The organism is Azospirillum sp. UENF 112521, assembly GCF_058780665.1.
In genome coordinates this window covers 282,049-336,389 of sequence record NZ_JBSNCI010000002.1, presented here as the reverse complement: position 1 = coordinate 336,389, position 54,341 = coordinate 282,049, and the positions used below count along the sequence as shown (strand labels likewise).

The 54,341-nt window shown below is 67.8% G+C and carries 58 protein-coding genes and 3 tRNA genes (2 of these 61 only partly in view); 26 read left to right on the top strand and 35 right to left on the bottom strand.

The features are described from left to right. Positions 1-1,164: the 3' portion of a helicase HerA domain-containing protein gene (locus tag ACWPN8_RS03745; RefSeq protein WP_492239944.1), read on the top strand. The gene continues 387 nt to the left of window position 1, outside the view; 1,164 of the gene's 1,551 nt are visible here — the last part of the coding sequence; its start codon lies off the left edge, out of view; the stop codon is at positions 1,162-1,164. 5 nt (positions 1,165-1,169) lie between these two features. Here the strand turns inward: ACWPN8_RS03745 and ACWPN8_RS03740 are convergent, their stop codons facing one another. Continuing rightward, complete coding sequence (locus ACWPN8_RS03740) at positions 1,170-1,706, bottom strand: hypothetical protein (protein WP_492239943.1); 537 nt, start codon at positions 1,704-1,706, stop codon at positions 1,170-1,172. Positions 1,707-1,903: 197 nt separating this feature from the next. Here ACWPN8_RS03740 and ACWPN8_RS03735 point away from each other — a divergent pair, with 197 nt between their 5' ends. Further along, entirely contained in the window at positions 1,904-2,797 is an 894-nt protein-coding gene (locus tag ACWPN8_RS03735; RefSeq protein WP_109449595.1) for a LysR substrate-binding domain-containing protein, read from the top strand. Between the two features lie 38 nt (positions 2,798-2,835). On the opposite strand, the gene ACWPN8_RS03730 is transcribed toward ACWPN8_RS03735, so the two are convergent. Beyond that, a complete protein-coding gene (locus ACWPN8_RS03730) occupies positions 2,836-3,861 on the bottom strand; it encodes a zinc-binding alcohol dehydrogenase family protein (RefSeq protein WP_492239942.1) in 1,026 nt (341 codons plus the stop codon). 266 nt (positions 3,862-4,127) lie between these two features. On the opposite strand from ACWPN8_RS03730, the gene ACWPN8_RS03725 reads away from it, so the two are divergent. Further along, positions 4,128-4,397 carry a hypothetical protein gene (locus ACWPN8_RS03725; RefSeq protein WP_109449597.1) on the top strand — a complete coding sequence of 90 codons (270 nt, stop codon included), beginning with the start codon at positions 4,128-4,130 and terminating at the stop codon, positions 4,395-4,397. Positions 4,398-4,417: 20 nt separating this feature from the next. Here ACWPN8_RS03725 and ACWPN8_RS03720 read toward each other — a convergent pair whose 3' ends face one another. From ACWPN8_RS03720 to groES, 7 genes are all read right to left on the bottom strand, one after another. Then, the gene (locus ACWPN8_RS03720; RefSeq protein ID WP_492239941.1) at positions 4,418-4,939 is read right to left on the bottom strand and encodes a hypothetical protein; all 522 of its coding nucleotides are present in this window, start codon (positions 4,937-4,939) and stop codon (positions 4,418-4,420) included. Then, complete coding sequence (locus tag ACWPN8_RS03715; protein ID WP_492239940.1) at positions 4,936-5,610, bottom strand: hypothetical protein; 675 nt, start codon at positions 5,608-5,610, stop codon at positions 4,936-4,938. Before ACWPN8_RS03715 ends, ACWPN8_RS03720 begins: the two co-directional genes overlap by 4 nt. Before the next feature lie 173 nt (positions 5,611-5,783). Then, complete coding sequence (locus ACWPN8_RS03710; protein WP_109449601.1) at positions 5,784-6,497, bottom strand: response regulator transcription factor; 714 nt, start codon at positions 6,495-6,497, stop codon at positions 5,784-5,786. Between the two features lie 423 nt (positions 6,498-6,920). Next, complete coding sequence (locus ACWPN8_RS03705) at positions 6,921-7,838, bottom strand: DMT family transporter (protein WP_109449603.1); 918 nt, start codon at positions 7,836-7,838, stop codon at positions 6,921-6,923. A 17-nt stretch (positions 7,839-7,855) separates the two neighbouring features. Continuing rightward, complete coding sequence (locus tag ACWPN8_RS03700; protein ID WP_492239939.1) at positions 7,856-8,221, bottom strand: hypothetical protein; 366 nt, start codon at positions 8,219-8,221, stop codon at positions 7,856-7,858. A 267-nt stretch (positions 8,222-8,488) separates the two neighbouring features. Continuing rightward, a complete protein-coding gene (gene groL / locus ACWPN8_RS03695; RefSeq protein ID WP_109449608.1) occupies positions 8,489-10,132 on the bottom strand; it encodes a chaperonin GroEL in 1,644 nt (547 codons plus the stop codon). 48 nt (positions 10,133-10,180) lie between these two features. Further along, entirely contained in the window at positions 10,181-10,471 is a 291-nt protein-coding gene (groES, locus tag ACWPN8_RS03690) for a co-chaperone GroES (RefSeq protein ID WP_042702035.1), read from the bottom strand. Between the two features lie 445 nt (positions 10,472-10,916). Here groES and ACWPN8_RS03685 point away from each other — a divergent pair, with 445 nt between their 5' ends. The 3 genes from ACWPN8_RS03685 (at position 10,917) to ACWPN8_RS03675 (ending at position 13,035) form a co-directional block, all read left to right on the top strand. Next, positions 10,917-11,153 (top strand): hypothetical protein, encoded by a 237-nt coding sequence (locus ACWPN8_RS03685; protein WP_492239938.1) that lies wholly within the window; start codon positions 10,917-10,919, stop codon positions 11,151-11,153. Between the two features lie 177 nt (positions 11,154-11,330). After that, entirely contained in the window at positions 11,331-11,825 is a 495-nt protein-coding gene (locus ACWPN8_RS03680; RefSeq protein ID WP_109449612.1) for a lysozyme, read from the top strand. A 136-nt stretch (positions 11,826-11,961) separates the two neighbouring features. Next, a complete protein-coding gene (locus ACWPN8_RS03675) occupies positions 11,962-13,035 on the top strand; it encodes a COX15/CtaA family protein (protein WP_492239937.1) in 1,074 nt (357 codons plus the stop codon). A 227-nt stretch (positions 13,036-13,262) separates the two neighbouring features. Here the strand turns inward: ACWPN8_RS03675 and ACWPN8_RS03670 are convergent, their stop codons facing one another. The 8 genes from ACWPN8_RS03670 to ccoN all read right to left on the bottom strand — a co-directional run bounded on the left by ACWPN8_RS03670 (position 13,263) and on the right by ccoN (position 20,878). Continuing rightward, a complete protein-coding gene (locus ACWPN8_RS03670) occupies positions 13,263-13,925 on the bottom strand; it encodes a Crp/Fnr family transcriptional regulator (RefSeq protein ID WP_492239936.1) in 663 nt (220 codons plus the stop codon). A 181-nt stretch (positions 13,926-14,106) separates the two neighbouring features. After that, positions 14,107-14,310, bottom strand: coding sequence for a cbb3-type cytochrome oxidase assembly protein CcoS (ccoS, locus tag ACWPN8_RS03665; RefSeq protein ID WP_109449618.1), 204 nt, complete (start codon positions 14,308-14,310; stop codon positions 14,107-14,109). Further along, positions 14,216-16,765 carry a heavy metal translocating P-type ATPase gene (locus tag ACWPN8_RS03660; protein WP_492239935.1) on the bottom strand — a complete coding sequence of 850 codons (2,550 nt, stop codon included), beginning with the start codon at positions 16,763-16,765 and terminating at the stop codon, positions 14,216-14,218. The genes ccoS and ACWPN8_RS03660 overlap by 95 nt, the downstream gene beginning before the upstream one ends. Before the next feature lie 33 nt (positions 16,766-16,798). Further along, a complete protein-coding gene (locus ACWPN8_RS03655; protein WP_109449622.1) occupies positions 16,799-17,329 on the bottom strand; it encodes a FixH family protein in 531 nt (176 codons plus the stop codon). Positions 17,330-17,551: 222 nt separating this feature from the next. Beyond that, a complete protein-coding gene (gene ccoP, locus ACWPN8_RS03650; RefSeq protein WP_109449624.1) occupies positions 17,552-18,442 on the bottom strand; it encodes a cytochrome-c oxidase, cbb3-type subunit III in 891 nt (296 codons plus the stop codon). 3 nt (positions 18,443-18,445) lie between these two features. Continuing rightward, positions 18,446-18,607 carry a cbb3-type cytochrome c oxidase subunit 3 gene (locus tag ACWPN8_RS03645; protein ID WP_012972963.1) on the bottom strand — a complete coding sequence of 54 codons (162 nt, stop codon included), beginning with the start codon at positions 18,605-18,607 and terminating at the stop codon, positions 18,446-18,448. 15 nt (positions 18,608-18,622) lie between these two features. Next, a complete protein-coding gene (ccoO, locus tag ACWPN8_RS03640) occupies positions 18,623-19,360 on the bottom strand; it encodes a cytochrome-c oxidase, cbb3-type subunit II (protein WP_492239934.1) in 738 nt (245 codons plus the stop codon). Positions 19,361-19,381: 21 nt separating this feature from the next. Further along, the gene (gene ccoN / locus ACWPN8_RS03635) at positions 19,382-20,878 is read right to left on the bottom strand and encodes a cytochrome-c oxidase, cbb3-type subunit I (RefSeq protein WP_492239933.1); all 1,497 of its coding nucleotides are present in this window, start codon (positions 20,876-20,878) and stop codon (positions 19,382-19,384) included. A 444-nt stretch (positions 20,879-21,322) separates the two neighbouring features. Here ccoN and ACWPN8_RS03630 point away from each other — a divergent pair, with 444 nt between their 5' ends. The 3 genes from ACWPN8_RS03630 to ACWPN8_RS03620 all read left to right on the top strand — a co-directional run bounded on the left by ACWPN8_RS03630 (position 21,323) and on the right by ACWPN8_RS03620 (position 23,403). Next, positions 21,323-21,697, top strand: coding sequence for a hypothetical protein (locus ACWPN8_RS03630; protein WP_492239932.1), 375 nt, complete (start codon positions 21,323-21,325; stop codon positions 21,695-21,697). A gap of 55 nt (positions 21,698-21,752) precedes the next feature. Then, on the top strand, positions 21,753-22,112 hold the full coding sequence (locus ACWPN8_RS03625; protein ID WP_492239931.1) for a cupin domain-containing protein: 360 nt from the start codon (positions 21,753-21,755) through the stop codon (positions 22,110-22,112). Positions 22,113-22,191: 79 nt separating this feature from the next. After that, positions 22,192-23,403: a class I SAM-dependent rRNA methyltransferase gene (locus ACWPN8_RS03620; RefSeq protein WP_492239930.1), complete on the top strand. Its 1,212-nt coding sequence runs from the start codon at positions 22,192-22,194 to the stop codon at positions 23,401-23,403. A gap of 122 nt (positions 23,404-23,525) precedes the next feature. On the opposite strand, the gene gluQRS is transcribed toward ACWPN8_RS03620, so the two are convergent. After that, complete coding sequence (gluQRS, locus tag ACWPN8_RS03615; protein WP_492239929.1) at positions 23,526-24,371, bottom strand: tRNA glutamyl-Q(34) synthetase GluQRS; 846 nt, start codon at positions 24,369-24,371, stop codon at positions 23,526-23,528. A 77-nt stretch (positions 24,372-24,448) separates the two neighbouring features. Then, on the bottom strand, positions 24,449-24,616 hold the full coding sequence (locus ACWPN8_RS03610; RefSeq protein ID WP_014248815.1) for a hypothetical protein: 168 nt from the start codon (positions 24,614-24,616) through the stop codon (positions 24,449-24,451). Positions 24,617-25,037: 421 nt separating this feature from the next. Here ACWPN8_RS03610 and ACWPN8_RS03605 point away from each other — a divergent pair, with 421 nt between their 5' ends. Next, the gene (locus ACWPN8_RS03605; protein ID WP_109449637.1) at positions 25,038-25,601 is read left to right on the top strand and encodes an HNH endonuclease; all 564 of its coding nucleotides are present in this window, start codon (positions 25,038-25,040) and stop codon (positions 25,599-25,601) included. A gap of 71 nt (positions 25,602-25,672) precedes the next feature. Here ACWPN8_RS03605 and ACWPN8_RS03600 read toward each other — a convergent pair whose 3' ends face one another. Next, entirely contained in the window at positions 25,673-26,257 is a 585-nt protein-coding gene (locus tag ACWPN8_RS03600; protein WP_109449639.1) for a demethoxyubiquinone hydroxylase family protein, read from the bottom strand. Beyond that, positions 26,254-26,790: a disulfide bond formation protein B gene (locus ACWPN8_RS03595; RefSeq protein ID WP_109449641.1), complete on the bottom strand. Its 537-nt coding sequence runs from the start codon at positions 26,788-26,790 to the stop codon at positions 26,254-26,256. Before ACWPN8_RS03595 ends, ACWPN8_RS03600 begins: the two co-directional genes overlap by 4 nt. Positions 26,791-27,017: 227 nt before the next feature. Here ACWPN8_RS03595 and ACWPN8_RS03590 point away from each other — a divergent pair. Continuing rightward, positions 27,018-27,102: transfer RNA gene (locus ACWPN8_RS03590), tRNA-Leu, on the top strand. Between the two features lie 33 nt (positions 27,103-27,135). On the opposite strand, the gene ACWPN8_RS03585 is transcribed toward ACWPN8_RS03590, so the two are convergent. Next, on the bottom strand, positions 27,136-27,489 hold the full coding sequence (locus ACWPN8_RS03585; protein ID WP_492239928.1) for a carboxymuconolactone decarboxylase family protein: 354 nt from the start codon (positions 27,487-27,489) through the stop codon (positions 27,136-27,138). Between the two features lie 210 nt (positions 27,490-27,699). Here ACWPN8_RS03585 and ACWPN8_RS03580 point away from each other — a divergent pair, with 210 nt between their 5' ends. The 3 genes from ACWPN8_RS03580 (at position 27,700) to ACWPN8_RS03570 (ending at position 28,570) form a co-directional block, all read left to right on the top strand. Continuing rightward, positions 27,700-28,083, top strand: a complete 384-nt coding sequence (locus ACWPN8_RS03580; protein ID WP_492239927.1) for a rhodanese-like domain-containing protein — start codon at positions 27,700-27,702, stop codon at positions 28,081-28,083. Positions 28,084-28,166: 83 nt separating this feature from the next. Then, on the top strand, positions 28,167-28,388 hold the full coding sequence (locus ACWPN8_RS03575) for a hypothetical protein (protein ID WP_492239926.1): 222 nt from the start codon (positions 28,167-28,169) through the stop codon (positions 28,386-28,388). Further along, positions 28,385-28,570 (top strand): hypothetical protein, encoded by a 186-nt coding sequence (locus ACWPN8_RS03570; protein ID WP_109449650.1) that lies wholly within the window; start codon positions 28,385-28,387, stop codon positions 28,568-28,570. Before ACWPN8_RS03575 ends, ACWPN8_RS03570 begins: the two co-directional genes overlap by 4 nt. Positions 28,571-28,652: 82 nt before the next feature. Here the strand turns inward: ACWPN8_RS03570 and ACWPN8_RS03565 are convergent. After that, positions 28,653-28,737, bottom strand: a tRNA-Leu gene (locus ACWPN8_RS03565). 255 nt (positions 28,738-28,992) lie between these two features. Between ACWPN8_RS03565 and ACWPN8_RS03560 the strand changes: the two genes are divergently transcribed. Further along, positions 28,993-29,166 carry a hypothetical protein gene (locus ACWPN8_RS03560; protein ID WP_199237670.1) on the top strand — a complete coding sequence of 58 codons (174 nt, stop codon included), beginning with the start codon at positions 28,993-28,995 and terminating at the stop codon, positions 29,164-29,166. Between the two features lie 32 nt (positions 29,167-29,198). On the opposite strand, the gene ACWPN8_RS03555 is transcribed toward ACWPN8_RS03560, so the two are convergent. Next, positions 29,199-29,444, bottom strand: a complete 246-nt coding sequence (locus tag ACWPN8_RS03555; protein WP_109449652.1) for a hypothetical protein — start codon at positions 29,442-29,444, stop codon at positions 29,199-29,201. A 118-nt stretch (positions 29,445-29,562) separates the two neighbouring features. Further along, the gene (locus ACWPN8_RS03550) at positions 29,563-30,348 is read right to left on the bottom strand and encodes a competence/damage-inducible protein A (protein ID WP_492239925.1); all 786 of its coding nucleotides are present in this window, start codon (positions 30,346-30,348) and stop codon (positions 29,563-29,565) included. 66 nt (positions 30,349-30,414) lie between these two features. Between ACWPN8_RS03550 and sfsA the strand changes: the two genes are divergently transcribed. After that, complete coding sequence (sfsA, locus tag ACWPN8_RS03545; RefSeq protein WP_492241367.1) at positions 30,415-31,167, top strand: DNA/RNA nuclease SfsA; 753 nt, start codon at positions 30,415-30,417, stop codon at positions 31,165-31,167. Positions 31,168-31,227: 60 nt separating this feature from the next. Then, complete coding sequence (map, locus tag ACWPN8_RS03540) at positions 31,228-32,037, top strand: type I methionyl aminopeptidase (RefSeq protein ID WP_109449657.1); 810 nt, start codon at positions 31,228-31,230, stop codon at positions 32,035-32,037. A 173-nt stretch (positions 32,038-32,210) separates the two neighbouring features. On the opposite strand, the gene ACWPN8_RS03535 is transcribed toward map, so the two are convergent. The 6 genes from ACWPN8_RS03535 to ACWPN8_RS03510 form a co-directional block, all read right to left on the bottom strand. Further along, positions 32,211-32,285: transfer RNA gene (locus tag ACWPN8_RS03535), tRNA-Thr, on the bottom strand. 103 nt (positions 32,286-32,388) lie between these two features. Beyond that, entirely contained in the window at positions 32,389-34,317 is a 1,929-nt protein-coding gene (recQ, locus tag ACWPN8_RS03530; protein WP_492239924.1) for a DNA helicase RecQ, read from the bottom strand. A gap of 410 nt (positions 34,318-34,727) precedes the next feature. Beyond that, complete coding sequence (locus ACWPN8_RS03525) at positions 34,728-35,171, bottom strand: (deoxy)nucleoside triphosphate pyrophosphohydrolase (RefSeq protein WP_161958144.1); 444 nt, start codon at positions 35,169-35,171, stop codon at positions 34,728-34,730. Further along, a complete protein-coding gene (locus ACWPN8_RS03520) occupies positions 35,168-35,752 on the bottom strand; it encodes a GNAT family N-acetyltransferase (protein WP_492239923.1) in 585 nt (194 codons plus the stop codon). Before ACWPN8_RS03520 ends, ACWPN8_RS03525 begins: the two co-directional genes overlap by 4 nt. A 21-nt stretch (positions 35,753-35,773) precedes the next feature. Beyond that, positions 35,774-37,012, bottom strand: coding sequence for a bifunctional glutamate N-acetyltransferase/amino-acid acetyltransferase ArgJ (argJ, locus tag ACWPN8_RS03515; RefSeq protein ID WP_109449663.1), 1,239 nt, complete (start codon positions 37,010-37,012; stop codon positions 35,774-35,776). 130 nt (positions 37,013-37,142) lie between these two features. Then, entirely contained in the window at positions 37,143-38,111 is a 969-nt protein-coding gene (locus ACWPN8_RS03510) for a peptidylprolyl isomerase (protein WP_492239922.1), read from the bottom strand. A 439-nt stretch (positions 38,112-38,550) separates the two neighbouring features. Here ACWPN8_RS03510 and secA point away from each other — a divergent pair, with 439 nt between their 5' ends. The 3 genes from secA (at position 38,551) to ACWPN8_RS03495 (ending at position 44,787) form a co-directional block, all read left to right on the top strand. After that, the gene (secA, locus tag ACWPN8_RS03505; protein WP_492239921.1) at positions 38,551-41,313 is read left to right on the top strand and encodes a preprotein translocase subunit SecA; all 2,763 of its coding nucleotides are present in this window, start codon (positions 38,551-38,553) and stop codon (positions 41,311-41,313) included. A 99-nt stretch (positions 41,314-41,412) separates the two neighbouring features. Beyond that, a complete protein-coding gene (gene mscL / locus ACWPN8_RS03500; protein WP_492239920.1) occupies positions 41,413-41,898 on the top strand; it encodes a large conductance mechanosensitive channel protein MscL in 486 nt (161 codons plus the stop codon). Positions 41,899-42,027: 129 nt separating this feature from the next. Beyond that, on the top strand, positions 42,028-44,787 hold the full coding sequence (locus ACWPN8_RS03495; RefSeq protein ID WP_492239919.1) for an EAL domain-containing protein: 2,760 nt from the start codon (positions 42,028-42,030) through the stop codon (positions 44,785-44,787). Positions 44,788-44,817: 30 nt separating this feature from the next. Here the strand turns inward: ACWPN8_RS03495 and ACWPN8_RS03490 are convergent, their stop codons facing one another. Genes ACWPN8_RS03490 through ACWPN8_RS03480 form a run of 3 tightly spaced genes read right to left on the bottom strand, consistent with a single transcriptional unit; the run spans position 44,818 to position 46,002 of the window. Continuing rightward, positions 44,818-45,291, bottom strand: coding sequence for an SRPBCC family protein (locus tag ACWPN8_RS03490; protein WP_109449669.1), 474 nt, complete (start codon positions 45,289-45,291; stop codon positions 44,818-44,820). Continuing rightward, positions 45,288-45,626: an ArsR/SmtB family transcription factor gene (locus ACWPN8_RS03485; protein ID WP_109449671.1), complete on the bottom strand. Its 339-nt coding sequence runs from the start codon at positions 45,624-45,626 to the stop codon at positions 45,288-45,290. The genes ACWPN8_RS03490 and ACWPN8_RS03485 overlap by 4 nt, the downstream gene beginning before the upstream one ends. Positions 45,627-45,678: 52 nt before the next feature. Then, complete coding sequence (locus ACWPN8_RS03480; RefSeq protein ID WP_109449673.1) at positions 45,679-46,002, bottom strand: DMT family transporter; 324 nt, start codon at positions 46,000-46,002, stop codon at positions 45,679-45,681. A gap of 215 nt (positions 46,003-46,217) precedes the next feature. On the opposite strand from ACWPN8_RS03480, the gene ACWPN8_RS03475 reads away from it, so the two are divergent. From ACWPN8_RS03475 to ACWPN8_RS03465, 3 genes are all read left to right on the top strand, one after another. Further along, a complete protein-coding gene (locus ACWPN8_RS03475) occupies positions 46,218-47,786 on the top strand; it encodes a lysine--tRNA ligase (protein ID WP_492239918.1) in 1,569 nt (522 codons plus the stop codon). 491 nt (positions 47,787-48,277) lie between these two features. Beyond that, on the top strand, positions 48,278-49,186 hold the full coding sequence (locus ACWPN8_RS03470) for a hypothetical protein (RefSeq protein ID WP_492239917.1): 909 nt from the start codon (positions 48,278-48,280) through the stop codon (positions 49,184-49,186). A 147-nt stretch (positions 49,187-49,333) separates the two neighbouring features. Beyond that, the gene (locus ACWPN8_RS03465; protein WP_492239916.1) at positions 49,334-50,557 is read left to right on the top strand and encodes a DUF2336 domain-containing protein; all 1,224 of its coding nucleotides are present in this window, start codon (positions 49,334-49,336) and stop codon (positions 50,555-50,557) included. A gap of 30 nt (positions 50,558-50,587) precedes the next feature. On the opposite strand, the gene ACWPN8_RS03460 is transcribed toward ACWPN8_RS03465, so the two are convergent. Next, positions 50,588-51,073, bottom strand: coding sequence for a hypothetical protein (locus ACWPN8_RS03460; RefSeq protein ID WP_492239915.1), 486 nt, complete (start codon positions 51,071-51,073; stop codon positions 50,588-50,590). 270 nt (positions 51,074-51,343) lie between these two features. Here ACWPN8_RS03460 and mdh point away from each other — a divergent pair, with 270 nt between their 5' ends. The 3 genes from mdh to sucD all read left to right on the top strand — a co-directional run. Then, positions 51,344-52,312: a malate dehydrogenase gene (gene mdh / locus ACWPN8_RS03455; RefSeq protein ID WP_042699729.1), complete on the top strand. Its 969-nt coding sequence runs from the start codon at positions 51,344-51,346 to the stop codon at positions 52,310-52,312. A gap of 130 nt (positions 52,313-52,442) precedes the next feature. Further along, the gene (sucC, locus tag ACWPN8_RS03450; protein WP_174475077.1) at positions 52,443-53,639 is read left to right on the top strand and encodes an ADP-forming succinate--CoA ligase subunit beta; all 1,197 of its coding nucleotides are present in this window, start codon (positions 52,443-52,445) and stop codon (positions 53,637-53,639) included. A gap of 1 nt (position 53,640) precedes the next feature. Then, positions 53,641-54,341 carry the 5' portion of a succinate--CoA ligase subunit alpha gene (gene sucD, locus ACWPN8_RS03445; RefSeq protein ID WP_372398196.1) on the top strand. Its footprint extends 175 nt past the window's final position, so only the first 701 of its 876 coding nucleotides appear in the window; its start codon is at positions 53,641-53,643; its stop codon lies off the right edge, out of view.

Here is a 54,341-nt window from a genome sequence, read left to right as displayed (position 1 = left end):
TTCTGGTACCCGATGCTGGTGGTGGTGGACGAGGCGCAGCTGTTCGCCCCGTCCGCCGCCGGTGAGGTGTCGGACGAGGCGCGCAAGGTCTCGCTCGGCGCCATGACCAACCTGATGTGCCGCGGGCGCAAGCGCGGGCTGGCCGGGGTGATCGCCACCCAGCGCCTGGCGAAGCTGGCGAAGAACGTCGCGGCCGAGGCGTCGAACTTCCTGATGGGCCGCACCTTCCTCGACATCGACATGGCGCGCGCCGCCGACCTCTTGGGCATGGAGCGCCGGCAGGCGGAGATGTTCCGCGATCTGGAGCGCGGGCATTTCATCGCGCTCGGCCCCGCCTTGTCGCGCCGGCCGCTGCCGCTGCGCATCGGCGCGGTGGAAACGCAGGGCCGCACCGGCAGCCCGACGCTGATGCCGCCGCCCACCACCCCGGTGGAGGACGCCCGCGACCTGATCTTCACCACCACCGGGCCGGAGCCGCCGCGCTACGTGCGCCGCCCCTCCACCTCGGCCAGCGCCGACCTGATGGCACAGCTGGCGCGCGGCCGCGCGGCCGCCCCGCCGCCGCCCGACGACAGCGCCGCCGAACAGCCGGCGCTGCTGCCGCTGGAGCCCGTGGAAACGCCGGAGCAGGCCGCCGAACGCGAGGCCCAGTACGGCGAGGTGCTGACCGAGGTTCTGGCCGATCCGGAGGCGCCCTACCGCTCGCTCGCCGTCCTGTACCAGGATTTCCTGGTGCGCTGCCGCGGCCGCGGGGTCGATGGCGACCGCTTGGCCCTGCCCGCCTTCCGCCGCCGTCTGGCGACCGCCCGCGCCGGGGCCGGCAGCGGCGACGATCCCGCCTGGCAGCGGGCGACGGAGGTCGCCGCGACGTTGGCGGAGGACATCCAGCCGGTCTTCCTGCTGCTGGCCCGCGCCGCCCTCGACCACGCCCCCTGCCCATCCGACGCCGACGTGGCGCGTGCCTGCGGCAGCCGGTCGAAGGGGCGGGGTCGCCGCCTGCTGACCTATATGGAACAGCGCGGCTTCATCGCCAGCCGCAGCGGCCTGGGCAACACCCGCGCCATCGCCCTGCCGGCGCTGGGCTGGGAAACCGCGCTGGGCGACCCCAACGCCGACGATGCCGCCGACGCCGCCGACGAGGGCGGGCTGTTCGCGGCGGGGTGAGCCCCTCAGCTTCCGGCGGTGGGCGCACTCACCGGCTTGCCGGGCTGGCCCCAGCTGGCGACGAAGTCGTTCACGCCGGGGACCGCCATCATGTGCGAGTCCTTGACGTAGACGAAGCGCTTCGGCCCGAAGCCGTATTCGGTCATCGTGATGCCGGCGGAGCGGCAGCGCTGATACTCGGCCGCGCCGATCGGGCGGTCGGAGGCCACCATGTCGGGATGGTCCAGCCCGACGCCGCCGCAGAAGGCGCGGAAGCCGGAGACGGTGCCGCGGGCGTCGAGATGCGGCTTGGTGTCGGGACCGCCGGTGTATTTGGCGGCGGCCTGATCGACGGTGCCGCGCAGGGCCGGGCTGCCGACGATCCAGATGCCGCGGGCTTCCGGCGGCGGCTTGGGCACGGCCGGCGGCGGAAGGGCGGCGGTCTGTTGCGGCGGCGGCGTGAGGCCCGGCATCTGGCAGCCGGCCAGCGAAGCCGCAGCGGCAAGTGCGAGGGCCAGATGTTTGAAAGCCACTCTGCCGGCCGGAGCGGAAAAACGGGTCATCGGGCGTCTCTCTCCTCAAGGATCGTCAGGCCGCCGGGCGGCAAGGCCCGGAGGGCTCTGACAATGAGAACGCCCCCGGCCCGCTTCAACGGCACGCCCGCCATATGCCGATTGCCGTGTCCCGATGCGCCGCTCGCCATCCATGAGCATTTCCGATAGGATGGCAGGAAACGATCACCATATGGAATGCATTGCCGATGTCCCTGCCCGACCTGGAGATCGACGCGCTGCGGGCCTTCGTCACCGTGGCGGAGGCCGGCGGCTTCACCGCGGCGGCGGAGCGGCTGGGCCGCACCCAGTCGGCGATCAGCGTCAAGATCAAGAAGCTGGAGGACATGCTCGGCCGCCGGGTGTTCGAGCGCACCAGCCGGTCGCTGGCGCTGACCCATGACGGCGAGCTGCTGATGGGCTATGCCCGCCGCCTGCTGGATCTGAACGACGAGACTGTGCGCCGTTTCGCCGAACCGGCGGCGGAGGGCGAGCTTCGGCTGGGCGTGGCCGAATATTTCCTCTCCGACCACCTGCCCCATGTGCTGCGCCGCTTTACGAAGCTGCACCCTCGCCTGCACATCGACGTCCGGGTGGGCATGTGCAGCGATCTGGTCTCGGCCCTGGACACTGGCGAACTGGACCTCGTCATCTCCCGCCGCGATGCCGGCGACACCCGCGGCCGGGCCATCTGGACCGAGCCGATGCGCTGGATCGCCGCCCCCGGGCTGGAGATCCCGGACGACGGCCCGCTGCCCTTCTGCGCCCTGCCGGCGCCCTGCGTCTTCCGCAACCGTGGACTGGCGGCGCTGGGCGAGACCGGACGGTCCTGGCGGGTGGTCTATACCAGCGCCAGCGTCATGGGGGTGCAGGCCGCCGTCCGCGCCGGGCTGGGGGTGGCGGTGCTCAGCGACTCCTCGGTGCCCGACGGCGTGCGCCGGCTGGGGGTGGAGGACGGTCTTCCCGAACTGGGCGACGTCGAAATGGCGATCTTCGGCGAGACGCCGCGCAACCGCCGCCTCGCCGAACCGCTGGTCGGCTTCATCGTCGAAAGCCTGGCGGCGATGCGCCCGGCCCGCCCGCCGCTCGCCCTGGCCGGCTGAAAAGACCGGGCAAGCGCGGACAGGCCGGAAGACGCTGATCAGAAGCCTTCCAGCACCACCTTGCCGCGGGCCTTGCCGGATTCGATCAGGGCATGGGCCTTGCGCAGGGTGGCGGCATCGATGCGGCCCAGCGTCTCGGTCAGGGTGGTGCGCAGCGTGCCGGCATCGACCAGCCGCGACACTTCGGTCAGCAGCTCGTGCTGGGCGATCATGTCGTCGGTCTGGAACAGCGGCCGGGTGAACATCAGCTCCCAGTGCAGCGAGACGCTCTTGCGCTTCAGCAGGCGGACGTCGATGGGCTCCGGATCGTCGATCAGGCCGATATGGCCCTGCGGCGCCACCAGCTCGACCAGATCCTGGAAATGGCGGTCGGTCGCATTGGTGGAAAAGACGTAATCGACGCCGGCCAGTCCCAGCGCCTTCACCTGTTCCGCCATCGGCCGGCTGTGGTCGATCACGTCATGGGCGCCAAGCTCGCGCACCCAGTCGGCGGTCTCCGGACGCGACGCGGTGGCCAGCACCCGCACCCCGCTCAGCCGGCGGGCCAGCTGGATGGCGATGGAGCCGACGCCGCCGGCCCCGCCGACGATCAGCAGCGACTTGCCCTCGCCGCCATTTTTCCCGTCGCCCTCGCGCGGCAGGCCCAGCCGGTGGAACAGCATCTCCCAGGCGGTGATGGCGGTCAGCGGCAGGGCGGCGGTCTCGGCGACGCTCAGGCTGGCCGGGCGGGCGCCGACGATGCGCTCGTCGACCAGATGATATTCGCTGTTGGTGCCGGGCCGGTCGATGGAGCCGGCATAGAACACCGCGTCGCCGGCACGGAAGAGGGTCACCTCCGGCCCGACCGCCTCGACGATGCCGGCGGCATCGAAGCCCAGGACGCGCAGCTCGCCTTCGGTCGGCAAGGCGTTGCGGCGGACCTTGGTGTCCACCGGGTTGACCGACACCGCCTCCACCCGGACCAGCAGGTCGCGGCCGGTGGGGGTCGGGCGGTCGATCTCGACGTCGATCAGCGCGCCGGCATCGGCGATGGGCAGGGACTTGCGGAAACCAACGGCTTTCATGGCGGCCTCGTCTTCTGAATGGGTCTTCTGAATGGGTCTTCTGAATTGGGAAGACGTCGGGACACAGGATGGCGCCGCCGCCCCGATATGTGAAATTCATAGTTCTTCTTTCATCCATCGGATTCCGGGATGGACGAGGCATCGGCCGAACGGCTTCAAAATCATGACGCCAAAGAGGTATGGAATAGCCGGCCGGGCTGCGGTGTTCGTACAGATGACCGGTTTCACCGCCGAAGCCGGTCCGTCGTCAGACAGGAAGCACGGCCATGCCAACCAATCGTCTCCGCATCCTGACCGCCCTGCTCCTGGCTGCGGGGGGTGCCGCCCTGACCGGCTGCGTCGCCTACGATCCCTATTATCCCGCCTACAGCGAGCCGGTGGTGGTTCCGCCGCCGACCGTCTATGCCGTGCCGCCGCCGGTGGTGGTCGGGCCGGGCTATTACCGCCGCCCCTGGCACGACCATTGGCACGGCGACCGCGGCTGGGGCCCGGGACGTGGATGGGGCCCCGGCAGGGGACCGCGCGGCTGGCGCTGAGCCGGGGACGCCGACGGACCTCAGACGGCGTTGGCCGGCAGGCCGTCGCCGCAGTTGCGCAGAACCAGCACGGTGTGGTCGTCGTCGCTCACCGCACCGTCGCGCAGCAGGACCAGCGCCGCCAGCGTCGGCTCGACCCGGTGCAGGTCGCGGTGGATGAACAGGGCGGGCAGCCGGGCACACCCGCCGGTGTAGAGCACGACATGCTCCCCCGCTGCCCAGCGCAGATGGACCGAGGCGGGGGCCAGCGGATTGAAGCCGATCATCGCCCAGCGGGCGCCGAGCGCCGTGATCTCCTGCCGGCGCACCACCGCCCCGGCCAGGGTGCCGAGCGCCGTATAATCCACCGCACCGGCGTCGAAGCGCAGGACCGCGGCGGCCGACCGCCCGATCCGCGTCAGGGTCCGGTCGTGGGACAGCCCCAGTTCGGGCCGCCCCTTCAGGTCGCGCCGGATGGCGTTGACCACGACGGGAGCCGGCAGCCCCGGAACCGTGGCGGCGACCACCGCCTCCATCTGCCGCAGCACGGCGGGCGTCATCATTGTGGGGGGGGAATTTGCGTGGCACCTTGCCCCTTGCCCTCCTCCGCACTGGAACCGGCATCGGTCTTGACGGGGGGCTCGGCGGGACCGGCATCGGCGGCCGTGTCGCCGTCGACCATCAGGGCGATGCCGCAGGGGCCGTCACCGCCACGGGCGGGGGCACAGCTGACGAACCAATGGTCGATGAAGGGACCGCCGCGCGCGGCGTCGCCGCCGCTCCGCTCGACCGTCACCGCCCCGGCCTGGGCCAGGGCGTCGGCCGGCGGGGCATCGTCCGCACCCGGCCGCAGGACACGGGCCAGCAGCGCGAGCCCGATGCCCGGCGTGGCATGAACATGGAACCGGTCGGCCTCGCCGCGAACGGACTCCAACACCGCGTCAAGCGCGGGGAGACCACCGTCCGGCGTTGACGGGGTCAGCGCGGCGGTGGCGGGATCGCGGTCGTAGGCCAGGCATTCGACGCCGGCCCCGCTGCGCATCCGGGCAATCAGGATGGTCCCGTCCGGCCGGCCAAGAGCATGGTCGGCCACCATGGTCACCAGCCGGTCCAGCCGGGCCGCCTCGTCCACCGGCAGCACCCCGTCGGCCCGTTCCGCCGCGATCCGACGCGCCGTGGCGATGTCGTCGGGCGACGCCACGGCGATGCGACGGTGACCATGATCGGGGAACATAGAACCGCTCCTGTCAGCGCTCTGGTTGCTCTTCCCCGGAACTTTACAATCCTCTTCCGGTCAAGCCCACGGAAAGCACTCGCCGGCCTTCAATTTTCGACCGGCCGTGTCCGAAGGAGCCGCAATCCGGCAAGGACGGCAACCCGCACAAGACAGCCCCGGGGATGGCGGCATCAGGATGCCGCCGCCTCCATCAGTGCGGCCGGGGCCGGCTGGCGGATCGACATGGGATGCGGCAGGTCACGGGCGCGCAGAATTTCCGCCGACTCCCAGAGACGCCCCAGGCCGACGATGGAGCGGCAGCCGGTCTTTTCCATGATGCGGGCGCGGTGGACCTCCACCGTCTTGATGCTGATGCCCAGCTCCCAGGCAATGGTCTTGCTCTGCTTGCCGTCGACGATCAGTTCCAGAACCTCCGACTCGCGGCGGCTCAGCAGGGCGAGCCGGCGGACAGCGTCGCGGCTGCGGTCGCGCTGCTGGGCATGCGGGCTGCCGGACGCCAGGCAGGCGCGCAGCCGCTCCAGGAAGGCCGGGATGGCGAAGGGGCGGGCGATGCAGTCGACCGCGCCGGCCTTCATCGCGGCGACGGCGGCGTCGACGTCGCCCTGCTCGGTCATCACCAGGACCGGCAGGTCGTGGCCGTGCAGCGAGGCCTCGGCCATGAACTCCATGGCGGTCATGTCCGGCAGGTCGCTGCGCAGGACGATGCAGGAGGACCCGGTGCCCAGCACGGCCAGCGCATCGGCGGCGGTGCTGTGGACACGGCAGGCGATGCCGACCGCGCCCAGCGCCCGCGAAAGCGTGCTGCGCGACATCAGGTCGCCATCGACGATGTGAACGAGGCAGGTGGTTTGCGGATAGGCGGGCGCGGAAATTTGCAGGGGCATCTTGGGACCTCCACCACATCGGGCCGGCGAACAGCGCCGGCTCTCCATAACGGTCGATCCGTGTCCGAACCGCCGCCATGACCGACATTTTAGCGGTCATCCCTTATTGACCGCTGCAATCGCGAGGGATAGCGGACCTGTCTAAAAGGATACCAGGGATACTACACCGGCGAAAACTCAAACAAGAACGCCGATCAATGCGCTATCCCACGGGACACCCCGAAACCAGACGGCGAACACCGCAAGTATTTTCGCAAACTCCATACCCGGACGACCTATCCGCCGGCAGGAAACGCCGGCCAAACTTTATCACAAGACAAGAAAAGCCATCCAGTTGGTTTGTTGTGACCGCCGGGTTCAAAAATTATCTTCGCACGGATTTAACGTTCCGCGCGGCTTCCCCGGCCGCAACCCTGTGGCCGCTCAGGCCCGGCGGCGGGTCGCCAGGAGGATGCCGGCGGCGATCAAAGCGATGCCGACCCCATGATAGAGGTGCGGCTGCTCGCCCAGGAACAGGATGGCCAGCAGGCTGCCGAAGACCGGCACCAGATGGATGGCGAGGCCGGCGGTGTTGGGGCCGAGAAGCTCCACCGCCCGGTTGAAGCAGAGATAGGCGGCGATGGACGGGAACAGCACGGTGTAGCCGACCGCCAGCAGCGTGATGCCGCTGGCCTGGACCGGATGGCCGCCCAGGCTCTCCCAGACATAGAAAGGCAGCAGTTCCACCGCGCCGATGGCGAAGGTGACGACGACGAAGCTCAGCCCGTGGATCGCCGGCCGGCGGCGCAGCAGCGTGGTGTAGGCGGCATAGATCACCACAGCCGCCAGCATCCAGACGTCGCCGGCATTCAACTCCAGCCCCAGCAGGGTTCCCGGATCGCCGTGCGAGATCAGGGTCATCGCGCCGACCAGCGAGACGGCGATCCCCACCCCCTGCATCGCCCCGATCCGGTCGCGGAACAGGACGAGGCTCATCAGCACGATCATCACCGGCATCGACGACTGCAGCATCACGCAGTTCAGCGCGGTCGTCGTGTTGAGCGCGATGTACTGGAAGGTGTTGTAGATGCCGATGCCGAGCGTGCCCAGCAGCAGCACGCTCTTCCACCGCGCCAGGATCGGCGTGATGTCGTGGCGCAGATGCGGCCAGGCGAAGGGCAGCACCACCAGCATGCCCAGGAACCAGCGCCAGAAGGCCAGCCCGATGGGCGGCACCGACCCGGCGACCGCACGCCCCAGGACCGCGTTGCCCGCCCAGAACAGGGGCGGCAGCATCATCAGCAGCCAGGCCTGATCGGCGAGACGGGATCCCTTGACGGAGGCGGTGCGGTCGGCGGGCATGGCGCTGTCCCGTGCGTTCAGCTGCGGCGGCGAGGCGAGGCGAAGACGCTCGCCGCGGTCACGGCGGCGCTGCGGTCGCCGCTGTCCTCGGCGCGGAAGACGCTTGCGCGGGGTTCGCGGCGGGGATGGCGCGGCGCATCGTCACGGCCTTCACCGCGGCCCTCGCCACGGCCTTCGCGGCCTTCGCGGGCAGGCTTGGCGGGCTGGCGCATCTCGGCGTCGAGTTCGGCGATGCGCTTGACCAATGCTTCACGGATGGCGGGGGCCGCGTGGGCTTTCAGCGTCGCCAGCTGCTCCTTGAGCTGAACCAGCTGACGCTGCTTCTGCTCGCGGGTGCGCTTGATGGCGACGTTGTCGGAATGCTGGCCCTCGAAGGAGCGCATGGAACAGGCCCTCGTTTTAAAATACGGAAGTCAGGAGGCCGGCGCCCCACGCTGGGGTGCCCGGCAAGAGAGGGGCGGATTATTGGGAGGCGACCGCGGCAAAGCAAGGCGGACTTCACCTTGACTTTTCAGGATGGCGGGATGTCACGGCCAGGGGTGGGGGCAGGGTGGAACTCCGGCTCCCTTCCGGTCATCCGGCCAAAGAAAAGGGCGCCCCCTTGCGGAGGCGCCCCTTTCCGAACCGAAGAACGGTCGAACGATAGGCTATTAGAAGCCCATGTCGTCCATGCCGCCCATGCCGCCCGGCATGCCGCCCGGAGCAGCCTTCTTCTCCGGCTTCTCGGCGATCATCGCCTCGGTGGTGATCAGCAGGCCGGCGATCGAGGCCGCATCCTGCAGGGCGGTGCGAACCACCTTCACCGGGTCGATGATGCCGGCGGCGACCAGATCGGTGAACTCACCCTTCTGGGCGTCGTAGCCGAAGTTGGTGTCGTTCTGGTCGAGCAGCTTGCCGACCACGATCGAACCGTCGGTGCCCGCGTTGTAGGCGATCTGACGGACCGGGGCCTGCAGGGCGCGACGGATGATGTCGATGCCGACGCGCTGCTCGTCGTTGACCGGGGTCAGGGCGTCCAGGGCCTTGGAGGCGTACAGCAGGGCGGTGCCGCCGCCGGCGACCACACCCTCTTCCACCGCGGCGCGGGTGGCGTGCATCGCGTCGTCAACGCGATCCTTGCGCTCCTTCACCTCGACCTCGGTCGCACCGCCGACGCGGATGACGGCGACGCCACCGGCCAGCTTGGCCAGACGCTCCTGCAGCTTCTCGCGGTCGTAGTCCGAGGTGGTCTCCTCGGCCTGGGCGCGGATCTGGCCGCAACGGGCTTCGATGTCGGCCTTGTCGCCGGCGCCGTCGACGATGGTGGTGGTCTCCTTGGAGATCACGACCTTCTTGGCGGTGCCCAGCATGTCGAGCGTGACGTTCTCGAGCTTGATGCCGAGGTCTTCGGAGATGACCTGGCCGCCGGTCAGGATGGCCATGTCCTCCAGCATCGCCTTGCGGCGGTCGCCGAAGCCCGGAGCCTTGACGGCGGCGATCTTCAGGCCGCCGCGCAGCTTGTTCACGACGAGCGTGGCCAGCGCCTCACCCTCGATGTCCTCGGCGATGATCAGCAGCGGACGCGAGGACTGGACGACGGCTTCCAGAACCGGCAGCAGCGGCTGCAGGCCCGACAGCTTCTTCTCGTGCAGCAGGATGAAGGGGCTCTCGAGATCCGCGACCATCTTGTCGGCGTTGGTCACGAAGTACGGCGACAGGTAGCCGCGGTCGAACTGCATGCCCTCGACGACGTCCAGCTCGGTGTCCAGGCTCTTGGCCTCTTCCACCGTGATGACGCCCTCGTTGCCGACGCGCTCCATCGCCTGGGCGATCATCTTGCCGATCTCGGCTTCGCCGTTGGCGGAGATGGTGCCGACCTGGGCGATCTCGTCGTTGGTCGTGACCTTCTTGGCGCGGGCCTGGATGTCGGCGACGACGGTCGAGACGGCCAGATCGATGCCGCGCTTCAGGTCCATCGGGTTCAGGCCGGCGGCGACCTTGGTCACGCCTTCGCGGACGATGGCCTGGGCCAGGACGGTGGCGGTGGTGGTGCCGTCACCGGCCAGATCGTTGGTCTTCGAGGCGACCTCGCGGACCATCTGGGCGCCCATGTTCTCGAACTTGTCGGCCAGCTCGATTTCCTTGGCGACCGACACGCCGTCCTTGGTGATGCGCGGAGCGCCGAAGGACTTCTCGATCACGACGTTGCGGCCCTTCGGGCCCAGCGTGACCTTCACGGCGTCGGCGAGGATGTCAACGCCACGCAGCAGCTTTTCGCGCGCGGAGGGGCCGAACTTGACGTCTTTGGCAGCCATGTCTCGATTCCTTTAACGTGTAAATTTCGAAGGGTACGGGCGGAGGACTTAGGCCTCGATGACGCCCATGATGTCGGATTCCTTCATGATCAGGTAATCGACGCCTTCGATCTTCACTTCGGTGCCCGACCACTTGCCGAACAGGATGCGGTCGCCGGCCTTGACGTCCAGCGCCACGACCTTGCCCGACTCGTCACGGGCGCCCGGGCCGACGGCGATGATCTCGCCTTCCTGCGGCTTTTCCTTGGCCGTGTCGGGGATGATGATCCCACCCTTGGTCTTGGTGTCGGACTCCAGACGCTTGACGACGACGCGGTCGTGCAGCGGGCGGAACTTCATGGAATGCCTCCTTGGATCAAGGCTTGGTTCTGACTGACGGAAATTGGCGCGGGCGGCGGCTGTTAGCACTCCAGCCCGGCGAGTGCCAGACAGCTAATCGAAGCGGATTATGGATTCAAGAGGCTCGTTTCGGAATTTGCCGCAAATGTCTGCAACACTCATCCGACACTGCTTATAGCACATTGATTTCAAATGATATTCCCTCATCTCGGCAGGCAGCCGGCACGGGCAAATTTCTTCAAACGGTCACGAGGAAACCGACCCTTCCGGCAGCGGACGCATCGCCGGGACAGCAAAAGGCTGGAACCGGGCGCCAGATCCACCCGATCCTCCCAGCCGCTCGCTCACCTCCCGCACGTCACGCCTGTGATTGCCGTCACAGCGCCACCGGACGAGATTTCCTAAAATTTTAGAGAAATCGGCATTGGAGAGAGTGGAGGGCGCGATGATGGCGAAGCGGCGGGCGGACGGCTGGACCGGGACTCATGCGGCCGACCGCCTCGAACACAAGCGTCCGGCCCGAATCGCCGCCGCTCCGGGATCGGGCAAGCGGGCACGGTGGCGGGAGCATGAGAGCCGGCTGGTGGAGGTTCTGCTGGAGTTCACCACCATCGCCGGCCTGTTCGCCCTGCTGTTCGCTCTTTTCGTGCTGTTCGGCGCCGCCCAGACCTTGTCACCCTGACTTTATCAGCCCAGGTCCCGCGCAGAATTCTCCTGCCGCGCAGTCTCGGCGGCCACAGCTCCGCAATTCGCGACAAATTGAAATCCACACTTCCCGCTCCGCGCGTATTCCCCATAGGATCGCCGCCGATACGGGCGGCACCACCCCGCCCGGCGCGCCAACCGGGAGTTTCCATCCATGACCACCCAGCCGGTCTGCCAAGCCGCGGTCGATCTTGTGAAGCATTTTGAAGGCCTTTACCTCAACGCCTACCTCTGCCCGGCCGGCGTTCCCACCATCGGTTACGGCCATACCGCCGGCGTGACGATGGGGCAGACCATCACCGTCGAGCAAGCCGATGCCTTTCTCGCCTCCGACCTTGCCCAGGCCGCCGGCCATGTCGACGCCCTGGTGACGGTGCCGCTGAACGACGACCAGCGCGGCGCGCTGGCGTCCTTCGTCTTCAACCTCGGCGCCGGCAGCCTGCAAAGTTCGACCCTGCTGAGGCTGCTGAACGAGGGCGATTATGCCGGGGCTGCCGGTCAGTTCGGCCGCTGGGTCTATGCCACGGTGAACGGCACGCCGACCAAGCTGCCTGGCCTCGTCGCCCGCCGCGCGGCCGAGGAGGCGCTGTTCCAGAGCCAGACCGCCCAGCCGAAGACCGGCGTCACCACCGCGGACGGCACCCCCTGATCCTGGCCTGATATCCGGGCCCGATATCCGAGCCCGATCCGGCCTTCCGGCAGGCGTCGGGCACGAGCCGTTTGACGGGACGGGATGTTCGCCCCACATTTGCGGACATCCCACCGCCGCGCTCCGGAATGCCGCCTTGACCGCCTTTGCCTCCGACAGCCTCGCCGCCGCCACCCGCCCCAATCCGAACCGGCCCATCGCCGTCTGGCTTCTGGTCTGCGCCGCCATGGTGCTGGCCATGGCCGTGATCGGCGCCATCACCCGGCTGACGGAATCCGGCCTGTCGATGGTGGAATGGAAACCGCTGATCGGCATTTTGCCGCCGCTGTCCTCGGCGGAATGGAACCGGGTCTTCGACCTGTACAAGGCGACGCCGGAATTCCGCATCTACAACAGCCACATGGATCTGGCCGGCTTCCAGTCGATCTTCTGGTGGGAGTGGTTCCACCGGCTGTGGGGCCAGCTGATCGGCTTCGTTTTCCTGATCCCCTTCCTGCGTTTCTGGATGCAGGGCCGCATCTCGTCGGAGCTGTGGCCGAAGCTGGCCGGCCTGTTCCTGCTGGGCGGGCTCCAGGGCGGCATCGGCTGGTTCATGGTGAAGAGCGGGCTGGTCGATTCGCCGAACGTCAGCCATTACCGGCTGGCCCTGCATCTCAGCACTGCCATCCTGATCTACGCCCTGCTTCTGCGCACGGCGCTGGGCCTGCTCGATCCGCTGCCAATGGCGGGCTGGCGGCCGGAGGCAGCGTCCCTGCGCCGCCACACCGGCTGGGCGCTGGGTCTGGTCGCCGTCACCATTGTCTGGGGCGCCTTCCTCGCCGGGTCGGACGCCGGCTTCGCCTACAACACCTTCCCGCTGATGAACGGCCACTGGATCCCGCCGGAGGTCGACACGCTGACGCCCTGGTGGCTCAACCCGGTCGAGAACACCGCGGCGATCCAGTTGATCCACCGCGCGCTGGCGATCCTGACCGGGGTGGTCGTCCTGGTGCTGGCCGCCCGCGTCCTGAACGCCCGCCTGCCGGGACGCGCCGGCCGCGCGGCGCTGGCGTCGGGCGCCATGGTCCTGCTGCAAATCGCGATGGGAGTCGCCACGCTGCTGACCGTGGTGTGGACGCCCATCGCCGCCGCCCATCAGGCCGGCGCCATTCTGGTGGTGTCGATGCTGGTCTGGCTGCTGTTCGAACTGCGGCCGGTCGGGCGGGAATAACGCGCGTCGTATTCTTGCCGGCTTGCGGGCGCGGCCGGCAAGATCGACACGGATTGCACGGATTTAGGCACGGATTACACGGATTTTTTATGGCTTGCCGGCGCGGATGCTTCCCGATAAGCCGAAGCCTCGCGGAGGAACATCCGTGAAATCCGTGTCCTAATCCGTGAAATCCGTGGGAAATTTGCCAAACACGCCCGCGCCCCGCAAAAGCGCGGGGCTCCGCGTCACGCCCCTTCGGCCAGATCGTACATCGCGTCGAGGTCGGCGATCAGGACCTTGTTGCCTTCCTGGAGCGAGATCACCCCGGCGGTCTTCAGCTGGGTGAAGGTGCGGCTGACGGTTTCGGTGGTCAGGCCCAGATAGTCGGCAATGTCGGCCCGGCTCATCGGCACGAAGACCGGGTTTTCCTTGTGACCGCGGCGGGCGGCGCGCTGCGACAGCATCAGCAGGAAGGAGCAGATCTTCTCCTTCGCCGTCTTGCGGCCGAGCAGGAGCATCTGGTCCTGTGCCGCGGCCAGCTCGTTCGACGCCATCGAGAACAGGCGCCGCTGCATCTTGGGGAATTCCTCCAGCAGCGCATCGATCTTCTTGCGCGGGAAGCGGCAGAGCGAGGCGCTGGTCACCAATTCGGCGGTGTAGGCATAGCTGTCGTTGACCGCCAGCCCAAGGAAATCGCCGGTCACCAGGAATCCGGTGATCTGGCGGCGCCCGTCCGGCAGCAGCTTGTACAGCTTCACCGTCCCGGACGTGACGTTGTACAGCGCATCGGCGGCGTCGCCCTCGGCGAACAGGGTGTGGCCGGAATCGATGCGCACATTCTGCAGAATGTCGGCGAGACGGCGCAATTCCTCGGGTTCCAGCGCGGCGCACACCGTCAGGCTGCGCACGGGACAGGCCCCGCAGGGATTCATTTCCGTCGCAGCGCTCTTTTCCCGAGCGCGAACCATATCAAAAGGTGGCATGGAGGAACCCAGCCTTTCATTCCGCATGGGCCCATATTGGTGGCAATCGCTCAGAATCGCAACCTTGCACGCATACAACCTTTTTATGCCCATACGGGTTTTGGCACTATTGCCCGCGGACGGCCTCCACCGGCTTGGCCGGTTCACCGCCCGCGCGGGGTGCAGCCGGCAGATCGTCGTCGAACAGGACGCGGTGGGCCGCCCCGTCCAGATCGTCAAACTGGCCGGATTTCAGCGCCCACAGAAAGGCCGCCAGCCCCAGTCCGCCCAGGCTCAGCGCGATCGCGATCAGATAGAGAAGCTCGTCCATCACCCGAATCCTTACCCGGCAGTTCCCGAACGGCGATGTTCCGCACGGGAAGATCCTTGACGACGGCGCCGCGGGCCAGCCGCAGCGCGTTCAGAATGACGATCAGTGACGACGACGACATCGCCAGCGCCGCCAGCAGCGGCGTCAGCATGCCACCCATCGCCAGCGGCACGGCGCACAGGTTATACACCAGGGCGATCCCGAAATTCTGCCTGACCAGACGGCCGGACCGGCGGGAAACCTCCACCGTCTCGACGATCGGGCGCAGCAGCCGGCCCTGGAACACCACGTCGGCCGCGGTCTGGCTGACATCCACCGCGGTGGAGGGCGACATCGACACCGCGGCGGCGGCCAGCGCCGGGGCGTCGTTCAGCCCGTCGCCGACCATCAGCACGGTGCGGCCCTGCCCGGCCAGTTCGGCCAGCGCCGCGGTCTTGTCGGCCGGCGTCTGTTCGGCCCGCCAGTCGGCGATGCCCAGCCGCGCCGCCACCGCCGCCACAGCACCCCGGCGGTCGCCCGACAGCAGCTTCACCTCCAACCCACGCGCCTTCAGCGCCGCCACCACCGCGGCGGCGTCGGGGCGCGGGGCGTCGAGGAAGACGATCCGCCGCGGCTCCTCGCCCGGGCGGGCCAGCCACAGTTCGGGACCGGCGGCGTCCTCCGCCTCCAGCGGCGCGCCGGTGAAGCGGCGGCTGCCCAGCCGCACCTCGCCCTCCGCCGTCTGCAGGGACAGGCCGGCGCCGGCGATCTCGCGCACCCCCGCCGCCACCGGCACCTCGGGTGCGGCGGCGGCCAGCGCACGGGCCAGCGGGTGGCGGCTGGCCGCGGCGAGCGAGGCCGCCAGCGCCAAATCCTCCGCCGTCAGCCCCTCCGCCGACAGCCCCCCAGCCGCCAGTCCGTCCAGCTGCGGCACCGGGCGCCCCTCGGTCAGGGTACCGGTCTTGTCGAAAACCACCGTGTCGATGGCGGCGAGCCGCTCCAGCGCGGTCGGGCTTTTCAGCAGGGTGCCCTGGCGCATCAGCCGGCCGCTGGCGATCACCTGCACCACCGGAACGGCCAGAGCCAGCGCGCAGGGGCAGGTGATGATCAGCACGGCGATGGCGTTCATCAGCGCGTCCTGCCACACCACCCCACCCAGCAGCATCCAGCCGGCGAAGGTGGTCAGCGCGGTCAGATGGACGACGGGAGCGTAGAGGCGGGACACCCGGTCGGCGATGGCGACATACTTGGCGCGGCCCTGTTCCGCCACCTCCATCAGCCGGACGATCTCGGCCAGCAGCGTGCCCTCGCCCACCGCGGTGACGGTCAGGCGCAGGGGTGCGGTCAGGTTGAGCGTGCCGGCGAAGACCTGATCGCCCGGCCGCGCGGTGCCCGGCACCGTCTCGCCGGTGATCAGGCCGGTGTCGAGGTCGGACACGCCGTCGGACACCCGGCCGTCGACGGGGATGCGCTCGCCGGCCGCGACCAGGATGGTGGTTCCGGCAACGACCTGCTCCGGCGCCACCACCGCGCTGGTGCCGTCCTCTTTCAGGATGGTGACTGCGTTGGCGCGCAGGCCCAGCAGCTGTTCCGCCGCCGACCGCGCCCGGCCGCGCGCCCGCTGGTCGAGATAGCGGCCGACCAGCAGGAAGAACAGCAGCATGACGCCGCCGTCGAAATAGGCGTGTTCGCCGCTGTGGATGGTCTCGAACAGGCTCATGCCGGTGGCGAGCAGCACGCCGATGGTGATCGGCACATCCATGTTGGTGCGGCCGTGGCGCAGAACCGACAGCGCCGAGCGCGCGAAGGGACGCAGCGCATAGGCGATGGCCGGCATGCAGATCAGCGCCGAAATCCAGTGCATCAGGTCGCGGGTGGCGGTGCCCATGCCCTGGCTGTGGCCGGCCCAGACCGACACCGACAGCAGCATGACGTTGCCCATGGCGAAGCCCGCCACCGCCATGGCGCGCAGCAGCTCCTTCTCGCTCTTGGCCTGGGCGCCGCCCAGCCGGTCGGGATCGAAGGGAACGGCGCGGTATCCCAGCTGGGCCACGGTGCCGACCACCGCGTTGGCGTCGGTCGCCTCGGGCGTCCAGCGCACGGTCAGCCGCCGCGTGGTCATGTTCATGCGGGCCTGGGCGATGCCCGGCTGGCGGTTGAGCGCCGATTCGATCAGCCAGACGCAGGCCGCGCACTGCATGCCGTCGACCATCAGGTGCAGGCTGCGGCTGCCGTCCTGCTCGTCGCGGGCATGCGGTTCGTAATCGACCGCCGGGGTGTCGTCGGGACGCAAGGGGCGGGCGGTGGGATCGACGCTGCGGCGCTCGTAATAGCGCTCCAGCCCCAGCCCGCGCACGAGGTCGTAGGCGGCGGCGCAGCCGGTGCAGCAGAACGGCCCCGCGCCATCGCCGGCAGTCAGGCTGCCAGCTTGCGCATTGTCGCCCAGCTCTTGCCCGCAATGGAGGCAGACGGTCATCTCGACATCACCCTGACTGTCCCGGTCACGCCCTCACTGCACCCAGACGCGCTTCTGGTCCTGATAGTCGCCGCTGGCGTGGGTGATGACGAAGCGCATGTCCCACTGGCCTTCCAGATCCAGTTCCACCGGGGCGCCATAGCGGCCCTCGCCCAGATAGGGCAGCGACAGGGTCTTGTCATGCCCCTCGGAGATCGGACGGATCATCGTCACGGTGACGGCGGCATCCTTCAGGACCTGGCCCTGCTTGTCGCGGACGGTGATGGCGATCACGCCCTTGCGCGGTTCGGTGCTGGTGAAGTCCGGCTGGACCTGCCAGCCGCGTTCCGCCTGGGCACGGGCGCCGGCCAGATCGCTGTTGTAGCCGAGCCCCTTGATGAAGTGGTTCTCGGTCTCGATCCCGGTCCAGCTCGACACCGCGAAATGGACCATCACCCCGTTCACCGCCAGGACGATCATGAAGACGCCGACGAAGATCCAGGGGATGTACCATCCCGGCTGGCGCGGCGCCTTCAGGCGTTTCGGCGGGAGGGGGCGGTTTCCGGTGGTGGTGCTGATGCTCATGTCGCTGGCTGCCCTTCGACTGGTCGGCGGCGTTTGATCGCGGGCACTATGGCGACCGATTGCCGCAGGGACATTGCGATGGATCAAATGACAGGAAGTTAACGAAACCGCCGGTCCCCCGCCTGTCCCGCGCCGCATGTCCCGCAAAGAAAAAGGCGCCGGGGAGTGACCTCCCCGACGCCCTCTCCGGTCGGTTCCGCAGCGGCCCGCCCGGGCTTCGGCTTACTTGCCGCCGCCCAGGTTGTGGACGTAGACGGCCAGCGACTTGATCGTCGCATCGTCCAGGCGCTTGGACCAGGCCGGCATGACGCCGGCGCGGCCGTTGGTCACCGTCTCGACCAGCGTCTGCTTGTCGCTGCCGTAGAGCCAGTTGGCCTGCTTCAGCGGCGGAGCGCCGACACCGTCGACACCGGCGGCAACCGAGCCCTGGGCCGCATCGCCGTGGCAGGCGGCGCAGTTCTCGTCATAGACGGCCTTGCCCTTGGCGGCCTTGCCCGCATCGGCGGTCTTGCCGTTCAGCGACAGCACATAGTCCGTGACCTGATCGATCTGGTCGCGGTTGAGGATGCCGTCCTTGCCGAAGGCGGTCATGCCGACGTTCGGCGTGCCGCGGGTGTCGCCGTCATCCGAGCGGATGCCGTGCTGGATGGTCTTGTAGATGTCGGCCGAGGAGCCGCCCCACAGCCACACGTCGTCGGCCAGCGTCGGGAAGCCCTTGGCGCCCTGGCCGCCGGCGCCGTGGCAGGCGGCGCAGTTCTCGTTGAAGTAGGACCGGCCGCCGGCCATCGCGAAGCCCAGCAGGTCCTTGTCCTTCTGGATTTCGTCGACCGACTTGGCGGCGATGGCGGTCAGGTACTTGGCCTGGCCGGCCTTCGCCTCCGCCAGCTTGGTGTCCAGCTCCTCGCGCTGGGAATATCCCAGGATGCCCTTCGTGTAGGTCTTGCCCAGCGGCCAGGCCGGGTAGAACACGTAGTACACCATCGCCCAGGCGATGCAGACATAGAAGAGATACAGCCACCATTTGGGCAGCGGATTGTTCAGCTCGCGCAGTCCATCCCACTCGTGGCCGGTGGTCTCGACGCCGGACAGCTCGTCCTTGTAATTCTGTGCCATGGTCTAAAGCTCCTGACCATCATCCTTGAGCGGGATCTGGGCGGCATCGTCGAAGGTGCGGCGGTTGCCGGGCCACATGGCGTAAACCAGGATGCCCGTCAGCAGCAGCATCAACCACACCGTCCAGAAGGACCGAAGCATCACCGTGATCGAATCCAAGTCCATGGATTCCTCCCCCGATTACTGCTGCAGCTGCTTGGACTGGTACTTGGTGAAGTCCACCATGGTGCCCAGCACTTGCAGGTAGGCGACGAGAGCGTCCATTTCGGTGACGGTCTTTTCGCCGGTGAAGTTCGCCACCACGGCCTTCGGATAGCGCTTCATCAGCCCGGCGGTGTCGCCGTCGGGGTTCTTCTGCGCTTCCAGGTCGGCCTTGGCGTTGGCGACCTGCTCGTCGGTGTAGGGCACCCCGACGATCTTCAGCGTCTTCAGGTGGTCGCCGATGTCGCCGTAGCTCAGCGGACGCTCCTTCATCCAGCTATAGCCCGGCATGATCAACTCCGGCACGACCGAGCGCGGGTTCACCAGATGGGCGACCTGCCAGGCGTTGGAGTATTTGCCGCCGACGCGGGCCAGATCGGGACCGGTGCGCTTGGAGCCCCACTGGAACGGATGGTCGTACATCGACTCCGCCGCCAGCGAGTAGTGGCCATAGCGCTCGACCTCGTCACGGAACGGACGGATCTGCTGGCTGTGGCAGTTGTAGCAGCCTTCGCGCAGGTAGATGTTCTGCCCGGCCAGTTCGAGCGGGGAGTAGGGACGGACCCCCTCCACCTTCTCGATGGTCAATTCGATGGTGAAGAGCGGGACGATCTGAACCAGACCGCCGATCGACACGGTGATCAGCACGAGCACGATCAGCAGAAGGGTGTTCCGCTCGATCAGGTCGTGGCTGAAGCCCTTTTTATCCTGAGCCATTTCTCGCATCCTTCCCTAGCGTCAGGCCGCGCCGACCGTCGCCTTGTGCGGCGTGGTGACATAGGGCTTCTCGATGCGGACATCGCCCTTCGCCGTGCGCCACAGGTTGTAGACCATGATGAGAGCGCCGGTGACGAACAGGACGCCGCCCATCGCGCGGATCACGTAGAACGGGTGCATCGCCGCGACGGTCTCCACGAAGGAGTACTGCAGGAAGCCCAGGTTGTCGTAGGCGCGCCACATCAGGCCCTGCATGATGCCCGACACCCACATGGCGGTGATGTAGAGCACGATGCCGATGGTGGCGGTCCAGAAGTGGTAGCTGACCAGGCGCATGCTGTAGAGCTGCGAGCGCTTCCACAGCACCGGCACGAGATAGTAGATCGCGCCGAACGAGACGAAGGCGACCCAGCCGAGGGCGCCGGAGTGCACGTGGCCGACGGTCCAGTCGGTGTAGTGCGACAGGGCGTTGACCGGCTTGACCGACATCAGCGGGCCTTCGAAGGTCGACATGCCGTAGAAGGCGACCGAGGTGACCAGGAAGCGCAGGACCGGATCGGTGCGCAGCTTATCCCACGCGCCCGACAGGGTCATGATGCCGTTGATCATGCCGCCCCAGGACGGCATCCACAGCATGACGGAGAAGGTCATGCCCAGCGTCTGCGCCCAGTCCGGCAGGGAGGTGTAGTGCAGGTGGTGCGGACCGGCCCAGATGTAGAGGAAGATCAGGGTCCAGAAATGGACGATCGACAGGCGGTAGGAATAGACCGGCCGCTCGGCGCGCTTGGGCACAAAATAGTACATGATGCCCAGGAAGCCGGCGGTCAGGAAGAAGCCGACCGCGTTGTGGCCGTACCACCACTGCACCATGGCGCTCTGCACGCCCGACACGAAGGTGTAGGACTTCATGCCGAACAGCGACACCGGGACGTTGATGTTGTTGCCGATGTGCAGGATCGCGACGGTGAGGATGAACGCCATGAAGAACCAGTTCGCCACATAGATGTGCAACTCGCGCCGCGTCATCACCGTGCCGATGAACTGGACCGCATAGAGCACCCAGGTGACCGTCAGGTACAGGTCGAGGATCCATTCGGGCTCGGCGTATTCCTTGCCCTGGGTGAAGCCCAGGACGTAGCTCAGCGCCGCGAGCACGATGAAGACGTTGTAGTTCCAGAAGATGAACTTCGCCAGCCCTTCGCCCCCGAAGAGATACTGGCGGCACGTCCGCTGGACCGAATAGAGCGAAGTGGCGAACAGCACATTGCCGCCGAACGCGAAAATCACGGCCGAGGTGTGGACGGGGCGCAGGCGCCCGAAGCTCGTCCACTCCAGCCCGAGATTCAGCGCCGGGAAAGCCAGCTGCAGAGCGATGAAGGTGCCGGCCAGGAAACCGACCACGCCCCAGAACACTGCAGCGATCACGAAGAGTCGGATGGCGTCCTCATGGTAACGCACGTCTTCCGACACCCGCTGGCTGCCCAGGGTGGCCCCTGAAGTCAAAGTCGCTGATGTCATACAATCTCTCCCGTTTGCCCCGGGCGGCCGCGGGGCCGCGCCTTCTGGGTTGCACCACCACTGGGTACGTACTGTTAAGGAGCGGGACAGGTTGCACTCGGAAATGCCGAAAGGGACGCCGGGCGCGCCTGTCTCCAATGGCGCCCACTATGTGGATGGGGGGGTTCAGCAACATTGATCTACGTCAACGACCCTTCCGCCCCGGGGCTGCCATCGTTCAGTGTCCTTGCAATCGGCCGGGCTGAAATGGACGACGGTTTCATCGCTAAACCCCTTGGTCGGCGCCAGATCGACCAGGCTTACCCGCTGGTCTGCGCCCTGGCGCCGGGCCTGGGGGTCGACCAATGGCGCGCATTTGCCGCAGCGGTTCTGGACAGCGCAACCCTGGGGAGCAGTGCGGACGGTGGCGCAGGAGACGGCCGCCAGCCGGCAAGCCGGGGCATCATGACCGTGCAGAACGCGCAGGGGTACCTGCACGGCCTGTTCTCCTACACGGCCGAACCGCACCTGCTGCACGGGCGGACGCTGTGCGTCGACAACTTCGTCGTGCTCGACCTGTTCGACGTCGCCGGCGTGGCGGAAGCCCTGCTGCAGGCGATGGAGGGGCTGGCCCGGCGGCTGGGCTGCGCCGCCATCCACACCACCCTGCCCGACCGTTTCGCCCGACCCGATTCCCTTCAAGGCTCCGGCCGCGACCCGATCCCCGACTGCTTCCGCACCGAAGGGCACCGGCAGGAAACGATCCGCTTCTGCAAGGAGCTGGCGGTGGTCAACGACAATGCCCCGACGCTGGCGGAGGGACGGCGCGACGCGGAGTAGCGCCTGTCGGGCCGGGAGGCGCACAATGCCGGACCTTGCAAAGGAAACGTCTCGGATGAGCGACGCGCTGGTCGGCAGCCTGCTGGAAGGACTTCCCGCAAGTCCGCAGCCCGAAGAACTGTTCAAGACGCTGGCGGCGCTGCCCGGTGTGCGCATCGAGCGGATCGTCTCCACCGGCCAGTCCTCCCCGGACGGCTTCTGGTACGACCAGGAGTGGGACGAGTTCGTCCTGCTGGTCGCGGGCTCCGCCACTCTGCAGGTGGACGGAGAGGGAGACCGCCCGCTGTCCCCCGGCGACTGGGTGCTGCTGCCCGCCCGCACCCGCCACCGCGTTGCCGCCACCGCCGCCGGCGGGCCGACCGTTTGGCTGGCGGTCCATGCCGGTGAGCCGGGCGGCACCACCGGATCGGGGTAGAGGCCGAACGGCGCGGAGCGGCATGGGCGGGCCACCGCAGCCATTGCGCGCCGCCGATTTGCCGCTAGGATGCGGGCCCATGAGCGACACCGGCACCAAACCCGTCAAGAAATACCCCGCGATCCATCTGCAGTCCGGCCGCCAGCGGCGCGTCATGCAGGGGCATCCCTGGGTCTATTCCAACGAAGTCCAGATGGACACCACCGCCAAGGCGGTGCCGCCCGGCAGCCCGGTGCGGCTTCTGGACCCCGGCGGGACGCCGCTGGGCATCTACACCTTCAATCCGCATACGCTGATCGCCGCCCGGCTGCTGTCAAACGACCCGGCGACCGTGGTGGACCAGGCCTTCATCGCCGACCGGCTGCGCCGCGCGGTGGAGTTGCGCGACCGCCTGTTCAGCCGTCCCTTCTACCGCGTCGTCCATGCCGAGGCCGACGGGCTGCCCGGGCTGATCGTCGACCGCTTCGACGATGTGGTGACGGTGCAGGCCAACTCCGTCTTCATGGACCGCCGGATCGACGAGATCCTGGCCGCCATCGACGAGGTGATGGCGCCGCGCGCGGTCATCCTGCGCAACGACGGCAGCCAGCGCGCGCTGGAAGGGCTGGCGGAGGAGACCCGGCTGGCCAAGGGCGAGATCGACGGCTCGATCCGCCTTGAAGAGAACGGCGCCACCTTCTTCGCCAACCCGCTGGACGGCCAGAAGACCGGCTGGTTCTACGACCAGCGCGACAACCGCGCCTTCATCGCCTCGCTGGCCAAGGGCGGTCGGGCCATCGACTTCTACAGCTACAATGGCGGCTTCGGCATCCAGTGCGCGGTGGCCGGCGCCACCCAGGTGATCGCGGTCGACCGCTCCGCCCTGGCCCTGGAGAACGCCACCCGCGCCGCCGCGGCGAACGGCGTCGCCGACCGCTTCGAGGCGCGCAAGGCCGACGCCTTCCAGGAGATGGAGCGGCTGGGCACGGCCGGCGAAACCTTCCAGGTGGTGGTCGCCGATCCGCCGGCCTTCGTGAAGTCGAAGAAGGATCTGGCGGCCGGCAGCCGCGCCTACCGCAAGATGGCGCGGCTGGCGGCGAAGATCACGGCACCGGGCGGTTATCTGCTCTGCGGGTCGTGCAGCCACAATGTCGATCCGCCGACCTTCGCCGAACTGGTCGCCCGCGGCCTGCACGACGCCGGCCGCACCGGCCGCATCCTGCGCAGCGCCGGCGCCGGCCCCGACCATCCGGTCCACCCGCACCTGCCCGAGTCGGCCTATCTGAAAGCGCTCGTGCTGCAACTGGACTGAGTGCAGCCCGCCTGGGCATCCAGGACGGACGGGCGGACGTACACACGCGGTACGTCCCCCGTACGCCTCCAGCCCCGGCCCGGCCCGCCAGTGACACGTACGCCTGCCGCCCGGAGCGAGCCCTATCCTGCAAATCCCGCCAGCGCCCGCACCTCGGCCGGGCTGCGGCCCTCGTCCCGCAGCGACCGCAGGGACTGGGCGCGGTCGCGCTTGGCCAACCGCTCGCCCGCCGCATTCCGCAGCAGGCCGTGATGGTGGTAATCGGGGGGATCGTAGCCCAGCAGGGCCTGCAACAGCCGGTGCAGATGGGTGGCGAAGAACAGGTCCTCGCCGCGGGTGACAAGGGTCACACCCTGGAGATGATCGTCGACGGTGACGCTGAGGTGATAGCTGGTCGGCGTGTCCTTGCGCGCCAGCACCACGTCGCCCAGCAGTTCCGGCGTCGCGTTCTGCCAGCCCAGCGCCCGGTCGTGCCAGCGCAGCGGCCCGGTCAGCCGGCAGGCGGCCTCCACATCGAGTCGCAGCGCCCAGGCGTCGCCCCGCTCGATCCGCTCGGCGCGCTCCGCGGCGGAGCGATGGTGGCAGGTGCCGGGATAGAGCGGCCCGTCGGGTCCATGGGGAGCCGCACCGGCCCGCGCGATCTCGGCGGCGATGTCCTTGCGGGTGCAGAAACAGGGATAGAGCACGCCCAGCGACTCGAGCCGGGCCAGAGCGGCGCGGAAATCGTCGAAATGGTCGGACTGGCGGCGGATCGGACCGTCCCAGTCGAGGCCGAGCCACGCCAGATCCTCGATCAGGTCGCGCTCGTACTCCGGACGGCAGCGGTTGGGGTCGATGTCCTCGATCCGCAACAGGAAGCGGCCGGCGGCACTGCGGGCGGTGGTCCAGCCGAACAGCGCGGAATGGGCATGGCCCAGATGCAGATGCCCGGTGGGGCTGGGGGCGAAGCGGGTGACGAGATCGCTCATTCCCGCTTTATAACGGCTGGCGTGACCTAGATGTAAGCGCGGATCGGATATGGGGCCTGATCGAATATGGGGCCCGATCAGATGTAAGGATTGTCGCGGATCGGCTCGACCGGGATCTCTTCGCCTTCCAGATAGAGCGCCAGACGGCGGCGCAGCTCGCGGTCGAACGCATCGATGCGAATCTGGCGCTCACGCTCCTCGCGTTCACGGCGCTTCTGGGCAAGGTCGATGATGACGGCGGTCATGGCGGACTTTCCTCGGGGTCGCTTCCGGCCGGTTCGGACCGGCGGGATCGGCTTGGATCAACGAGGTCCACCATCGCGCCGTCATGGTTAACGAGGGGTAAGCACGCAAGGCGGGCGCGACTGTTTTTTGCCGATGTCACAGCCGCCTTCACAGCCGCCGCGGGTGGGGCCACTTGACCGCATCCCCGCCGCACCCACCTTGCCCACAGCGCGAAAAAGGTTACACAACGGTGAAGAAATTCGGCCGCACCGGGTCAAGATATTGAGTCCCGAGCCCCGATCCACTATGTATCTGGTTGTCCCGGAGGACGATTCGGCCGCCGGGGCGCAGCAGACATGCCCCGCGCACGGTGCCGCAGCAGTGTCGCGTGCCGGGTCCAGAAACGGTCTCAGACAACGGTTACAGACAAGGGAGTGGCCATTGGCTCCACCACCCGATCACTGTCCGGCTCTGGTGCTGAACGCGGATTTCCGCCCGCTCAGTTACTTCCCCTTGTCGCTATGGTCCTGGCAGGAAGCGGTCAAGGCGGTCTTTCTCGAACGGGTCAACATCGTATCGCACTATGACCGGGTCGTCAGATCCCCCAGTTTTGAAGTCCGGTTGCCCAGCGTCATCTCGCTGAAGGAATTCATCCCGGCCTCGCGCCGTCCGGCCTTCACCCGCTTCAACGTCTTCCTGCGCGACCGCTTCACCTGCCAGTATTGCGGCCGCCCCTTCCCCACCCACGACCTGACCTTCGACCATGTGATTCCGCGGTCCCGCGGCGGTCGGACGACGTGGGAAAACGTCATCACATCCTGCTCGGCCTGCAATCTGGCGAAGGGCGACCGCCTTCCCCATGTCTGCGGCATGATCCCCCTCACGCCGCCCTTCCAGCCCAGTGCCTACGAGCTGCAAGAGAACGGACGCGCCTTCCCGCCAAACTTCCTCCATGAAAGTTGGCGGGATTTTCTTTACTGGGACTCGGAACTGGACCCGATGTAGGCTTGGCGCCGTGCCGTCAACGGATGGGGGCCGCTGCCGGCCCCTGCATCCGCCGCCTCAAACCCGCCCCGTCACACCCGTTCCGCCACCCAGATCACCGCCCGGGTGCCGGCCTTGATCGCCGCCGACAGCAGCGGGTAGCCCGCCGCGCGCTCCGCCTCGTTCTGCAAGCCGATGTCGCGGTGCTCGACCTCTTCCGCCTGGAACTTGCGGATGCTGTCGGACAGCTCCTGCTCGTCCGGGCCAAGATGAGGCAGTTGCGCCTCGTAATGCTCCTCGATCACCTCTTCGACCGCGACGGTGCAGGCCATCGCCGCCCGTTCGCCGAGGATCGCAGTGCCGGCGCCCAGCAGGAAGCCGGTGACGTGCCACAGGGGTTGCAGCAGGGTCGGCCGCACCCGGCGCCGGTTCAGCTGCTTCTCGAAATATTCGAGATGGACCAGCTCCTGATCGGCCATGTGGCGCAGGGTCTTGCCGTGGCGGCCCTTGCCCATCACGGCGATCTGGCCCTCATAGATGCGCTTGGCGCCATATTCGCCGGCATGGTCGACGCGGACGATGCGGGCCAGCCGGTCGCGCCGCGGCAGGTCGCCGGGCAATGCACCGTGACGCGCGCCGTGACGGGAATTGGCGGTGGGAGACGTCGTTTCACTCACAATGCGGTCCTCGACACCGGGGTGCGGGTATAGGCGATGCGTGCCGCGACGAAGGCGTAGGCCGCCAGCGCCAGCGAGATCGCCACGTTGTAGCCCGCCATGGAGATCCCGAACAGCGACCACGCCACTTCGTCACAGCGGGTGACCGGGGCGGCCAGCACCTGGGCGCGCAGTGCCTCCAGCGAATTGGCCGCGGCCGAGCCGCCGCAGGACGAGGTGCCGGCCCACCAATGCTGCTCCACCCCGACATGATAGGCGGCAATGCCGGCACCGGCCAGCAGGGCCAGCCCGCTCACCACCAGCAGCGCGTCGCCCAGCCCCTTCCAGCGGCGGAACAGCCAGGTCACCAGCCCCAGCACCATCACCGCCACATAGGGCCAGCGCTGCATGATGCACAGCACGCAGGGTTGGTAGTTCAGCACGAACTGGAAGAACAGGGCCGACAGCAGCACCCCGGCACTGGCCAGCGCCAGCAGCAGGGCGGCGATGCGGGGATCCTCGAAGGCACGGGAGAGAAAGGGCTTGGTCGTCATGGCGGACAAGGTAGCGCGTGCGAGGCCGTTCGGCCAGCCGTCCGCAAGGCCCGCGGCACGCCTGCGACGGCATGACAGGGCGGCGGCATCGGCAGGGAATAAGCGGCACCGCGGCTGCGTCGCCGGGCGCTGTTTCGCCCCGGACCCGGGCAGCGAACCGGGATGCCCGGATGCCTGTTCTTTTGCCCTTTCCGTTTGCGGACTGTTGCGCTAGAAGAGGCGTCGCTGCGGGCGTGGTGAAATTGGTAGACGCGCCGGACTCAAAATCCGGTTCCGCAAGGAGTGTCGGTTCGAGTCCGACCGCCCGCACCACCCGATCCCTCTGTTGTGGGATCGCGGTTCCGGTCAGCCGGCCGCCTTTTCGGCGAATTGGTCGAATGCTTCGACCGCCTGGGCGGCATACATCACCGACGGCCCGGCGCCCATATAGACCGCCATCCCCATCGTCTCCATCACCTCGTCGCGGGTCGCCCCCTGCTTCATCGCCGCTTCGGCATGAAAGGCGACGCAGCCGTCGCAGCGGATCGCCACCGCGATGGCGAGCGCGATCAGTTCCTTGGTCCTGGTGTCCAGCGCATCCGCCTTGAGCGCCGCCTGGGCCATCCCGGAAAAGGCTTTCATGACCTCCGGGGCGCCGCCGCGCAGCTCGCGGATGGCTCCGGACAGCTCGCCGGTCATCTGCGGCCAGTTCTTGTGCATGGGTCTTCTCCTGCCATCGAAAAAAGGCGCACCGGACGTCCGGGTCGCCGCCCAGCCGGAACCGCCTTGGCGGAAAGCGAGCTGCGGGCGACATCGCCCCATTGACTTAACATTAGAATATACTAATTTATTGGTCAAGGGCAGTCCGACGGCTGCTTGCGGTCCGATGCCACGGCCCGGCCCGCAATCCCCTTTCAAGGATCGACTCCGATGTTCCTCTGCTCCCTGATGCGACGCCTGTTCCCGACCGCGCAGCCCGAAAAGCAGGGCGGCACCGACCGGATCCTGCAGGTCGATCCGCAGACCGCCATTCACTGGCAGGCGAAAGGCGAGGCGGTGATCGTCGATGTCCGCGAACCGCATGAGCACGCCGCCGGCCATATCCCCGGCGCCATCCTGAACCCGCTGTCGCGCTTCGACCCGTCGCGCGTCCCGGCCGAGCCCGACAAGCATCTGGTCTTCCACTGCCAGGGAGGCATGCGCTGCGGTCCCGCCGCCGAGCGCATGATGGCCGCCGGCCATACCGGCACCATCAACCGTCTCAGCGGCGGCTTTTCCGCCTGGGCCAAGGCCGGCGGCCCGGTGGAGCGCTGACGCCCCTCTCAAAGCCGCTGGCCTGCGCCTCACGGCGGACGTATGTGTCTGTCGGTCACAGACAGATATGCAGGGACCGTCGAATGAAGCCCGCCCCCTTTCCTCCCGCGGCCTCTTCCCCGATCGTCGTCGACGAAACCGGACCGCAGAGCTTCACCCTCACCGTGACGTTCGACGGCCAGCGGTTCGAGTGCGGCAGATACATCAGCCGCGCCGCGGCGATGCAAGCCGGACGGCTGTTCCTTCAACGCAAGGAGGGGGAAGCCGCCAACGGCCGGACGAAACGGAAGCCGGGCAGGACGTGACGCCCGACATGCCGCCCGATGACGACCGCACCCGCCTCGCCGCCAATGTCGGCGCGGCCATCGCCGTCATGATCGTCCTTGGCCTGGGATACTGGCTGATGGGTGCCCTGATGCATCAGTCCAGGACCGAGGACTGTCTGCTGGCCCATCGGCGCAGCTGCGGCACGGTCGAGGTGCGGTGAGGTTTCCGGCCGCCGACCCGGAGCCGTTGCCATACCGCCGCCAACCGGCGGCAGGACTGAAGATTTCACAGTATTTTCAATATGGTGCGGGCGGTGGAACTCGAACCCACATACCTAAGGGTGAGGGATTTTAAGTCCCTTGCGTCTACCGGTTTCGCCACGCCCGCGCCCCGGGCCCTGCCATTGCAAGCCGATGCTGATGCACCGGACCGATGACGGCAAAGCTCATGTCCACGGACCGGCCCCGCGCTGCCCGCGGAGATTGCATACCGCAATATGCAACGCACCGTTCCGTGGTCATGACTTAGACAATCGCGGGGGCGCGGGTCAAGGGGCCTTCGCAAAACCGCAGGCATTCCCATATCGAAGGACGCGCAACTGGGGGCCGGCCCGCACCGGCTCGGGAGCAGGAGGGAGACGGCGTGAGCGAGACGCAATGGATGTCGCTGGTGGCGCTGCTGATGGTCGCGGTGCTGGTGGTGCCGGCGGCCCTTCGCCGCAACCGAGGGGCTGTTCTTCGCAACGCGGCGCTGTGGCTGGCGCTGATCGTCGCCCTCGTCTGGGTTTACGACCGCTTCGGACCGTTCGGCAACTGACCGCCGCCCCACCCCGGCGTTGTGCCGCGGCGTTAGGGGCGGGTGTCCTCGTTCATCGTCATGATGCCGATTCCCATCGACACGCTGCCGAAGGTCAGCATCAGGCCGGCATAGAGCATCACCGTGGCGGTGATGCCGTATTCGCTGCTGCCGATCAGGGTCGCCAGCTTGGCGACGTCGAACCACAACAGCCCGCTTGCCAGCACCACGGCGCCGACGATGCCGGCGAACAGGTGGCGGAGAAGAAACAGCAGCGCTGTTTTCTCGAAGCTCTTCATGGCGGGGCTCCCGCGGCGGGAAAGACGGAGATGAGAGGAATTTAATGTAGGACCGAATCGGTCCGCGGCAATCGATCCGCCGACATATCCCCCGTCAGAGCGGCCGTCATACCCGCCACTATCCTTTCGTACCGACCGTGACGGTCGGCGTGCCGCCAAGGCCGCGGATGATCTCCGCCAGCTCGTCGGCGGCACCCGTCACCTCCGCCTCGTCGGTGCCGCGCAGCACCAGGCTGACGCCGAAGAAGCCGTGGCGGAAGTAAGGATAGCTGCCGATCTCCAATGCCGGATGGCGGTCCTGCAGGGCCGACAGCTCGGCGGCGATCACGCCCTCGCCCAGTTCGCAGGCCACCGTGCGGGCATGCAGCGCCGGGCCGCCGGCCAGACGCGGCAGGATGCCGTCCAGCATCGCCCGCATGATGTTGGGCACGCCGGCCATGACGAAGACGTTGCCGATCTGGAAGCCCGGCGCCTGGCTGATCGGGTTGTCGATCAGGATGCCGCCGGCCGGGACGTTGGCCATGCGCAGCCTTGCCTCGTTCAGCTGGCCGGCGGCGTAATGGCGCTCAAGCCGGGCGACCGCTTCCGGATTGCGCTCCAGCGCCACGCCGAACGCCTTGGCGACGCAGGCGGCGGTGATGTCGTCGTGGGTCGGGCCGATGCCGCCGGTGGTGAAGACATAGGTGTAGCGGGCGCGCAGGGCGTTGACCGCGGCGACGACCTCCTCCTCGACGTCCGGCACCACGCGGGCCTCGCGCAGCCGCACGCCGATCTCCGTCAGTTTCTCGGCGATGTGGCCGAGGTTGGCGTCCTTGGTGCGGCCCGACAGGATCTCGTTGCCGATCACCAGCACGGCGGCGGTCGGGTTGGCTCCGGTCTCGTTTGCAGCAGCTTCGGACGTCATCTGGCGGGGGTCTCCATCGGAACGCTCTTGTCGGGCGGGAAGGCCAAGGGTAGCGTCGCCGCCAAGATGCGCTTTCCCACCCCCCTTCTTCAAGGCCGCCTGATCCGCCGCTACAAGCGGTTTCTCGCCGACGTCCTACTGGACGGGGTGGAGGTGACGGTGCATGTCCCCAATTCCGGCAGCATGATCGGGCTGGACAGTCCCGGCTCCGCCGTCTGGCTGTCGCGTTCCGACAATCCCAAACGCAAGCTGGCTTACACGCTGGAGCTGGTGGAGGCCGCCGCCCCCTGGGGCGAGGGGCTGGTCGGCGTCAACACCGGCCACCCCAACGCCCTGGTCGCCGCCGCGATATCGGCCGGCACCATCCCGGAGCTGGCCGGCTACGACCGGCTGCGGCGCGAGGTGAAATACGGCCGCAACAGCCGCATCGACGTGCTGCTGGAGGACGACCCGGCCAGGCCCGGCGCCGATCACCTTTCTATGAGGCCTCCCGCCTATGTAGAGGTCAAGAACGTCCATCTGCGCCGCCCCGGCGGCCCGCATGGAGACGCCGCCGAATTCCCGGACTGCGTGACCGCCCGTGGCGCCAAGCATCTGGAGGAGATGGCGGCGATGGTGGCGCAGGGCTGCCGCGCGGTCATGCTCTACCTTGTCCAGCGCGGCGATTGTTCCCATTTCCGCACGGCGGCCGATCTCGACCCGGCCTATCATGACGGGCTGCGCCGTGCACTGGATTCGGGTGTGGAGGCGCTATGCTGGTCTTGCGCGATCACGCCCGAATCGATTGAATTGGACCGGCCGCTGCCGATCCGGCTTTAGGGTCGCGGCAGCAGGCCTTCGGCATCCGGCTTTTGGTTACCTGGCATAGGGGCTTTCGTCTTGGAACAGGATCACGTCGAATCCAACCGCGTCCGCCTTCATGGTCCGGAGGGATTCGAAGGCATGCGCAAGGCCGGCCGTCTGGCCGCGCTGGCACTGGACTATATCGTCCCCTATGTGCAGCCGGGCGTCACCACCGGCGAGCTGGACCGCCTGCTGGAGCAGTTCATCCGCGACCATGGCGGCATCCCCGCCCCGCTGGGCTATCGCGGCTTTCCGCGGGCCAACTGCATCTCGGTCAACCACGTCGTCTGCCACGGCATTCCCGGCGACAAGCGTCTGGTCGACGGCGATATCCTGAACATCGACGTCACGCCGATCGTCGACGGCTGGTACGGCGACAGCAGCCGCATGTATCTGTGCGGCGACGTCGGCGTGAAGGCGCGCAAGCTGGTCGACGTCACCTATGACGCGCTGATGATCGGCATCGCCGCGGTGAAGCCGGGCGCCACGCTGGGCGACATCGGCCACGCCATCCAGACCTTCGCGGAGTCCCACCGCTTCTCGGTGGTGCGCGACTTCTGCGGCCACGGCGTCGGCCGCGTCTTCCACGAGCCGCCGTCGGTCCTGCATTACGGCAAGCCGGGCGAAGGGCTGGTCCTGCGGGAAGGCATGATCTTCACCATCGAGCCGATGATCAACACCGGCCGCCCCGACGTGAAGATCCTGGGCGACGGCTGGACGGCCGTGACCAAGGACAAGTCGCTGTCCGCCCAGTTCGAGCATTCCATCGGCGTGACGGCGGACGGTGCGGAGATCTTCACCCTATCGCCGGCCGGTTACACGAGGCCGCCTTACCCGGTGGAGTAAAGCTGACGGTCATTGACGGGTCGAGGGGCGGGCGCCGTGTCGGGGGATGCGGCGCCCGAGTTGTTTATGGCAACCGCCAAGCACTCGACTGACCAGCGCCATAACGGAAAGCCGCGCAACACCCCGGAAACGAACAAGGGCCCGGCAATTGCTTGCCGAGCCCTTGAAGAAACTGGTGCCGCAACAGGGATTTGAACCCCGGACCTACTGATTACGAATCAGTTGCTCTACCCCTGAGCTACTGCGGCGTCGTTGTGGCGCGGAACATAGCGAGGTGCTTCGTGGGATGCAAGCGGTGAATTTCGGAAAAATCGGCCGCCCGTCCTCAAACCTGCCATGCGCCCGAAAGCCTTACCCGTGCTGCCGGATCACCTCCAGGAAGGCGTCGGCGTAGCGTTCCAGCTTGCGGCCGCCGACCCCCGGCAGATGGGCGAAGGTGGCGTGGTCGCGGGGGCGCTGGGCCACCATCTCCAACAGCGTGCTGTCGTGGAAGATCACATAGGGCGGCACGCTCTGGGCCTTCGCCAGCGCGGTGCGGCAGTCCTTCAGCGCATGCCATAGCGCGTCGTCGGCCGCCGACAGCGCTCCGCGGGCGCCGGAGCGCGACACCCCCTCCCCGCTCGAGCCGCCGCCGACCGACCCGCCCCGCGCGGTGTGGCGGCGCAGAGCGTCGTGGACGCCGCGGCGGCGTTCCAGCACCGGGTCCTTGCGCAGCTTCACCACCCGCTGCCCCTTGATGACAGCCACCCCGGCATCGGTCAGGCGGAAGCCGCCATAGCCCTCCAGATCGACGGTCAGCAGCCCGGTGGCGACAAGCTGGCGGTAGACCGACTGCCATTCGACCTTGGTCATGTCCTTGCCGACGGCGAAGGTCTTCAACTGGTCATGGTTCTGCTGCACCACCTTCTCGGTGGCGTTGCCGACCAGCACGTCGATCAAATGGCCGGCGCCATAGCGCTGCCCGGTGCGGTAGACCGCCGACAGCGCCTTCTGCGCGGCGATGGTGCCGTCCCAGGTCTCGACCGGGTCCAGGCAAGTGTCGCAGTTGCCGCAGGGCTCCGGCAGCGTCTCGTTGAAATAGTTCAGCAGCACCTGACGGCGGCAGTCCGACGTCTCGCAGAAGCCGAGCAGGGCCTCCAGCTTGCCGCGCTCGACCCGGCGGTGGCTGTCGCCCGCCTCGGACTGCTCCAGCATCTGGCGCAGCATCACCACGTCGGCCATGCCGTAGGCCATCCAGGCGTTGGCGGGCAGCCCGTCGCGGCCGGCGCGGCCGGTTTCCTGATAATAGGCTTCCAGGCTCTTTGGCGGGTCGAGGTGGCAGACGAAGCGGACGTTCGGCTTGTCGATGCCCATGCCGAAGGCGACGGTGGCCACCATCACCAGACCCTCGCTCTTGATGAAGCGGTCCTGGTTGGCCTCGCGCGTCTCGGCGGGCAGCCCGGCATGGTAGGGCAGAGCCTCGCGGCCCTGTTGGTTCAGCCAGGCCGCGACCTCCTCCACCTTGTTGCGCGACATGCAATAGACGATGCCGGCGTCTTCCGGATGGTTGTCGCGCAGGAAGGCCAGCATCTGCTGGCGCTCGCTCTTCTTCGGCACCACGCGGTAGGTGATGTTGGGCCGGTCGAAGCTGGACAGGAAGACGCGGGCGTCGGTCAGCCCCAGCTTGTCCTTGATCTCGGCGCGGGTCTGCACGTCGGCGGTGGCGGTCAGCGCGATGCGCGGCACCGTCGGGTGGCGTTCGTGCAGGATCGACAGCTGCAGATATTCGGGCCGGAAGTCATGCCCCCACTGCGACACGCAATGCGCCTCGTCCAGCGCGAACAACGCCAGCCGGGTGCGGTCGAGCAGGTCGAGGAAGCGCGGCGTCACCAGCCGTTCGGGTGCCACATAGACGAGGTCGATCTCGCCCTGCACCATCGCCCGCTCCACCTCCCGCGCCTCGGCCGGACCGAGGGAGGAGTTGAGGAAGGCCGCGCGCACGCCGAGTTCCCGCAGCGCCGTCACTTGGTCGCGCATCAGGGCGATCAGCGGCGACACCACGACCGTCACCCCGTCGCGCACCAGCGCCGGGATCTGATAGCACAGCGACTTGCCGCCGCCGGTCGGCATCAGCACCAGCGCGTCGCCGCCGCGCACCACATGGTCGATGATGTCGGCCTGCTGGCCACGGAAGGAGTCGTAACCGAACACCGTCCGCAGCGCGTCGAGCGCCGTGGCCGGCGGTTGACCGGGCGCATCGTCCGACGCACCCAGATTGCCGTAGGAAAACAACGAATCCACGCCGATGCGGTTCAGGAAAGTGGTGCCGGAGATCCGGCTTGTCGTCTCAACGCCCCATCATGTCGCACAGATCGCCCCCAGGGCAAAGCCGCAAAGGGACGCGGCCGGGAACAAAGGTCGGACCTTCACCGGCACCACCACACATTGGTGTGAAAGTTTGGCGCCTGCTCATCGCCCGCGTGTAAACTGAAAACGGCGGATGGGTGGTCCATCCGCCGTTTCAGAAGGAGGAAGGTGGCATGAAGAAGATGCCGTTCTTCCTGGTGCTCCAGTGGCGGAGATGGCGGACCGAAATCCGCCTGATCCGGCGCTAAGCACTGGAAGCGTGCCGGCGGGTGCAGCAACACGCGCCGGCCACCTCCGAAAAATATACAGCCGCGCCACCCGTTTTTCAACGCGCGGTATCGTCGTTACAGCAGATCCCGCAGCATCGCCACCAGCGGCACATCGGCCGGCGGCATCGGGTAATCGCCCATCCGGTTCGGATAGACCCAGGCGAGCGTCTGCCCTTCCCGCGGCATCACGTCGCCCTCCCACACCCGGCAGACATAGAGCGGCATCAGCAGATGGAAGCGCTCGTAGCTGTGCGACGCGAAGGTGAAGGGGGCGAGGCAGCTGGCCGCCGTGTCGATGCCCAGTTCCTCCTTAAGCTCGCGCACCAGCGCCGCTTCCGGCGTCTCCCCGGCATCGACCTTGCCGCCGGGGAATTCCCACAGGCCGGCCAGCGACTTGCCGGGCGGACGCTGGGCCAGCAGCACGCGCCCGTCGGCATCGACGAGCGCCACCGCGACGACCAGCAGAACCGGCAGCGAACCGGGTGCGGGGGTGGAGCTGGGATCGAAACAGGCGGTCATGCGGAACCTTCTCGGCGGGCCGGCCACTCGGCGGCGGTGATTTCGAAACAGGGCGCCGACATGCTTCGCCCGCGGGCGGGAAAGTCTTGCCGGCGTTCGCCCCGCCGCCGCAAACCGGCTTTGCGGAGCAAGGCCTGGGACGGCAGGTTGTCGGGATCGGTGGCGGCCCAGATCCGCGACAGGCCGAGCGGACCGAAACCGATCCCCAGCATCACGGTCACCATCTCCAGCCCATAGCCGGCGCGATGGTGCGGCGTGCCGACCCAGTAGCCGATCTCGGCACCATCAGGCCGGTCAAGGTCCGGCTGCAACCCGACGCTGCCGACAGGCACGCCGTCGGAGACCCGCACCGCCAGAAAGGCGAGAGCGGTGAGATCGGCATGGGCCCGCGCCGCCAGCTCCACCCAGTCATGCCCGTCGGCAACCGAGTAGGGATGCGGGACCCGTGCGAGCCAGCGCGCAACCTCCCAGTCGCCGATCAGCGGCACGAAATCCGGCACATCCTCATGCCGGAAGGCGCGGAGCAGCAGCCGCGGCGTCGCCACGCTGCCGGGCCAGGGCTCCGCTCCGCCGCCTGTCAAACCATCGGCTCCGTCAGAGCGTCAGCTGCGATAGCTGCCGTTGATGTCGATGTAGCCGTGGGTCAGGTCGCAGGTCCACACCTTCGCCGTGCCCTTGCCGAGGCCGAGGTCGATGTCGATGTCGACCTCCTTGCCCTTCATGTGGGCGGTGACCGGCGTCTCGTCGTAACCCGGGACTTCCATCCCCTCGGCGCAGATCAGGGTGCCGCCGACGGTGATCCTGATCAGGTCGCGGTCGGCGCGCTCGCCGGCGCGGCCGATGGCGGCGACGATGCGGCCCCAGTTGGCATCCTCGCCGGCGATGGCGGTCTTGACCAGCGGCGAGTTCGCCACCGTCATGCCGATCCGCTTGGCGGCGGCGTCGCTGTCGGCGCCGCGCACGGTGATGGCGATGAACTTGGTCGCGCCTTCGCCGTCACGCACCACCTGCAGGGCCAGATCGAGCAGCAGATCCTCCAGCGCGGCGCGGAATTCCGCCAGCTCGGCGGCATCGGCGCTCGCCACCGGGGCGTTGCCGGCCTTGCCCGTCGCGAACAGCAGCAGCGTGTCGCTGGTCGAGGTGTCGCCATCGACGGTGACGGCGTTGAAGGTGCGCTCGGTGAACTCCGACAGCATGTCCTGCAACGCGGTGGCGGCGATGGCGGCGTCGGTGAAGACGAAGCCCAGCATCGTCGCCATGTCCGGCGCGATCATGCCGGAGCCCTTGGCGAAGCCGGCGATGGTCACCGTCGTCCCGCCGATGGTCGCGGTGCGCACCGACCCTTTCGGGAAGGTGTCGGTGGTCATGATGGCGCGGGCGGCCTTCTCCCAGGCGGCCGAATCGGCGGCAAGGCTCGGGGCCATCGGGGCCAGGCACTTGCCGATGGCGTCGGCGGCCAGCGGGATGCCGATCACGCCGGTCGACGCGATATAGACCTCGTCCGGGGCGCAGCCGGCCAGCTCGGCGGCGGCGTTGACCGTCGCCTGCACGGTGGCGTCGCCCGCCTTGCCGGTGAAGGCGTTGGCGTTGCCGGCATTCACCACCACGGCGCGCGCCGACCCCTTGGGCAGGCTGTCGCGGCACCAGATCACCGGGGCCGAGCAGGTCAACGACCGGGTCAGCACGCCCGCCACGCTGGTGCCGGGATCCAGCACGGCCAGCAGCAGATCGTCGCGGCCCTTGTATCGGATGCCGCTGTTCGCCGTGGCGATGCGCACGCCCGCGATGGGCGGCAACGTCGGGAAGCTGGCGGGAGCCAAGGGGGAGAGGGTCGTGGCCATGACGGAAATTCCCGTGGTGGGGAGTGGTGGTGGCGTGGTGGAACGATGAAAACGGCAAGGCGTCAGGCCCCCGCCGCCCTTTTCTCCGTCTATGTCGGGAAAAGGACGACGGGGGTCTGAATGCCGATGCTTACTTCTTCGCCGGTTCCGCCGGAGCGGCAGGCGCCGGGGCCGGGGTGGCCGGAGCGGCGGCCGGCTCTTCCTTCGGCATCGGCGAGCCGTCGAGCTGGAAGGTCTCGATCTTCGCCTTGCCGCGCAGTTCCTCGACGAGCGCGGTGACCATGTCCTTCGACAGGGTCTGCTCCAGCTGCGGCTTCACCTCGTCGAGCGTCGGCTGCGGCTGGGTCCGCTTGTCCTCGACCTTGATGATGTGATAGCCGAACTGGGTCTTGACCGGCTCCTTGCTGATCTCGCCCGGCTTCATGGCGAAGGCGGCGTTGGCGAAGGGCTCGACCATCGCGTCCTTGGTGAAGTAGCCGAGGTCGCCGCCCTGGGCCGCCGCGGCGGCGTCCTTGGACTTCTCCTTGGCCAGCTTGGCGAAATCGCCGCCCTTCTTCAGCTGGGCGATGATGGCCTTGGCCTCGTCTTCCTTCTCGACCAGGATGTGGGCGGCCTTGACCTCCTCCTGCGCCGGGTTCTCCTTCAGGTAGTCCTGATAGGCCTTGTTCAGCGCCTCGGGCGTCACGCGGGCCTTGATTTCCTTCTGGATGTAGGCGCGCTGCACCGCGCGCTCCTCGGCGCGCTTGATCTCGTCCTTCACCTCGGCCGAATTGGCCAGACCCGCCTTGTAGCCGGCCGAGGAGACCAGCTTGCCGCTGACCAGCTGGTCGATCACCGCCGGATAGATCATCTCGATCGGCATCTGCTGCACCTGCGGCGGCAGCTGCGAGACCATGCGGGTGACGTCCGACTTGTGCAGCTCCTCGCCGTTGACGCGGGCGACCACCGGATCGGCCGGAGCCGGAGCCGGAGCAGCGGCGGCCGGGGCCGGAGCGGCCGGCGCCGGGGTGGCGGGAGCCGGCGTCTGGGCGTGGGCGGCCAGCGCGATGCCACAGGCGGCAACCGACAGGAGCGCGGTGCGGAACACTCGTTGAACCATGGCGTGTCTGTTTCCTTCCGGCGGATGCTTCACAAATGGGCGGCCGATGGGCCGGCGCCCGTTTCGCATGGTCTGCGGCATCGGAGCCATCCGCCGCTCCGCGCCCGATTCCGCAGGGGATTAAGCATGGCTAAGCCGCGCGGGGCAAGGGTCCCCATTGTCCCGCGGCGCGGCCACCGCCCATTAGCTGTGTTCCGCCGCAGGGGATACCAGCCCCCGCCGCCGCCGGCCAACCGCCGCGGCGCTTTCTGGACGCGAATTCATCAAACGGTCATGCCGGGCGGTCATGCCGGGCGGCCCCGCCGCCCCGCCTTGCCGTCTGCGCAAATGCCGCAACGGAGCCCCCGCCGGCCCGGTCTCGTTGACAGCGCCTTGCCATAGTCCTATGTGAGACCCGTCGATAGGCTGGCCCACATTCCGCTTTACTCCCGAGGTTTTCATGTTCGGCGCTCTCGCCCGCAAGATTTTCGGCACCGCCAACACGCGCGCGGTCAAGGCGCTGCACAAGACCGTCGCTCAGATCAACGCGCTGGAGCCGTCGGTCGCCGTGCTGTCGGACGACCAGCTGAAGGGTCGCACCGACTGGCTGCGCGACCGGCTGGCCAAGGGCGAGACGCTGGACGACATCCTGCCGGATGCCTTCGCCACCGTGCGCGAAGCCGCCAAGCGCGTGCTGGGCCAACGCCATTTCGACGTGCAGCTGATGGGCGGCATGGTGCTGCACAGCGGCAAGATCGCCGAGATGCGCACCGGCGAAGGCAAGACGCTGGTCGCCACGCTGGCCGTCTACCTGAACGCGCTGGAAGGCAAGGGCGTCCACGTCGTCACCGTGAACGACTACCTCGCCTCGCGCGACAGCGGCTGGATGGCGCGGGTCTACGGCTTCCTCGGCCTGTCGACCGGCTGCATCGTCCATGGGCTGGACGACGACGAGCGGCGCGCCGCCTACGCCGCCGACATCACCTACGGCACGAACAACGAGTTCGGCTTCGACTATCTGCGCGACAACATGAAGTTCCGGCTGGAGGAACTGGTCCAGCGGCCCTTCAACTTCGCCATCGTCGATGAGGTCAACTCGATCCTGATCGACGAGGCGCGCACGCCGCTGATCATCTCCGGCCCCTCGACCGATTCGTCCGAGATGTATGTCCAGGTCGACCGGCTGATCCCGATGCTGGTGGCCGAGGACTACGAGAAGGACGAGAAGCACCGCACCGTCAGCTTCACCGAAGCCGGCCAGGAGCATATGGAGCAGTTGCTGGCCGAGGCCGGTCTGCTGAAGACCGGCGGGCTCTACGACATCCAGAACGTGGCGCTGGTCCACCATTCGCAGCAGGCGCTGCGCGCCCACATGCTGTTCCAGCGCGACAAGGACTACATCGTCAAGGATGACAAGGTCGTCATCATCGACGAGTTCACCGGCCGCATGATGGACGGCCGCCGCTTCTCCGAAGGCCTGCACCAGGCGCTGGAAGCCAAGGAGAAGGTGACGATCCAGCGCGAGAACCAGACGCTGGCCTCCATCACCTTCCAGAACTACTTCCGCATCTACCCGAAGCTGGCCGGCATGACCGGCACCGCGCTGACCGAGGCGGCGGAGTTCGGCGAGATCTACGGGCTGGAAGTGGTCGACATGCCGACCAACGTCCCGGTCAAGCGCATCGACCATGACGACGAGGTCTATCGCACCGCGACCGAGAAGTACCACGCGATGACCGACCTGATCGAGGACGCGCGCAAGCGCGGCCAGCCGGTCCTGGTCGGCACCACCTCGATCGAGAAGTCGGAACTGCTGTCGGAGCTGCTGAACAAGCGCGGCATCCCGCACAACGTCCTGAACGCCCGCCACCACGAGCAGGAAGCCTACATCGTGGCGCAAGCCGGCCGCGCCGGCGCGGTGACGGTCGCCACCAACATGGCCGGCCGCGGCACCGACATCCAGCTCGGCGGCAATCTCCAGATGCGGATCGAGGTCGAGCTGGCCGACGTTCCGGAAGGCCCCGAGCGCGACGCCCGCATCGCTCAGATCGAGGCCGAGATCGCGGAAGCGCGCGAGAAGGTCAAGCAGGCCGGCGGCCTTTACGTCATCGGCACCGAGCGTCACGAGAGCCGCCGCATCGACAACCAGCTGCGCGGCCGTTCCGGCCGTCAGGGCGACCCCGGCACCTCGAAGTTCTTCCTGTCGCTGGAAGACGACCTGATGCGCATCTTCGGGTCGGAGCGGATGGACAGCATGCTCCAGCGTCTCGGCCTGAAGGAGGGCGAGGCGATCATCCATCCCTGGATCAACAAGGCCCTGGAAAAGGCGCAGCAGAAGGTCGAGGCGCACCATTTCGAGGTCCGCAAGAACCTGCTGAAGTTCGACAACGTCATGAACGACCAGCGCAAGGTCGTCTACGAGCAGCGCCACGAGGTAATGGAGAGCGAGGACATCGCGGAGGAAATCCGCGAGATGCGCCACCAGATCATCGCCAACATGGTGTCGACGGCGATCCCGGCGAACAGCTATTCCGAGCAGTGGGACATCGACGGCCTGCACGAGGCGGTCAACCGCGTGCTGGGCATGGACCTGCCGGTCCAGGAGTGGGCCAAGGAAGAGGGCATCGCCGAGCCGGAGATCGAGGAGCGCGTGCGCGAGGCCGCCGACCGCAAATATGCGGACAAGGAGGAGGCCTACGGCGCCGAGACGATGCGGCATGTCGAGAAGAGCATACTGCTCCAGATCCTGGACCAGGAATGGAAGGACCACCTGCTCCAGCTCGACCATCTGCGCCAGGGCATCAACCTGCGCGCCTATGCCCAGAAGGATCCGTTGAACGAGTACAAGCGCGAGGCCTTCGAGCTGTTCGACAGCATGCTGATGGCGCTGCGCGAGCAGGTCACCACCATCCTGATGCATGTCGAAATCCGCATGGCGCCGTCGCAGGAGGAGCTGTTCGCCCGCCAGATGCAGGAGATGCACGAGGGCCGCATGGACCCGGCGCTGGCGATGGCCGCCATGGGGGCCGGCGCCATGGGCACCGGTGATGGCGAAGCCCTGCCGGACGGCATGGTCCGCGCCTCCTCGCCCGCTTCCTCGCTGATCGGCACGCCGGAGGACCAGCCGCTGCCGGCGGACGTGATGGAGAATACCCCGCGCAACGCCGCCTGCCCCTGCGGCTCCGGCAAGAAGTTCAAGCACTGCCACGGCCGCATGGCCTGAGGGCTGTTCGGCGGGGGGCCTGCGGGCTCCCCCACCCTTCATGAAACCATCCTTGCCCCACCCCGTTTCCCTTGCGTGACCACGGAGAAACGGGACGCCATGTTCGAAGAGTTCAAGAAATTCATCAGCCGCGGCAATGTCGTGGAGCTGGCGGTCGGCATCATCATCGGTGCCGCCTTTACGGGGATCGTCAATTCCCTGGTCAAGGATATCCTGATGCCGCCCATCGGCTGGGTCATGGGCGGCATCGACTTCTCCAACTATTTCTTCAGCCTGTCCGGCGGCCGGTTCGATTCGCTCCAGGCTGCCGAACAGGCGGGTGCGGCCACCGTCAACTATGGCCGCTTCATCAACGCCTGCATCAATTTCCTGATCGTGTCGGGCGCCCTGTTCCTGATCGTCCGGCAGGTCAACCGGCTGCACATCCTGCACAAGGAAACGCTTAAGACCCCGCCGCGGCAGGAACAGCTGCTGGAGGAAATCCGCGACGCCCTGCGCGCCCAGGCGAACGACCGGGCGAACGACCGGGCCGGCACTCAGCCCACCCCCCGGCCCGCCGCCCCGCCCGCCGACCGCTCTCCCTGACCTCCTGCCGGGCGCGTCCGCCGGCTGCCATCGCTGCGGGAGCTTGTCACAAGCGCGCGAGAACCCTTCGTTGCCGCAGCTTGTCGAACGGGTTACCCTCTTGGATAAGCTGGCGATGGCGGTGAGGAGATGGCCTCACACGCCTGCGCTGTCCATGACCTCGGCAAGGGCCATGTCCATGTCCGCCATGCGCTGTCCATCGACTGTTCCGCCCGGGGCGCCTCCATGAGGCCCAAGGGGAGGCCCATGGCGATCCGCGGCGCGCGGACCGCGGTCTTGCGGCTGCTGGCGATCCTCCTGCTGTCGCTTCTGGCCGGCGACCCGGCGGCGGCGATCAACACGCCGGTGCCGGCCCCGCTTCCGGAAGCCGGCCCCCGCCCGGCCGAGATCCGGGTGACGCTGGACAACAATTACCCGCCCTACAGCTTCCACACGCCGGACGGCACCCATGTCGGCATCGTGAGGGACATGTGGATGCTGTGGTCGCAGAAGACCGGCATCCCGGTGCGGATGATGCCGCTCGACTGGGGGCTCGCCCGGCAGGCGATGGACAAGGGCGACGCCGACGTCATTGAGACCATCTTCCGCAACAGCGCCCGCGAGGCGATCTACGACTTCTCCAAGCCCTATGCCCGCGTCGACGTGCCGATCTGGTTCAGCGCCGACCTCAGCGGCATCACCGGGGTGGAGTCGCTGCGCGCCTTCACGGTCGGGGTGAAGGACAGCGATTTCTGCATCGAATGGCTGACCGACCAGGGCATCACCGCCTTCCAGCGCTATCCCGGTTTCGAGGCAATGGTCGATGCCGCCTCGCGCCAGGAAACCCGCGTCTTCTGCATGGACGACCCCTCGGCCCGCTATTACATGACCAAGCGCGGGGTGCAGGGTCGCTTCCGCTACACCGAGCCGCTCTACACCGGCGAACTGCACTGGGCGGTGCGCAAGGGCAACGCCGCCCTGTTCCGCCTGATCGCCGACGGTTTCGCCCGCATCGCCCCGGAGGAGCGCAAGGCGGTGGAGGAGCGCTGGCTCGGCCGCCCCCTCACCGGCATGGTCAGCCCGCAGACGATGGACCTGCTGGTCAAGCTGCTGGCCGGGGTGGCCGTCCTGGGCGCCGGGGCTCTGGTCTGGGTCCTGCTGCTGCGCCGGCAGGTCGAAAGCAAGACCGAGAGCCTGCGCACCGCGGTCACCGCCCTGACCGCCAGCGAGGAGCGCGTCCGCACCATCTTCGACAGCGTCACCGACGCCATCTTCATCCACGATCTGGACGGCGGCTCCATCCTGGAGGTCAACCGCCGGATGCGGGAGATGTACCGGGTGGAGGGCGTCCCGCTGTCCGACCTCACCGTCGAGAAGCTCAGCTCCGGCGTGCCGCCCTACACGCGGGGCGACGCCGCCGCCCGGATCCACAAGGCGGCGGACGGCGAACCGCAGCTGTTCGAATGGCATGCCCGCCGGCTGGACGGGTCGCTGTTCTGGGCGGAGGTCAGCATGCGGCGCGCCGTGATCGACGGCAACGACCGCCGGCTGCTGGTCCTGGTCCGCGACATCACCGAGCGCAAGGCGGCGCAGGAACGGATGGAGTATCTGTCGCGCCACGACGCGCTGACCCTGCTGCCCAACCGCATCCTGGTGCAGGACCGCACCGAGCAGGCCCTGGCCCGATCCGAGCGCAATGGCCGGCTGGTGGCGCTGGTCGCCTGCGGGCTGGACCGCTTCAAGACCGTGAACGACAGCCTGGGCCACGCCGTCGGCGACGCGCTGCTGCGCGCGGTGGCGGACCGGCTGAAGGCGGCGGTGCGCGAGACCGACACGGTCAGCCGCGGCGGCGGCGACGAGTTCATCCTGCTGCTGTCCGGCAAGCCCGACATCGACACGGTGGTGGAAACCGTCGCCTCCCTGCACGAGGCGATGGCCGCCCCCTTCCAGGTCGGCGGGCAGGAACTGATCCTCACCCTGTCGTCGGGCGTGGCCATGGCCCCGGCCGACGGGAAGGATTTCGCCACCTTGCTGAAGAACGCCGACACCGCGCTCCACCACGCCAAGGCGGCCGGCCGCGACACCCACCGCTTCTATGCCGAGGCGATGAACGCCGAGGCGGTGGCGCATCTGTCCACCCGCAGCGGCCTGCGCCGCGCGCTGGAGCGGGGGGAGTTCCTGATCCATTACCAGCCGCAGGTCAGCCTGGAGACCGGCGCCGTGACCGGTGCCGAGGCGCTGGTGCGCTGGAACCACCCGGACAAGGGCATGGTCCCGCCCGGCGATTTCATCCCGATCGCCGAGGACAGCGGCCTGATCGTGCCGATCGGCGCCTGGGTGCTGACCGAGGCCTGCCGGCAGGCGGCGCAGTGGCATACCCAGGGGTTGCCGCTGTCGGTGGCGGTCAATTTGTCGGCCTTGCAGCTTCAGCGCGGCGACCTCGTGGCCACGGTGACGCGGGCGCTGACCGACAGCGGGCTCGACCCGCTTCTGCTGGAGCTGGAGCTGACCGAATCGATGCTGATCCAGAACACCGACCTGGTGATGGACAATCTGCGCCGGATCAAGGCGATGGGGGTGCAGGTGTCGATCGACGATTTCGGCACCGGCTATTCCAACCTGTCCTACATCGGCCGTCTGGCGGTGGACAAGCTGAAGATCGACCGCGGTTTCGTCGCCGACCTCACCCGCAACCACGACAGCGCCAAGATCACCGCCGCCGTCATCCAGATGGCCCACAGCCTGAACCTGACCGCCGTGGCGGAGGGCGTGGAGGACGCCGAGACGCTGGAGGCCCTGCGTGGCCTGAACTGCGACTTCGCCCAGGGCTATTTCCTCGGCCGCCCCGGCCCCGCCGAGGCGGTGGAGCGCGCCGCCCGGCAGGTGAACCCGTTCAAGGTCGGGGTTTAGGCAGGGTCGGGGTGTAGGCAGCCCCTGTTTCTACAGGCCCTTCACCAGGGCGACGAGCTGGTCGAGTGCCGCGCCCCAGCCGTGATGGAAGCCCATCTCCTCATGCTGTGTCTTTGCCACCTCGTCCTTGTGGAAGGCGACGGCGGTGTAGAGCGTGCCGGCGGCCGACGGCTCGATGGTCACGGACGCGGTCATGAAACCGCCGCCGGTGGGGCGGAAGCCCGGCCCCAGCGCATCGGTGAAGACCAGCCGCCGCTCGGGCTCCACGGCCAGGAAGCAGCCGGTGCTGTCGTTCCTCTCGCCGTTCGGCCCTTCCATCACCGTGCGGAACTTGCCGCCGGGCCGCAGGTCGATCTCGCAGGCGGTGGTGCGCCAGGGCGCCGGCGTGAACCACTTCATCAGCAGCTCCGGCTCGGTCCAGGCCCGCCAGACCAGACGCGGCGGCACCGCGACCTCGCGCTTCAGTTCAAGGTCGAGCTGCGGATTGAAATCCATAGCGGTCATGGTGTCCCGTCCTCCCGTTCGTTCAGGTCCAGCACGAGGCTGTCCAGCTGGTCGAGCCGTTTGGTCCAGAGGCTCCGCTGGGCGTCCAGCCAGCGTTCCGCAGCCGTCAGCGCCTCCGGCTTCAGCGTGCAGGTGCGCACCCGGCCGACCTTCCGCGTTTCGACGAGTCCGCTCTCCTCCAGCATCTTCAAGTGCTGGAGAAAGCTCGGCAAAGCCATGTCGAAGGGTTTCGCGAGGTCGCCCACCGTCGCCGGGCCACGCCCGAGCGCCTGGACGACCGCCCGGCGCGTGGGGTCCGCCAGCGCACGGAAGGTCAGGTCGAGTGCCGCATCCATGACGGCACCCTACCGGCGAAAAATACTTAGGTCAATGCCTAACTATCTCTGTTCACGCCGGCCCGCTCGCCATGTGCAGGCTGATCACCCCGGCGACGATCAGGAGGATGCCGACCACCTTCATCACCGTCAGCGATTCGCCGAACACGAAGACGCCGATGGCGGCAATGGCGGCAGTACCGGTCGCCGACCAGATCGCATAGGCGATGCCGACCTCCATGCTGCGCAGCGCCTTGGCCAGCAGCAGGAAAGCGATGCCATAGCACACCACCACGACCGCCGCCGGGCCGAGCCGCGTCATCCCGTCCGACATCTTCATCGCCGACGTGCCGACGACCTCGAACAGGATCGCCACAACCAGATAGAGCCAGCTCATCGCGCCAAAACCCCGCCAACTCCCGCAAGGCCGATTCCGCGGGGGGCGCAGGATGGACCGGGCGAAAGGGTGCCGCAAGACCCACCAAAGACGTCCCCCGCCGGACATCCGTGCCAGCCGGGCCGGACGCCCAAGGTTGACGCCACGCCCGGCCGGCCCTAGGGTCTTTGCCCTCATTCCCAACTTTATCTTTGTGGTTTCGAAAGGGTCCGACGATGACCGGCGAACGGGATCTGGCGTTGCAGGCGAAGGCATGGCCGTTCGAGGAGGCGCGCAAACTGGTCGCACGCTTCGCGAAAGCTCCGCCCGCCAAAGGCTATGTCCTGTTCGAGACCGGCTATGGTCCGTCGGGCCTGCCGCATCTCGGCACCTTCGGCGAGGTGGCGCGCACCAGCATGGTGCGCCACGCCTTCCAGACCATGAGCGACATTCCGACCAAGCTGTTCTGCTTCTCGGACGACATGGACGGGCTGCGCAAGGTGCCCGACAACATCCCCAACAAGGAGATGGTGGCGGCCAATATCGGCAAGCCGCTGACCCAGGTGCCCGATCCCTTCGGCACGCATGACAGCTTCGGCGCCCACAACAACGCCCGGCTGCGCGCCTTCCTCGACAGCTTCGGCTTCGAGTACGAGTTCCAGTCCTCCACCGACTGGTACAAGTCGGGCCGCTTCGACGAGGCGCTGCTGGGCATCCTGCGCCATTACGACGAGGTGATGGCGGTGATGCTGCCCACCCTGGGTGCGGAGCGTCAGGCCACCTACAGCCCCTTCCTGCCGGTCTCCCCCTCGACCGGCCGGGTGCTCCAGGTGCCGATGCTGGAGCGCAACACCGATGCCGGCACCATCGTCTTCGAGGACGAGGACGGCAGGAAGGTGGAACTGCCGGTCACCGGCGGCCATGTGAAGCTGCAATGGAAGCCCGACTGGGGCATGCGCTGGTTCGGCCTCGGCGTCGATTACGAGATGTACGGCAAGGACCTGATCCCGTCGGCCGATCTCGCCGGCAAGATCTGCAAAATCCTCGGCGGCACCCCGCCGGAAGGCTTCAATTACGAGCTGTTCCTCGACGACAAGGGCCAGAAGATTTCCAAGTCGAAGGGCAACGGCCTGACGATGGAGGAATGGCTGGCCTACGCGCCGCAGGAAAGCCTCGCCCTCTACATGTTCCAGAAGCCGAAGTCGGCCAAGCGCCTCTATTTCGACGTCATCCCGCGTGCCGTCGACGAGTATCTGACCTTCGTCGACAGGGTCCATGGCGAGGAGCCGGCGAAGAAGCTGGAGAACCCGGCCTGGCACATCCACAACGGCAAGCCGCCGGCGGTGCGCTCCGACGTGTCGTTCAACCTGCTGCTCAATCTGGCCGGTGCGGCGAATGCCGAGACCAAGGACGCCATGTGGGGCTTCATCCGCCGCTACGCGCCCGACGCCACGCCGGAGAACAGCCCGTTCCTCGACAGCATGGTCGGCTATGCCGTGCGCTACTACCAGGATCAGGTCAAGCCGACCAAGCAGTTCCGCGCGCCGACCGACGCAGAGCGCGCGGCCCTGCAGGATCTGCTGGTCAAGCTCGACAGCGTGCCGGCCGACGCCCGCGCCGACGTCATCCAGAACGAGGTGTTCGAGGTCGGCAAGGCCCACGGCTTCACCGAGCTGCGCGCCTGGTTCCAGGCGCTGTACGAGGTGCTGCTGGGCCAGACCACCGGCCCGCGCATGGGCTCCTTCATCCAGCTTTACGGCATCGAGGAAACCAAGGCACTGATCCGCGAGAAGCTGGCGGCCTGACGCTGCGGTCCGCATCGGATGGGGAAAGGGGGTGTCGCGAGACGCCCCCTTTTTTCGTTTGCGAACATTCACAGGCGCGATGATTTTCAAATTTGACCGTTCGCCCAACCCGCAAGCGGCAAATTGCCCATGAAACGGGCAGAAAACTGCCTCCCCGCATAGGGGCTGGGCAAACCAAACTCTATTCCATACCGCGCTATGCGGATGTCGCACCGCACCAATACGAAAACCGTGGTACCGCTAACACGGCTGTGGGCTTAAACTCCGCCTCGTTACTGCATTTTGCAGTGCGTTTCCTCCCTAGACTAAAGGCCGCGCCCATTTGGGACGCGGCCCTTTTTTTGCCCGCAGCATCCCTTCCCTTCCCAGTCCCGTCCCCCCTGTGACGGCCGTCACAGCCAGGATAGATAAAATACCGGATAAATTGTTCCGGTAACCGCTACCGGCCCACTCGCCGGCCGGCTGGGATGCACCGGGAGGGAGGGCGTGGGATGACCGCCGATCAGCCGCCGTTCGAACGCCACCACCGCACGGCACAGGCTCTGGTCAGCACCTTTCAGGAGGCGCTGGAGCCGCAATTCACCGCCAAGGGCGTCCTGTCGCGCGAGGAGTTCACCCGCGCCATGGGGTTGATGATGGCGCATTGGCCGTCGGTGCTGCCGCTGTTCGCCTCGATCTGCCAATCCTGCACGGCGTCGAGTTGCGGCGGCTGCGGCGGCGGTTCCGGAACCATGGGGGAGGAGCCTCCGCAGATCGGGGCCGGCGGTCGCCGCCGCGACTTCGTCACCCGCCTGATGGTTTCGGCCCTGCGCAACCGGCTGCCCGACAGCATGGATCCGATCACCGGCGCCAGCTTTCCACAGGTGATCCTTCCCGGCCTGCAATCGACCCTGACCGCCCTGTTCTACGAGAAGGAATGGGAAGCGATGAACGCCAGCGTCATCGCCCTGTTCAACCGGCTGGGGACCGACCGCGATGCCGAGGTCTGGCAGCGGCTGGCGCATGAGGAAACGCTGGCGGTGCTGGCCGACACGCCCTTCATCCGGGTGATGCTGCGCTTCCGGCAGTTCCACCAGCAGCGCCAGACCTTCATGCGGCGGATGACCGACCAGCTGCGCGAGCGCCATTTCGTCTTCGCCGAGGAGCATTTCCAGACATTGTTTGACGCGCTGTTCGGCCGGCTGCGCGACGGGCTGCGCACGGAACTGGGCCGCGCCCGCACCGACATCCAGTATGGCGAGGGCACGGCGGAGACGCTGCTGCGCATCTTCGATCAGTTCGACAAGCATCGGCAGGAGCAATCCGTGCCGGTCCGCGTGCTGGGCGGCCGGCAGATGCCGCGCCCGATGCTGGCGCAGCGCAGCATGCTGGGCAGCACCCCGGCGGCCAAGCGGCGCTGAGGTCCGCTGCAATTCCGGAGAGATATCACAGGGAGCACGGCCGCCGAATTAGGGGGCCGTTAACCAGGGGGGCGTTTCGATGGTCCGCATGATCCCACCGTTGCCGCTCCGCTCCGGCCGCGGCCCAACCACAAGGCTTCAGGTCCGGTGACAGCCCGGCGCTCCCCCTCCCGCCCCTCCGCCCATCTCCCGCCGGAGACGGAGTGCGGCGTCGCGCCCGAGCTGATGGACTATCTGTTCGCCGAGTCGCCGGAACCGGTGCCGGAATCGCCCCCCGCAGACGCCCCCCAACCCGGACGCGGCGTCGCCCGTCAGGTCGGCGACGTCCTGGTCGAATCGCGGCTGGCCGGCATGGGCGATGCCGACGTGCGCTCCACCCTGGCCCGCAAGCTTTGCCGGCTGCTGCCCGACCTGCCGCCGGGCGGGGCCGACACCGTCAGCACCGTCGCCACCCGCGCGCTGGAACAGCTGGCCCGCGACCACATCGTCCGCGTGCGCGAGGCGCTGGCGACGGCGATCAAGGACATCGCCTGCGCCCCGCCCTCGGTGGTGGCGACGCTGGCGCGCGATGTCGAACGCTCGGTGGCGGAGCCGGTGCTGCGCTGCTGCGCGGCGCTGGGCGACGAGGATCTGCTGGACATCGTCGCCGCGGCGCCGGCCGGCTGGGCGCTGTCGGCCATCGCCCGGCGCCACAGCATCGGCGCCGCCCTGTCCGACGCCATCGCCGGCAGCGGCCATGCCGAGGCGACCGGCATCCTCCTCGACAACAGCGGTGCGGTGATCGCCGAACCCACTCTGGAAGCGCTGGTGGAGCAGTCGGCCCACCATCCCGACTGGCGGGAAAAGCTGGCCCGCCGCCCGGCCCTGCCCCGCCGGCTGGCGCTGCGGCTGGCCGATTTCGTCGATCTGGCGGTGGTCGAGGCGTTGCGCCGCCGCGGCGATCTCGACGACGCCACGGTGGCGGAGATTGCCGCGACCACCCGCCGCCGCATCGACTGGGCCGAGGCGCCCGACTCGGCAGAACCGCCGGAACGCCGCGCCGTCCGCCTGCACCGGCAGGGGAAGCTCGACGAAACGGCGCTCAGCGACGCGATGTCGTGGAACGAGACCGGCTTCGTGCGGACGGCACTGACCTTGCGCGCCCGCGTGGCGCCGGAGGTGGTGGATCTGATCCTCGACGCCCACGACCCGCAGGCGGTCACCGCGCTGGTCTGGCGCGCCGGCCTGTCGATGCGCTGCGCCATGCAGATCCAGGCGCGGGCAGCCGGCATCCACCCGCGGGCGATGCTGAACGCCCGGCAGGGCAGCGGCTTCCCGCTGTCCCCCGCCGAGATGGCCCGCCACCTGGAACGCTACGGCGTCGGGCCGTAAGGGGGGCGAGGCGCCCCCCGGAGACCGTCCTTACTGCACGCCGCCGCGCGGCATCGGCTGGCGCGGGGTGGCGCGGCCGGTGTGCGGGATCGGGGCGTCGGGCGACGGCTCCTTGTAATAGGGGCCGCGGTCGGTCGGGCCTTCCATCGCCTCGGCCGGGGTGACGATCTGCTCGCCGGTGCCGGCGTCGAAGGCGATCAGCGCCTGCTGGCGCACCTTCAGGCAGGCGTCGCGCTTGGCGGCCGTCTCCGCCGACTGCGCCCCGTCCAGCGTCACCAGCGGCAGCACCCAGCTGGAGCGCTGGTTGTCGGGGATCGAGGTGTAGACATAGTTGGTCAGCGGCCGGCAATAGGCGGCGCTGGCCTCCGCAGCCGGATCGGTGATCGGGGCGGCGGCCATGGCGGCGGTATAATCGCCGACCGTCTGGGCCTGGGCGGCACCGGCCCCCAGGACACCGGCGGCAAGCGCCAGCGACATGGTCAGACCGGGAATGAAACGGGCCACGAGCTTGGCCATCTGCGCTCTCCTTCGACCATCTGCGAACAAGGTAAGGACCGGACGCGAACCATACGTATAAAGCCGAACGCTCCGGCGTTTGGAAAGGATCATCGGGGGTGCGACGCAACGCTGCAATGCCCCGCTTGCGGTCATGCTTGCCCTCCGCGACAAAACGCGCTACCTACGCTTCCGAAATCTCGGGGCGCTGGATCCCTAAGACGTTAGAATGACCAACGGTTCTAGTCTCCCGCTGAATGGGGGACGCTCAAACGTTTTAGGGAACGCTCCATGGCTCGCAAGAAGATTGCGCTCGTCGGTGCCGGCCAGATTGGCGGCACGCTGGCTCTGCTCGCCGCTCAGAAGGAACTGGGCGACGTCGTCCTGTTCGACATCGCCGAAGGCATGCCGGCCGGCAAGGCGCTGGATCTGGCCGAAACCTCCCCGGTCGAGGGCTTCAACGCCAGCCTGACCGGCGGCAACGACTACTCGGTCATCGAGGGTGCCGACGTCGTGATCGTCACCGCCGGCATCCCGCGCAAGCCGGGCATGAGCCGCGACGACCTGATCGGCATCAACAGCGGCGTCTGCAAGACCGTCGGCGAGGCCATCGGCAAGTACGCCCCGAACGCCTTCGTCATCGTCATCACCAACCCGCTCGACGTGATGGTGTGGGTGCTGCAGCAGGCGTCCGGCCTGCCGCCGGAGCGCGTGGTCGGCATGGCCGGCGTGCTCGACTCGGCCCGCTTCCGCTACTTCCTGGCCGAAGAGTTCAACGTCTCGGTCGAGGACGTCACCGCCTTCGTGCTGGGCGGCCACGGCGACACCATGGTCCCGCTGGTGCGCTACTCCACCGTCGCCGGCATCCCGCTGCCCGATCTGGTCAAGATGGGCTGGACCACGCAGGAGAAGCTGGACGCCATCGTTCAGCGCACCCGTGACGGCGGCGCCGAGATCGTCAAGCTGCTGAAGACCGGCTCGGCCTTCTACGCCCCGGCCGCGTCCGCCATCCAGATGGCCGAGTCCTACCTCAAGGACCAGAAGCGCGTTCTGCCGGTCGCCGCCCACCTGAGCGGCCAGTACGGCCAGGACGACCTCTACGTCGGCGTCCCGACGATCATCGGCGCCGGCGGCGTCGAGAAGATCATCGAGATCGAGCTGAACGACGAAGAGAAGGCGATGTTCCAGAACTCCGTCGACGCGGTGAAGACGCTGGTCGACGTCGTCAAGAAGCTGGACGCCGAGAAGGCCGCTTCCTAAAGAACGGATCGCGCGGTCTCCGGCGTCCACCCGGCCCATATCCGGGCCGGGTGGACGCCGGTGGTGCGCCCGTCTTGTCCTTCAGTCGACCCGTTCTCGTCAGCCGAAACAAAAAACAGATGGACGCCCGATGAACATCCATGAGTACCAGGCGAAAAGCCTGCTGAAGAAGTACGGCGTCGCGGTTCCCCGCGGCGGCGTTGCCTACACCCCGCAGGAGGCCGAGACGGTCGCCCGCGAGCTGGGCGGTCCGGTCTGGGTCGTGAAGTCCCAGATCCACGCCGGCGGCCGCGGCGCCGGCCGCTTCAAGAACAACCCCGAGGGCAAGGGCGGCGTCCGCGTCGTCAAGTCGATCGAGGAGGTCGGCAAGAACGCCGCCGAGATGCTGAACAGCGTCCTGGTGACGAAGCAGACCGGCGCGGAAGGCCGCGAGGTCAAGCGCCTCTACATCGAGGAAGGCGCCGACATCAAGCGCGAGCTGTACCTCGGCATGCTGATCGACCGCGCCACCGGCCGCGTGACGATCATGGCCTCGACCGAAGGCGGCATGGAGATCGAAGAGGTCGCCCATAACACGCCCGAGAAGATCATCAAGGTCGCGGTCGACCCGGCCACCGGCATCCAGGGATACCACACCCGCAAGGTCGCCTTCGCGCTCGGCCTGGAAGGCAAGCAGGTCGGCGCCGCCGCCAAGTTCATCCAGGCCGCCTACAAGGCCTTCGTGGACCTGGACTGCGCCATCGTCGAGATCAACCCGCTGATCGTCACCGGCTCGGGCGACATCCTGGCGCTCGACGCCAAGATGAACTTCGACGACAACGCCCTGTTCCGCCACAAGGACGTGGAAGAGCTGCGCGACGAGGCCGAAGAGGATCCGTCGGAGATCGAGGCGGCCAAGCACAGCCTCAACTACGTCAAGCTCGACGGCAACATCGGCTGCATGGTCAACGGCGCCGGCCTGGCGATGGCCACCATGGACATCATCAAGCTGTATGGCGGCGAGCCGGCCAACTTCCTCGACGTCGGCGGCGGCGCCACCAAGGAGCGCGTCACCGCGGCCTTCAAGCTGATCCTGTCCGACAGCAACGTCGAAGGCATCCTGGTCAACATCTTCGGCGGCATCATGCGCTGCGACGTGATCGCCGAGGGCGTGGTCGCCGCGGCGCGCGAAGTGCACCTGCACGTTCCGCTGGTGGTGCGCCTGGAAGGCACCAACGTCGATCTGGGCAAGAAGATCCTGGCCGAATCCGGCCTGCCGATCCTCTCGGCCGACAACCTCGCCGATGCCGCCGAAAAGGTGGTCAAGGCCGTGAAGGAGGCCGCGTAACATGGCTGTTCTCGTCGACAAGAACACGAAGGTGATCTGCCAGGGCTTCACCGGAGCCCAGGGCACCTTCCACTCCGAGCAGGCCATCGCCTACGGCACCAAGATGGTCGGCGGCGTGACGCCGGGTAAGGGCGGGGCCAAGCACCTCGACCTGCCGATCTTCGACACCGTCGCCGAGGCGGTCGAGAAGACCGGCGCCAACGCCTCCGTGATCTACGTGCCGCCGCCGTTTGCGGCCGACGCGATCCTGGAAGCCATCGACGCCGAGATCCCGCTGGTGGTCTGCATCACCGAGGGCATCCCGGTGCTGGACATGGTCCGCGTCAAGCGTGCGCTCAGCGGTTCGGCCACCCGCCTGATCGGCCCGAACTGCCCCGGCATCATCACGCCGGACGAGTGCAAGATCGGTATCATGCCGGGCCACATCCACAAGCGCGGCAAGATCGGCATCGTCTCGCGCTCCGGCACGCTGACCTATGAAGCGGTGGCGCAGACCACGGCGGCCGGCCTCGGCCAGACCACCTGCATCGGCATCGGCGGCGACCCGGTCAACGGCACCAACTTCGTCGACAGCCTGGAGCTGTTCGTGAAGGACCCGGAGACCGAGGGCATCATCATGATCGGCGAGATCGGCGGCGACGCCGAAGTCCGCGGCGCCGAGTTCATCAAGGCCTCGGGCACCAAGAAGCCGGTCGTCGGCTT

Excerpts from the sequence above, each read along its gene's own strand:
- ACWPN8_RS03495 (WP_492239919.1), top strand. The coding sequence starts at position 42,028 with ATGGCCTCACACGCCTGCGCTGTCCATGACCTCGGCAAGGGCCATGTC.
- gluQRS (WP_492239929.1), bottom strand. The coding sequence starts at position 24,371 with ATGAGCGATCTCGTCACCCGCTTCGCCCCCAGCCCCACCGGGCATCTG.
- mdh (WP_042699729.1), top strand. The coding sequence starts at position 51,344 with ATGGCTCGCAAGAAGATTGCGCTCGTCGGTGCCGGCCAGATTGGCGGC.
- ACWPN8_RS03625 (WP_492239931.1), top strand. The coding sequence starts at position 21,753 with ATGAGCGACGCGCTGGTCGGCAGCCTGCTGGAAGGACTTCCCGCAAGT.
- ACWPN8_RS03585 (WP_492239928.1), bottom strand. The coding sequence starts at position 27,489 with ATGCACAAGAACTGGCCGCAGATGACCGGCGAGCTGTCCGGAGCCATC.
- ccoP (WP_109449624.1), bottom strand. The coding sequence starts at position 18,442 with ATGGCACAGAATTACAAGGACGAGCTGTCCGGCGTCGAGACCACCGGC.
- ACWPN8_RS03460 (WP_492239915.1), bottom strand. The coding sequence starts at position 51,073 with ATGGCCAAGCTCGTGGCCCGTTTCATTCCCGGTCTGACCATGTCGCTG.
- ccoO (WP_492239934.1), bottom strand. The coding sequence starts at position 19,360 with ATGGCTCAGGATAAAAAGGGCTTCAGCCACGACCTGATCGAGCGGAAC.
- ACWPN8_RS03620 (WP_492239930.1), top strand. The coding sequence starts at position 22,192 with ATGAGCGACACCGGCACCAAACCCGTCAAGAAATACCCCGCGATCCAT.
- ACWPN8_RS03645 (WP_012972963.1), bottom strand. The coding sequence starts at position 18,607 with ATGGACTTGGATTCGATCACGGTGATGCTTCGGTCCTTCTGGACGGTG.
- ACWPN8_RS03710 (WP_109449601.1), bottom strand. The coding sequence starts at position 6,497 with ATGCCCCTGCAAATTTCCGCGCCCGCCTATCCGCAAACCACCTGCCTC.
- ACWPN8_RS03720 (WP_492239941.1), bottom strand. The coding sequence starts at position 4,939 with ATGATGACGCCCGCCGTGCTGCGGCAGATGGAGGCGGTGGTCGCCGCC.
- sfsA (WP_492241367.1), top strand. The coding sequence starts at position 30,415 with ATGCGCTTTCCCACCCCCCTTCTTCAAGGCCGCCTGATCCGCCGCTAC.
- ACWPN8_RS03725 (WP_109449597.1), top strand. The coding sequence starts at position 4,128 with ATGCCAACCAATCGTCTCCGCATCCTGACCGCCCTGCTCCTGGCTGCG.
- ACWPN8_RS03595 (WP_109449641.1), bottom strand. The coding sequence starts at position 26,790 with ATGACGACCAAGCCCTTTCTCTCCCGTGCCTTCGAGGATCCCCGCATC.
- mscL (WP_492239920.1), top strand. The coding sequence starts at position 41,413 with ATGTTCGAAGAGTTCAAGAAATTCATCAGCCGCGGCAATGTCGTGGAG.
- ACWPN8_RS03470 (WP_492239917.1), top strand. The coding sequence starts at position 48,278 with ATGACCGCCGATCAGCCGCCGTTCGAACGCCACCACCGCACGGCACAG.
- groES (WP_042702035.1), bottom strand. The coding sequence starts at position 10,471 with ATGAAGTTCCGCCCGCTGCACGACCGCGTCGTCGTCAAGCGTCTGGAG.
- ccoN (WP_492239933.1), bottom strand. The coding sequence starts at position 20,878 with ATGACATCAGCGACTTTGACTTCAGGGGCCACCCTGGGCAGCCAGCGG.
- ACWPN8_RS03485 (WP_109449671.1), bottom strand. The coding sequence starts at position 45,626 with ATGGATGCGGCACTCGACCTGACCTTCCGTGCGCTGGCGGACCCCACG.
- ACWPN8_RS03700 (WP_492239939.1), bottom strand. The coding sequence starts at position 8,221 with ATGCGCTCCTTCGAGGGCCAGCATTCCGACAACGTCGCCATCAAGCGC.
- ACWPN8_RS03525 (WP_161958144.1), bottom strand. The coding sequence starts at position 35,171 with ATGACCGCCTGTTTCGATCCCAGCTCCACCCCCGCACCCGGTTCGCTG.
- argJ (WP_109449663.1), bottom strand. The coding sequence starts at position 37,012 with ATGGCCACGACCCTCTCCCCCTTGGCTCCCGCCAGCTTCCCGACGTTG.
- ACWPN8_RS03575 (WP_492239926.1), top strand. The coding sequence starts at position 28,167 with ATGAAGCCCGCCCCCTTTCCTCCCGCGGCCTCTTCCCCGATCGTCGTC.
- ACWPN8_RS03610 (WP_014248815.1), bottom strand. The coding sequence starts at position 24,616 with ATGACCGCCGTCATCATCGACCTTGCCCAGAAGCGCCGTGAACGCGAG.
- ACWPN8_RS03480 (WP_109449673.1), bottom strand. The coding sequence starts at position 46,002 with ATGAGCTGGCTCTATCTGGTTGTGGCGATCCTGTTCGAGGTCGTCGGC.
- ACWPN8_RS03680 (WP_109449612.1), top strand. The coding sequence starts at position 11,331 with ATGACCACCCAGCCGGTCTGCCAAGCCGCGGTCGATCTTGTGAAGCAT.
- ACWPN8_RS03730 (WP_492239942.1), bottom strand. The coding sequence starts at position 3,861 with ATGAAAGCCGTTGGTTTCCGCAAGTCCCTGCCCATCGCCGATGCCGGC.
- sucC (WP_174475077.1), top strand. The coding sequence starts at position 52,443 with ATGAACATCCATGAGTACCAGGCGAAAAGCCTGCTGAAGAAGTACGGC.
- ACWPN8_RS03660 (WP_492239935.1), bottom strand. The coding sequence starts at position 16,765 with ATGACCGTCTGCCTCCATTGCGGGCAAGAGCTGGGCGACAATGCGCAA.
- ACWPN8_RS03655 (WP_109449622.1), bottom strand. The coding sequence starts at position 17,329 with ATGAGCATCAGCACCACCACCGGAAACCGCCCCCTCCCGCCGAAACGC.
- ACWPN8_RS03580 (WP_492239927.1), top strand. The coding sequence starts at position 27,700 with ATGTTCCTCTGCTCCCTGATGCGACGCCTGTTCCCGACCGCGCAGCCC.
- ACWPN8_RS03475 (WP_492239918.1), top strand. The coding sequence starts at position 46,218 with ATGACCGGCGAACGGGATCTGGCGTTGCAGGCGAAGGCATGGCCGTTC.
- ACWPN8_RS03555 (WP_109449652.1), bottom strand. The coding sequence starts at position 29,444 with ATGAAGAGCTTCGAGAAAACAGCGCTGCTGTTTCTTCTCCGCCACCTG.
- ACWPN8_RS03490 (WP_109449669.1), bottom strand. The coding sequence starts at position 45,291 with ATGACCGCTATGGATTTCAATCCGCAGCTCGACCTTGAACTGAAGCGC.
- ACWPN8_RS03510 (WP_492239922.1), bottom strand. The coding sequence starts at position 38,111 with ATGGTTCAACGAGTGTTCCGCACCGCGCTCCTGTCGGTTGCCGCCTGT.
- ACWPN8_RS03735 (WP_109449595.1), top strand. The coding sequence starts at position 1,904 with ATGTCCCTGCCCGACCTGGAGATCGACGCGCTGCGGGCCTTCGTCACC.
- ccoS (WP_109449618.1), bottom strand. The coding sequence starts at position 14,310 with ATGGACGAGCTTCTCTATCTGATCGCGATCGCGCTGAGCCTGGGCGGA.
- ACWPN8_RS03630 (WP_492239932.1), top strand. The coding sequence starts at position 21,323 with ATGACCGTGCAGAACGCGCAGGGGTACCTGCACGGCCTGTTCTCCTAC.
- ACWPN8_RS03740 (WP_492239943.1), bottom strand. The coding sequence starts at position 1,706 with ATGACCCGTTTTTCCGCTCCGGCCGGCAGAGTGGCTTTCAAACATCTG.
- secA (WP_492239921.1), top strand. The coding sequence starts at position 38,551 with ATGTTCGGCGCTCTCGCCCGCAAGATTTTCGGCACCGCCAACACGCGC.
- ACWPN8_RS03705 (WP_109449603.1), bottom strand. The coding sequence starts at position 7,838 with ATGCCCGCCGACCGCACCGCCTCCGTCAAGGGATCCCGTCTCGCCGAT.
- ACWPN8_RS03685 (WP_492239938.1), top strand. The coding sequence starts at position 10,917 with ATGATGGCGAAGCGGCGGGCGGACGGCTGGACCGGGACTCATGCGGCC.
- groL (WP_109449608.1), bottom strand. The coding sequence starts at position 10,132 with ATGGCTGCCAAAGACGTCAAGTTCGGCCCCTCCGCGCGCGAAAAGCTG.
- ACWPN8_RS03715 (WP_492239940.1), bottom strand. The coding sequence starts at position 5,610 with ATGTTCCCCGATCATGGTCACCGTCGCATCGCCGTGGCGTCGCCCGAC.
- ACWPN8_RS03550 (WP_492239925.1), bottom strand. The coding sequence starts at position 30,348 with ATGACGTCCGAAGCTGCTGCAAACGAGACCGGAGCCAACCCGACCGCC.